Here is a 55,838-nt window from a genome sequence, read left to right as displayed (position 1 = left end):
AAGACACAGTACTCCTTCTCTACAGATCCTTCTGCAATGGGCGCGCCTTCCGGTCACACTGTACCGGTTCGCGAAGTTCGCCTCTCTGCAGGTGCAGGCTTCCTGGTTGTTGTAACTGGTGCGATCATGACCATGCCTGGTCTGCCACGCGTACCGGCTGCGAACAAAATCTTCCTCAACGACGAAGGCCAGATCGAAGGTCTGTTCTAATCGTCCGGAAGCGATCCGCTACATGGGAAAGGGCACCTGTTTCAGGTGCCCTTTTTCTTTTGTATGAAGGAGTTGGCAGGTTGTGCAGAAGGGCAAAATTGCACAAAAGACTGGTCAGACGCGCCAGACTGTGATTCACTGTTTTGCAGGTGATGGACAAAAAGCGGATTGCTCCCCCTGTACAAGAATCCGTGTGATGACAGGAGTAGCCCTATGGCATTAGGTGGTCGCAAGCCTTCGCAGAAATGGGACAGCCGGTATATCCGCCTCGCCCGAGAGGTTGCCAGCTGGTCCAAGGATCGCTCGACACAGGTCGGTGCTGTAATCATTCTGGCGGATGGAACGCCGGGTCCCTACGGTTTTAACGGTTTTCCCTCTCAGGTGAATGATGACATCGACGGGCGGCATGGCCGTCCGGTCAAATACGACTGGACCGAACACGCCGAGCGCAATGCAATCTACCATGCCGCGCGTGTGGGGATTTCGCTGTCAGGGGGATCTGTCTATGTCACACACTTTCCCTGTCCCGATTGTTGCCGTGCCATTATCCAGTCCGGTATCAAAGCCATTATTGTCGATGGCCTGAGCAAGCAGGACAGGGATTTCACAACGCGCTGGGAAATTGCCAAGACACAAACGGAAATGCTCGACGAGGCCGGCGTGGCCTGGCGTTTTGTCGACGTTGTCGAGGATATTTCCTGAATTGTCGACAGAGTGTGTCACTGGGAGTTGATCGGATGGGGCGGAATAAAACGAGCCGCTCTTTCAGGGATTTGTCGTGCTGTTCCTGTCTTTTGGGAGTGGTGTTGTATGGCATTGCAGGAGTGTTTTGATGGATATTTTTCTTTTGATCGCCTTTGTGACGACAACACTTCTCTTTGTTGCTGTTCCCGGGCCTTCAGTCGCCTTTGTCTCTGCGCAGGCCGTCCGCTATGGCCCAAAGGCCGCAACAGTCGCTGTTGCCGGTGATGCCTTGGGAACGGTTGTTCATATTACTGTTGCTGCCTGGGGATTGACGACACTGATTTCAATTTCTGAAACTGTTCTGCCTTTTTTGCAGATTGTGGGGGGATTGTTTATCATTTACATGGGCATCCAGGCCTTTGGAGCCGCTCGCAGTTCCGGTGATTATTCTGCCGTTGCCAATCACAAAACCTCTTTCTGGGCAGGTTTTTTCGCATGCGTCACCAATCCCAAAGCCATTGTTTTCTTTGTCGCTCTTTTTCCCGGATTTGTTACGCCAGAGCATAGCATCCTGCTCCAAAGTCTGGTTTACGGTATAATCTTTCTGGTGCTGGATGCGCTCTCTATTTTCGGGTATGCCCTGTTGGCCATGTACGCAGCACAAAGGGTTTCAGCCCGATGGCTAAATGCGGAAGTGTTCAGTGGACTGGGACTGCTGGGGGTTGGCCTTGGTATGGTCGTAAAGGGGGTTCGCGAAATACCCTCAGACTGAATGAGCCATTGAGGTTTAAGCCCCGATTGCGCTGTCGTGGAAAGCTAGTCCTCACTCTTTTCCCACAGGCGCAAGGCCCACATCAGACCGATGATCGAGCCTTTGACGTTTGGCATGATCAGGAGAGTCAGCAGCAGCGTCAGGGTTGGCCAGAGGGCCATCTGGGTCCAGAGGCCCAGCGGATCATTCCGTTCAAAGAAAAAGATCATGGGAACAATAATGTGCCCGACAATGGTAATGGTGACATAGGGCGGGAAGTCTTCTGCCTTGATCTTTTCCAGATTTTCGTGGCAGTTGCTGCAAACCGGATTGACGGAAAGATAGCCCGAGAAAACCCGTGACTGTCCGCAACTGGGACACTTTTTCATCGCACCTTTAAGCATCGCATTGAAAACAGACCGTTTTTCCTGAGTAATGTCAGGAGAGTTCGGAGTGATTGCCTGTTGGTCTTCATGTCCATGCATGGTGAAACTCTTGCTCAATTGGTCCAAATGTATTTTTATTTCTTCCTTGTATTTAAGAATTAAATGAAAGAAATTGAAAGAAATAAATTTTGATTGCAGCGCGGCCTTTTGAAGCAAGGTTTCGATTTCGGAAAAAGGGATTGGAATTTCCGGCTCCAACAACGGATGGTTAGCCCAAGCCCAAGCCCAAGCCCAAGCCCAAGCCCAAGCCCAAGCCCAAGCCCAAGCCCAAGCCCAAGCCCAAGCCCAAGCCTAAACCATTAATCACAAGCCACTCACCACAAGCTTCGGTTTTATCGGGGCATACGAAAAAAGCCCCGGTCTGTTTTATCCGGAGCTTTCGTCTGTTGTGTCTGATTGTATCCTGTCAGGCTTTCTTGCAGGCCAGAGCCTTGTGCAGGGCCGTCGGGGAGATGGTGCAGCCTTGCAGGTTCGCACGCCAGAGATCGACCCCGTCAAGCTGGGCGCCTGTCAGGTCGGCCCCGCGCAGATCGGAATCACTGAGATCGGCATTGCGCAGATCGGCGTTTTTCAGGTTGGCATTCTGGAGGCTGGCGCGCACCAGATTGGCGGAGCTGAGATCAGACTTTGTCAGGTCTGTGTCGCTCAGATCTGTGCCAGGCAGGTCGGCATTGCGCAGGTTCGCACCCGGCATGGAGATACCGCTGAGGTTCAGGTTGGCAAGGTTTGCGCGTTCGCCTGTTTCAGGGTCGCTGAGCCATTCGTGGTGGGAGGCAAGAACGCGCAGCAGTTCGCGGGCCTTGGCGGATTTTGCTGCAGCCCTGGCTTCGTCCTCCGAGCTTTTGTCCAGAATTTCCGTGTTGGATGGCAGTTTGGACAGCAGATACTTTACACGCAGCTGGCGCTTTGCATCGTCAATGCTGTTGGCTTCCAGTTCGCCGGATTCCATACGCCCGAAAGCTTCAGGCTGGATTTGATAGACAAAGGTTTTCAGGCTCATTGGATGGACGTCCCCTATAGTCTGCAACAGTTATAGACATCCCCTGATGACAACCTCTGGAGGCGACAGCCGGGGAGCTTTGGTGGGATGGAGAGCTTTTCCTTTCTGACGGGGCACGCCCTGGGCTGTTGCCCTTGAAGGCGCACGAGGCTTTGGAAAAGAGAGTGGCTTCCCATCTGTTCGAAAGTATTGTTCCAAAAAAAGGAAAGCACTTCCAGCCTTTATATATATAATTTCAATAAAATTTTATATAAATGCCGATCAGTTAAAGCATTCATGAAAAAATGGAAAAACAAAAAAATATTTATTGTGGCTATTGCTGCTTGACCTGTCCGTTTTTCGGGGATTCGTCACGAGTGTGAAAAAAACAGGTCAGCAAACTGTGACAAATTGTTCGGAATTGATGACGTCTTGTTAACGAGATTGTCCAAGAATGCCTGTGAAAAAAACACCGGATGAAAAAAATCAACAGGACGATTCTCGCAAATGACGAAGGCATCAACAACAGCCAAAAAGCTTCAGGCACATGCGCGCAGGCTGAAGCTGGAGGTCCAGGGGAAAACAGGAACCCCGCAACCGGAACAGGCCTTTTGGGGTGAAAGGGACTGGGCCCATTTGAGGGTGGATGTTGTCGATGACAGCTCGACTGTCCGCTCCATGCTTGTCCTGATGCTGAAATCTGTCGGTATTGAACAGGTCCGTGCCTTTTCCTGCGTTGATGACGCCTGGGAGGCTGCTCTTGAGAAGCGCCCGCATGTGGTGCTGTGCGATTACAATATGTCACCGCATTGCGGAGATATCCTGTTGCAGCGTTTCAGGCAGAGCACCAATGGCCTCTATCGGAATGTTGTTTTCCTGATGATGAGCGGTGATCCTGTCATGAGCAGGGAAATGCTGACGGATTGCCTGCCTGTCGAGCTGTCCAATGACAACCGTCAGGGGGTGTCCTTTGATCTGGGCATTGATGACTTTTTGCCAAAACCCCTTGAGCGTCAGTTCATCCGTCCACGCTTTGAGCAGGCTTGTTTGCGTCGCCGCGGAGAAGACTTCAGGCCTGTGTGAACCCGGGTTTCCGGACTGCTTTGTCAGAATCGGACGGGGATGTTGTCTGAAAAAATGCTCTTCCTTCGGGAAGTCATGATCTGAATCATATAAAATTTTATCGAATTGCATCAGAAGGGCTTGAAAAGGGGATCGGTTAAGACCTTGTATACCTTCTGTGTGGTTACATGAATGTCCCGCGAAAGTCGGTGTGCGCTTCAGGACACTGAAAGCGGGGCAATGTTGAACAATAAGATGGACCGGAGTCCGCGCTCTTGAAACCGAGCAGATACATCGTGCACAACAGAATGCCGGTCGGGTTCGAACACCCCAACCTGCAGCGCCTGATCAACAGGCGTGTGTTTTCGCGCTATCTTGTGTCGTCCCGGCAGTCTGTCCTGTTGTCATCTCATTGCGGCAGTCATGAAGGCCGCCTGATTGATCTTTCCGAAAACGGTGCACGCCTGGCCTTGCAGGCCAGAAAGCTCTCGCTTTCCGAAGGGATGGAGATTGCCCTCAAGCACGAGACCTGTCCGGAGATGCGGGGAATTGTCCGCTGGGGCAGTGACGGCCAGCTGGGGGTCGAACTGGGCTCTGGTGTCTGTCGCCTGATGCACCAGCTGCAACTGATCTGAAGCAATCAGAAAAATCCGACAAGCCAATGGGTGATCAGGATGACTGCGAGGGCTGTGGCCTTGTAGCCAACTGTGATGAGCGAGAACCTTGCTGATTTGGCCTGAAAGAGATTGGTGTAGAAAATTCCCAGCAACAAAACGGCAGCCACAAGGATCAAAGCCTCTGTCTGTTGGGCCAGCAGGGACAGCAGGCAGGACAGCAAGAGCAGATAAAGCACCATGACGCCCATGGCTCTTTTGGGATCGCCACCCTTTTCAAGGGGATCGTATCCAAGCTCTTCTTTCCAGGGATTGAGGAAAAGGGCCGGGCTGAACCAGAGACCTCCTGTCATGAAGGCTGCCAGAGCACCAAGAACGACAGCAAGCCAGTCTGTTTCCGCGATCATTTCTGCTTCCTCCCTTTAAAAGGGGCTTCAGGGTGTACTCCGAAGCCCCGCAAGAGGTTCATTCTACTCTGATGGCGGGATCAGAACCAGTTTTCCGGCATGGGCTTTGGACAGGAAAGCTTCCTGTGCCTTGTGAATGTCTGAAAGGGGCCAGCTTCCGGAGACGAAAGGTTTGATTTCGCTTTTCTCGATATAGCGGATCAGGTTCTCGAAAACTTCCCGTGGCTGATAGGTTGAGCCAAAGAGGGTCAGGTCCTTCAGATAGAGCGTGCGGACATCAAGCTCGACCAGTGGTCCGGCGATGGCACCGGAGGCCACATAACGTCCCCCGCGAACCAGAACGTCCAGAAGCTCCGGCCATTTGGGGCCGGCGACCAGATCGACAACGACATCAACAGACTCCTTGCCAAGAATCTCGACCAGATCAGCGTTGCGGTCGACAGTCTGGTCAGCGCCCAGCTCCGTCAGAAGATCGGCCTTGGCGGGGGCTGTCTGGGCTATCACATGGGCTCCGCGACGCTTGGCCAGCTGGATTGCGGCGGAACCGACGCCGCCGGAAGCGCCGGTGATCAGAACCCTTTCCGCACCAACTCCGGCACGGTGAAGCATGCCCTCCGCAGTGGAATAGGCGCAGGGGATGGAGGCCAGCTCGACGTCACTCCAGTCACAGTTGACCGGCAGGGTGTGTTCTGACGGAGCTGTTGTGTACTGGGCAAAACCGCCGTCGCGTTCCGAGCCGAAGGTGATGCAGTTGAAATTGTCATCGATGGGCATCATGGTGCGCACCAGAACACGCTCACCGATGCGGGCACTGTCAACGCCTTCACCGACAGCAACAACTGTTCCACTGACGTCGGCTCCCTGAATACGCGGGAACTGAAGGGGAGTCCCGGACCAGCTGGCATCATCATTCTCGGCTGACTCGAAACCCCGGGCGCCACCGGAGTTGGTGTCTCCTGTGACAGCCTTGGAGTACCAGCCGATCCGGGTGTTGATGTCTGTGTTGTTGATCCCTGCTGCAGTGACGCGGATCAGCACTTCGCCTGCTGCGGGAGTGGGTACGGTAACGTCGGTGCGGTACTCCAGCTTTTCGAGGCCACCGTGTCCGGTGAGCAAAACGGCTGTCATGGTTGCGGGGATCTTGAAATCACTCATGGGGACAATCCTTGTGATGGAAAGAGGGATAGGGTTCCGGATTTTGCGGGAAAACATGCCTTGTGGTTTCGGGGCTGTCGGTGGCCGGGCTTTTTGCAGGAGGAAAGCTCCGGTTCCGGCTTCAGAAACCGGTTGTTTGAACTCAGGCGTTTTCTGCTGCAAAGGACAGAGCCAAACGCTCCGCTGTTCTGAAGCTTTCCTCTGCCCCATGAAGGGGAGCTGAGGCGGTGGCTCCCTCGATCAGCAGGGACAGGGCTTCTGTCAGTTCGGGCAGGCGATCCCTGTGAACATGGGCGGAGAGGCGGCGGGTGATAATCGCCATGATCCGGGACTTGTGTGCCCGGACATAGTCCATGATCGGACCGTTGATCCGGCCGTATTCGTGCTGGGCCTGAATGTAGATACAGCCGCGGGGGGAGTAGTGTTGCGCCCAGTGGAGTGAAGCCCGGAAAAAGCCGCTGATCATGCTGTTGCGATCCCCGGCCGGAAAGGTTTCGCAGAGGTCGCAATAACGTTCATCCCGTGCTTTCAGAACTGCGAGAACCAGGGCGTCCTTGTTGTTGAAATGTTTGTAGAGCGTGCGTGGCGTCGTTCCCGCAGCCTCGACAATGGCGTCGATACCCGTTGCATGAAAGCCCTGTTCGTAAAAGAGGCGCTCTGCAGCGACCAGAATGTCATCCTGCTTGCTCATGGTGCATGATCCGGCTGTATAGTGATCGTTATACCGGATCGTAAACGCAAGCAGGATCGGGATGCAAGTCAAAAAGTACAGTGATCGTTATACCGGATTTTGCAAAGTTCTTTTTTGCAGGAAAAGCCTGCGTTTGCGGGTGCAAGGTGGCTTTCGGCGCGCATTGGAATCGGTGTGATCTTCCGGAAGCCGGGGATCACCAGTTGATCGCTGTCCGGTCCCGGAAGAAGCCTCCGGTGGGGCCGGTGTAGTCCAGTGTTGCCAGCCAGAGTGCTGTGTCGGCACCTTCCTGTGCCGAGCGCGGAGCCCACATGCCGCCCATGCGTGTGCGCACCCAGCCGGGGCACATGGCGTTGACCTTTACGGAATGGGGGAGATTGCGCGCAGTGGCGACAGTCAGGGCGTTCAGTGCTGCCTTTGCAACACCATAGGCACCGGGGCCGGACACCCCGTCAGAGAAGGCGCCCCAGCCGGAGGAGACATTGACAACGCGACCATACCCCGATGAGACCATCGAGGGAACGATGTGATGCATCAGCATGAAGGGACCTTCGACCATAACCGACATGGAGCGCTTGAACCCGTTGACGTCATGGAGGATATCACCTTCGCCCAGAACACCGGCATTGTTGACCAGAATGTCGACATTCCCGATCCGGGGCAGAGCCTTTTCAAGGGATGCAGGATTTGCAACATCCAGTTCCACGATATCGACCTGCGCGCCAATCTTTCCGGCAGCGATTTCACCTGCTGCGAGATCCCGCACGCCCAGCAGGACGTCGTGTCCCATGGTGGCCAACCCTTCTGCAATGGCAAAACCAATTCCGCGGTTACCGCCTGTAACCAGTGCACGCCGTTTCATTGTTACTCTCCCTGATCTGGCATGGAATGAGAGGGGTGGCCCATCCGGGTTTCTCTGTTCGGGTTCACTTTTTGGACTTTTCTGCAGCACGGGCCTGTGCAAGGGCGGGCAGTGTTCCGTTTCCGCTCTGGAATTTGTAATGGAAAACCAGTCCGCTCAGAATCCAGCCCGTTTCTGTTTTCTTCAGTCCGATGTCGTAACTGCCATAAACGGTCCAGAGTTCGCCGCCTTCTGCCTCTGCAATGAAGTGTGTTGCCGTGACATAGACGCGGGCTTTGGCCGTATCGCCGGTGATCTCCAGAACCATCGGGGAAAGCTGGTGGTGTGTGTGATCAAAGCCTGGGAGAAACTGCGACCAGCCATTCAGGATGTCTGCAGGGTTCAGATCGGCTGCCGGACCCGCACCAAAGCTGGAATAGTCCAGATGAAAGGGCGTGCTCATCAGGGACTCTGTTGTTGCGCGCTGGTTGTTGTCAGAGGATTCAAAGAAACCCTGAACGGCATTGATGATTTCGTAAGAGGCTGTCATGTCTGATTCTCCGGAAAGGGTGTGGCTGCTGTCAGCTGTTTGGGAGGCCAGGGCAAAGGAGGTCGCACCGCTCAGGCCGAGCCCGGTCGCGGCCAGGGCACCGGCCTTGCAGAACGCACGTCTGTTCATCGGTTTTTTCTCTGTCATGATTTGTCCCGATTGGCATGTGATGGGTTGAGAGAGCCTGTCGCAAACCTCTCCATAGAGGGGAGATATCGTGAAAAGTGTTGAGGCGGGCTCTTGTTCGCGGGGCTTATGCGGTGAAAAATTCCGCAACGGCGTCTGCGGATGCTGCGACGACATCCTTGCGATCATAGAAATCGAACTGTGTGACATCATCGCCGAGCCAGACTTTTTCGATCGGAGCAGAGGTCCGGTTCTCGTAGGCTTCAACCCCTGCTGGCAGTGCGATAGAGGCAGAGCCGACAAAAAGAAGGGGTTTGTTCAGTCTTTCTGCGGATGCCAGACCGTTGTAGGTCAGCCAGGGTTTCCAGCTGAGCGCGGAGAATTTGTTGTCATATTCAGGGATCAGGCCGCGATCTTGCTCGGTGTAGTAGGGGGCCTGATACATCACGCTGTTTTCGTCTGAGGCACTTGCTGCCAGCAGGGTTGTCCCTGCAGCAGTGTCTGCTTCGGATGCGGCAATCAGACCGGCCACACTGTCTTCTCCGCCGTAGATGGCTGCTGCAATCTGCTGGTCATGGAGCCATGGGGCAACCAGCGCGACCCTTTGCAGATCACTGCTCAGTGATGCGACGTCTGCCATGTAGCCGGATGAAGCGCAAATGCCCAGACCATGGATGCGTTTGTGGTCAATTTCTTCCAGGGAGGTCAGGAAATTTGTTGCGGCAATGATATCCCGCGTTTTCACAGCAGGGTCCTCGACGTAGCGGGGGGAGCCTTCGCTTTCACCCCAGCCCGAGAAATCAAAGGCGAGGGCCGCAAAGCCCCGGGCGGCCAGTTCGCGGGCATAGGTGCCGGGCATCTGTTCCTTCACGGTTGTCCATGCACCTGTCACGATCACTGCAGGCAGGGGAGCTTCAGACTCTTCCGGTGTGAAGAGCATCCCCTGCAGTGTTGCGCCGTTGCTGAAAAAACTGACCGGGCGGGATACCGTGCCTTTGCGTTCGGGAGTGTTCTGAAGGGAGATGTGTTTTTCGCTCATGTCGGGAGCTCCTGATGCCGGGTTGAATGCGATAACAGGAATATGGGTTGATTGCTTCCATCTGTTAATTGCCTGCTTTTCCACTTCTTTGATGAATGGTATCTAATAATAAATCATCAAAAGGGATTGGAAGCGGGATGCGTTTACCGTTGGCGACACTGGAAGTCTTTGATGCGATTGTCAGGCATGGCAGCCTGCGTGCTGCTGCGCATTCACTGGGGGTCAAACCGTCAACGGTGAGCCATCAGCTCAAGGCGCTTGAGGAGCGTCTGGGAACGGCCCTGTTCATTCGAACGACGCGCTCTGTAAGCCTGACGGAAGCCGGGCGGGCCTTGAAGCGCGGTGCCCAGCCTGCCTTTGATCAGCTGTCCGATGCTCTGGAAAGTGCCAGAACCACAGGACATGCTGCACGGGGAACCCTGAAGCTCACCATGTCGGACTCAGCCTACAACCAGTTGATCGGGCCAGCGATCAAGTCCTTCAGTCAGCGCTATCCAGAGATTGAAATTGAACTGACGGTTTCGGAAGGCATGATTGATCTGCTGGAGCAGGGCCTGCATGCCGGTTTTCGCCTGGGGGACAAGATTGCGCAGAATATGGTTGCTGTGCGTCTGACCGGCCCTCAACGGCTTCTGGTGACGGCCAGTCCCGAATATCTGGAAAAACGGGGCAGGCCTGAAAAGCCTGAAGACCTTCTGGATCACAACTGCATCCGCTATCGCTTCCAGACCTCGCGGCAGATCGCGCCCTGGAATTTCAAGGGAGCGGAAGGGGACTATTCCGTGGAAGTCGGCGGCAATCTGATTGTCAATACACTCATGACCGCGATTGATTTGACAAAACAGGGACTGGGGCTGCTCTATACCTTTCAGGATGACTGTCTGGAAGAACTGGACAGAGGGCAGCTGGTTTCCGTGCTGGACGAGCACCTTTCGCTGCTGCCCGGCCTCTATATCTATTTCCCGAGGGAGTACCGGTCCATGATGCCCTTGAGGCTCTTTATCGACCACCTGCGCGACAGGGGTGCCAATCGTTTAGTCTGAACAGGGATCAGTGGGTCTTGCGTGCATCAGCCTGAGCCATGCGTTTTTCCATACGTCGCACGAGCCATGAGGCCGCAAGGATCAGCAGCATGTATTCCAGTACGAGGATGGAATAGATTTCAAGTGCACGGTACTCGACAACATTCAGTTCGTTGGCGCGGCGTGTCAGTTCTGTCAGGCCGATGATTGAGGCCAGGGAGGACATCTTCAGCATGTAGACAAACTGGTTGCCAAGCGGAGGCAGGATGACGCGCAGGGCCTGGGGCAGAACGACCTTGTACATTTTTTGCAAATAGGTCAGGCCCAGACTTTCGGCCGCTTCGTGCTGTCCCTTGGAAATCGACTGGATGCCGGCGCGGAAAATCTCGGCCTGAAAGGCGGAATCACAGAGAGCCAGGGCGAGAACAGCAGCCCAGAAAACCCCCAGCTCAAAACCCAGCAGGATTGGAAGGCCGTAATAGGTCCACAGGATCATCACCAGAACCGGAATGGATCGGAAAACCTCGACATAAACGCGGTTGACGGAACGCAGAACCCTGTTTTCCGTAATTCCGGGCAGGGCCACCATCAGACCGACAGCCATGGAGATGGCGATGGCGATCAGGGAGACCTGAACCGTGTTGCTGATGCCGCTGATCAGGAATTTCAGGTTGTTCAGGCCTGTTTTCGTGGTCGGATCAACCACGTACCAGCCCCAGTTGTAGTCCTGGCTGCATCCTCCCAGAAGGAGCGCTGCAAGGGCGAGCAGAGACAGGCGCAGGCCATGGCGGAAGGTCAGGCTGGAAAGGGGAGAGGCTGTTGTTTTGCTGATCAATGGCAAAGCGGCGGGGGAAGTCATTCAGGGGCCTTCGTCTCTTTCAGTCTTTTGAGAGGCAAGACAACAGGTACGTGGCTTGCTGGCGAACGGTTTTCTTTTCCTGACACAGCAATGCCCTGAAAAACCCGAAAGAAAGGCTAGCAGTTTTGAGAACGATGTCAAAGTCTGCGTGCTGTCTTTCGCAAGTCTTACAAGGCATTATTACAAAAGACACTTCATTTTTCCGTGTTCGGCCCCCATCTGACAGGACAGAGCTGTTCGCGGCTTTGTGGCTTTTGTGCTTTGACGCTATAATGGACAGAAACAGAGACAGCAGAAAAGGACCTGCCCCATGCCTTCCGTCGAACTGATCATTCTGGCCCTTGGTCTTGCCTGGGCCAGCGGTATCAATGTCTATGCGGCGCTGGCCCTGCTGGGGGTTCTGAACGTTACAGGCTACTATGATCTGCCGCCCGGACTGGATGGTCTGGGAAGTCCTGTCATTCTTTTCTTTGCCGTTTTGCTCTATATCGTGGAGTTTGTGGCGGACAAGATCCCTGTTGTCGACAGTATCTGGGACGCCCTGCACAGCTTTATCCGCATTCCGGCCGGAGCCTTTCTGGCAGCTGCAGCTCTTTCCGGAGCGGGGGTTGAGGCACAGGTGATTGCCTTTCTGCTGGGGGGCGGCCTTGCTGCCGTAACGCATACCCTGAAGACGGGAACGCGTGCTGTTGTCAACACGTCGCCGGAACCTTTTACAAACTTCGGCCTGTCCATTTTTGAGGATGGACTGGTGATCGGTGGTGTACTTCTGGCCATTGTCAGTCCCCTGGCTTTTGCGATGGCCTTTGCGCTCTTTCTGGTTTTTGCCATCTGGATGCTGCCAAGGATCTTTCGAGCTGTCGGATCAATTTTCTCTTTCCTGACAGGCGGGCGCAAAACGGTTCGGCGGAATCAGGCCGATGCAACAGATGCCTCCTTTGAGGAGGACCTGATGCTGGCATCTGAAAAACCGGCCCTTGAAAAGGGCAAGGATTAGGACTTTTGCTCTGCAGAGTGGGCAAGTCCGATTGTGACCGGGTCATTCTTTCCCCCTGCAGCCGGGTCATGTCTTCCGGTTTATCTTTTTGTTTTGTCCGTCTTTTTTTGAAAAGCGCGGATTTCCTGAACATATGAAGAAAAATTAAAACTGGCTCGGGTTTTGCTTTGGCCGTGGTCCATCCAAACGGGGGATTGACACATGACCATCCAAAATCTGAATTCCACGCAACTTTATCAACTGAATTCGCTTTCCAGCCAGACAGCCAAAACGAACGCTCCTTCCTTGCAGGGCGTAGCGGGACAAGGCAATCAGGGCTTTGGTCCGGCCGTTGAAATCGAGCTTTCCGAAGAGGCTCTCAACTTCCTGCAGAACGGGGGAGGCTTTGAACTGAACCTGACACCGGAGCAGGAGAAAAAGCTGGAAGAACTGGAAAGACAGATCAGCAAGATCTTTGATGCGGCCGGAGATAAACCGCTGACCCGGGAGCAACTCGGGGAACTGGAAAAGATCGAGCAGCAGTTCGCCTCTGTCCTTGGTCTTGATGCCGACAGTTTCGACCTGAACGCCGGATTGTCTCCGGAAGATGCAAAGGCCCTGGATCAACTTTACAAGCAGATCGACAAGATCTTCGAGCAGGCCGGTGACAAACCGCTGACAGCTGAACAGGAAAAGAAACTGGATGAGCTTTTTGCCAGAGTTGACAAGCTCTTTGCCCCTCTGGAGCAGGAACCGCTGACAGCCGAGCAGGAAAAGAAGCTCGACAGGCTTTTTACCCGGATTGATGATATCTTCAAGAAAGCCGGTGACAGGGACCTGAACGAAGCACAGCAACAGAAACTCAAGGAACTGGAAACAGCCGTTGAGCGTGTGCTGAACACCCCCCGGCAGCAGGGACCTCTGAAGGTTGGCTAGTTGAATCTGTCTGTGTTTCTTCTGAAAGAAAGGGCCGCTCCGGGATTGAGGCGGCCCTTTTGGGGTGGAGAGGTCAGCGAAGCGGGTGAAGCCGCCAGACATTTTCCCTGGCAGCACACTTGCCTTTCAGGCCGCCTTCAACCTCTGTCGAGGAGAGCTGATCCAGCAGATAGTGCTTCTCATAATGGGCGAGAACCTCTTCGTTGGGAACGGCAAAGGGCGGACCGGGCATTTCTGTCTGGTCATAGTGGTAACAGATCATCAGCTGGGGGGCTGTGTCTGTCAGGGCCATGAGGTGTTCGCTGTAGTTCCTGCGTAGTTCAGCAGGAAGAGCCACAAGAGCTGCGCGATCATAGACGGCATCAACCCTGCCCAGCTGTTCTTTTGTCAGGGCAAAGATATCCCCGCAAAAGACGGTCAGGTCTCCGGATGAATAGCGGACAAGCTCTGCTTGCTCTGTGATCTCCGGTGTCAGGGCCAGGTCCCTGAACAGCTGTTCGATGGCCAGCCCGGACAGCTCGGCGCCCGTAACCCGATAGCCCTGTGACAGGAGCCAGCCGATATCCCGTGTCTTGCCGCAGAGCGGGACGAAGATATGGGATTTTGCCGGAGTGATCGAAGCGATCTGCTTCTGAAGGTGCCTGTTGATGGTCTCCATGTGGAAGGCAATGTTGTTGTCTTCCCAGCGCTGGTGCCAGAACTCTGCGTCCATGGTTTTCTGTTCCTTGCTCTTTTTGAAGAGGATAACGGATATCACTGGAGAATCATATTGATCCCGAGGGCGGTGATATAAAGACCCAAACCGAAAATTGAATGGGTTGTGAGGCTTTTGATACGGGCCTTCATCGGTGAGGGTGTTGCGCAAGCTGCGATACCGAAGCCGAAGGCGGGCTGCATGATGAAAAAGGGAAAGACAACTGTTGCCAGGCCAACCAGCAGGGCCGACAGCAGATCAGGCTGTTCCATCCAGCCGCTTCCCCGGAACAGGAGGAGCAAAAAGCCGAAGGCGATACCGCTTGCAAAATGGAACAGCCAGCCTGTGAGCCGTTCCCCCTGTCTGGGAGAGGCCCGGGCAATATGCGGATGGGTGAAGTGTCCGTCCGTCATGTGGATAAGCCACCGTCCGACAAGGGCATAATCAAGCGATTGAATCCTGAAGGTCTGTTTCAGGAAGAGCCCCCAGAGATCCATCAGGACTGTTGCGCCCAGACCGGTCAGGGCAAAAAGGAAAAGGGTCTTGTCATCGAGAAGCATGGCGGAGCCTTGATTGTTCGGAGAATGATGATCTGTTGTTTCGAACCTTGCTCTCTTTCGAAACCGGAAAAAAGATTGAATTTTTCAAAGATAAATTCCAATAATGGAATAATGTTGGATGATATTGCCCTCTTTGTTCATATTGTGCAGCAGAACGGTCTGTCGGGTGCCGCGACCAGACTGTCCCTGCCTGCTGCGACTGTCACGCGTCGTTTGCAGAGACTGGAAGAGCAACTGGGTGTAAAACTCCTGCATCGCTCTGCCCGTCAGTGTGTCCTGACACAGGAGGGAGCGGTCTATTACGAGAACTATGCCGATCTTGTGGAGCAGTTCGAGGCGGCAGAGGAGCGCCTCAGCCGGGATCGGGAGAGTCTTGCTGGTCGTTTGAAGGTTCTGGCACCGACCAATTTTTCCCACGGTTTTCTGGAGCCCATGTGGATGGGCTTTATGAGAGACTACCCCGAAATCCAGCTGGAGCTGGTTTTGAGCAATCAGAAGGAAAGCCTGATCGGGCAGAAGGCAGATCTGGCCCTGCGGGTCGGTCCACAGAGTGACAATGCGCTCTATCAGCTGAAACTGGGGGAAATCGAGACCGTGATGGTGGCATCACCGGCCTATCTGGAAGAGGCCGCAGGGCTGGACAGTCCACAGGACCTTCGTCAGCACAGGATCATCGGGACCACGCTTCGCAACAGGTGGACACTTTATGGCAGGCAGACAGGCGCGGTGCAGGAACTCTATCCGCGGTACTGCTGTATTCTTAATGACACGGCCTTTATGAAATACGCGGCGCTGGACGGGCAGGGGATTGCCCTTCTGCCCTGCACCGAAGTCCGGCATGAACTGGACAGCGGGCGTCTTCAGAGAGTCCTGCCCGAGTGGAACGGAGCGTCCAGGGAGCTCTTTGCCGTCTGGCCCGGTGGACGCCTGCTGAGCAAAAAGGCAAAGGCCTTGAAGGATTACATGCTTCGCTTTGTCAAAAGGGAACTGTCCGGCTGAACCCTGTGGGATTCAGTACCGGATCGGGAGCGTGTAAAGAGAGCATTCTGTCTCGTGTGCGGTTTTAAAGAGGGCTTAGCAGCCAGACATTTTCCTGCGCACTGGTCTTGCTGTTCAGCCCGCCGTCAACCGGGGTGCTGGCGATTTTTTCGACCGTGTAGGTGCTGGTGTAGTGGGTGAGCACTTCCTCGTCATTGATCGCGAAGGGCGGACCATCCATCAGCTCCTGCTCGTAATCATAGCAGATCATCAGTTGCGGGGCTGTTCCCGTCAGTTCCTGCAGGTGCTCGCTGTAGGCTTCACGGATTTCCTCCGGCAGTGCGGCCAGTGCTGCACGATCATAGATGGCGTCGACCTTGCCCAGTTGCGCGGGTGTCAGGGCGAAGATGTCCCCGCCATAGATCTCCAGACCTTCGGTGTAGTAGTGGCGCATGGCCCCTGCATCCCTGTGATCCGGTACGATTTCTATATCCTGCAACAGCCTGGTGATGGCCCGGTCGGAAAGTTCTGCTCCGACGACATAGTACCCTTCGGACAGCAGCCAGCCGATGTCGAGAGTGCTGCCACAAAGCGGGACAAAAACTCGTGCGCCGGGCTTGAGGCCCAGACGATGAAAGTTCTGTTTCAACTGGGCTGTAATGTCATCCATGCTGAACGGCAGCTTGCCGTCGCGCCATTTCTGGTGCCAAAACTCTGCGTCCATGGTCCTGTTCTCTTTTTCTGTTTTTACTATAGAGCAAGTGTTGCAGATATGAGGATAAATTTAAGTTAACGCACGGAAGGCGACTGTCAGGAGTTTGTTCTGTCATTGTTTCTCATGTTCAGGACCTTTCTGCTCCGAAAGCCGGCGCTCCGCTTTTCGATTCTGGGTTTTTGAGGGTTTGCGGCTGCAGGAAAGCTTGATTGTGGGCACGAAAAGCCATTGAAACCATTGCTTTTTCCGGAGCTTTGACGGCTTTGTAAAAAAAATGCTGAAAAAGCGTTTTTTGCTCTTGCCCTCCTTTGGGGAATGCACTAATTTCCGCTCCAGACAGCGAGGGCGACCTTGCTGATCCGCTGAAAAGGTTTGCCTCTATAGCTCAACTGGTAGAGCACCTGATTTGTAATCAGGGGGTTCCGGGTTCAAGTCCTGGTGGGGGCACCATTTCAACAAAGAGCCGCTCTTCGGAGCGGCTTTTTTGTTGCCCTGTGCAAGAGGTCAGGAGGCTTTGTGTCAGGAGGCTTCAAGATGGAGCGTTGTTTTGTTTCCCGGAGAGAATTTGCTGAAAAAACAGGATTCTTTCACAGGTTTTTTCCAGTCGTTTCATTTTTTTATCGGCCCTGCTTCTTCGTTAACAGTTGAAAAGCCATCCCTATCTGAAAATTGTCATATAGGGATGTGAACATAAGGCGAACATCCCGGTTTTTCAGGGAAAAAATTCTGCTAGAATAAGTCCTTAGGGGTGAAGAGGTTCCAGTCAGGAGCCTTTGTGGACGATCGCCTGAGAGAGTTATGGGCATGCTTTTTACGACACTGAACGATCTTGAGGGGTGCGGGCTCTGTGAAGAGCGATGGAGGAGATTGCTGAAGAGCCTGGGGAAAGAGGTGGGAGACGGAGAACCGTTGGCCTACAGTCATATTCTGGAGAGCAATGGTATTGATGATGCGCTTTGGTGTCTGATGGCCCTTCCCGGCATTTACAACGACCCTGTCCGGCTTCTGGCCTGCGAGTTTGCAGAGCAGGCCCTGCCTTATGTTCCCGAGGGCGAGTTGCGTCCAAAGGAAGCGGTGATGACAGCGCGTCTCTATGCGCAGGGCAGGATCAGTGCGGAGGCTTTGGAGGTTGCCAATATCGGGGCGGAGTTTGCGTCCCAGACATCGCTTTGTATCGCCGCACGCTTTGCATCCATGTCTGCCGCCTGGGCTGCTGCAGGAGTTATGGCTTCCACGGGGCGTGCGATTGCCAGTTTTTCGGCCCTGTCCGCGTCATGGACTGCTGCAAAGGCTGCGGCCTGGGTGGCTGAACGCGATGCTGCGTGGCTGGGTGTGGATGCGGGGGAGATGCTGAAATCTGCCGGACCGGTTGCAGCCGCAGCAGCCCGTCGCAAACAAAAGGAGATTTTCAAGGGCTGGCTGAACGAAATGGGGTGAAGGTGCGAAACCGCGAGCCGGATGGGGCTTGCGGTTTTTCTTTGGGGAAAGTGCTTTTTTGCTCTTGCCCTCTTTTGGCGAATGTTCTAGTTTCCGCCCCAGACAGCAGGGGTGACCTTGCTGATCTGCTGAAAAGGTCTGCCTCTATAGCTCAACTGGTAGAGCACCTGATTTGTAATCAGGGGGTTCCGGGTTCAAGTCCTGGTGGGGGCACCATTTCAACAAAGAGCCGCTCTTCGGAGCGGCTTTTTTGTTTTCGGAAGCTGTGGAAAAGCCCGCTGTAACCGCTGCCGGGCTTTGGCGGTTGGGAATTTTCCCAGCCTGAACTGTTTCCAGTGCTGCTGTCGGCTTTGTGCTATGTCATTTCGAACAGGCTGTGTCTGTATTACGCTGTGTCTGTATTACAAGGGACAGGATCGAAGTGACGGTGTCGGAGGGGGATGACATCGGGCAAGGCAATGGAGCACAGAGCATGCAACCGACGAAATCCTATGCAGCCTACAATGACAGGGATGATCTGAAGCCCTATCAGTTCAACCGCCGCGAGGTGGGGCCGAAAGACGTACAGATTGATATTCTCTTTTGCGGGGTCTGTCACAGTGACATCCATGTGGTTCGAAACGACTGGGGTTTTTCAAGCTATCCCCTTGTGCCGGGGCACGAGATTGTCGGGCGTGTCAGAGCCCTTGGCTGTGATGTGACGTCCCTTTCGATTGGTGAACTGGTCGGCGTTGGCTGCATGGTTGATTCCTGTCGCGAGTGTTCTGCGTGCAAGGAGGATCTGGAGCAGCATTGTGAAAAGGGCATGCTGATGACCTATGGCAGTCCTGATCCCCATGAGGCAGACAGAATTACCCAGGGAGGCTATTCCACCCGGATTGTTGTCGACAGGGATTTTGTGGTGAAGGTTCCTGAGAGCCTTGATGTCAAAGCCGTTGCGCCGCTTCTCTGTGCGGGTATCACCACCTATTCCCCCTTGCGCCAGTGGAAGGTGAAACCCGGCGACAGGGTTGGCGTGATCGGTTTGGGAGGCCTCGGCCATATGGGGGTAAAACTTGCTGTGGCCATGGGGGCGGACGTTATCATGATCACAAGTTCTGCAGAGAAGGGCGAGGACGCCAGACGTCTGGGGGCAAGTGATGTGCTGGTTTCCACAGACGAGGACGCTATGGCCCGTCATGCAAACAGTTTTGATCTTTTGCTTGATACGATCCCCGTGGCCCACAGGATGGATCCCTATGTCAGGCTCCTCAAGTTTGGCAAGGCCATGGTTGTTGTCGGAATTACGCCAGCTGAAATCAACACCGGTGTTCTGTCCTTTGGTCGCAGGATCATTACCGGTTCGCTGATTGGCGGAATCAGGGAAACACAGGAAATGCTGGATTTCTGCGCAGAGCACAATGTTGTTTCGGATGTTGAACTGATTGCCATGCAGGACATCAACACAGCTTACGAGCGGATGATGCGTGCCGATGTCAAATACAGGTTTGTGATTGATATGCAGTCCCTCAAGGAGGATTGAGGTTCTCAACCTGTACGGCTTTTTCGTGTCCGTCAGACCGAAAGCCGCTCTTCGGAGCGGCTTTTTTGTTGATGGCAGAATCCTGATTTGCCCTTTTCGGGGGCTTGTTCGGGATCTGGTTTAAAAAAACGAATTTTCCTTTTTTCTCCAAGGCTTTGAAAACAAAATTCCATCTTGATATTCGCATATAGTGACAAGAACATAATGTGAACAATCCTGTTTTGAGAGACCGGTTTCCATGTTAAAAAGCCGGGGTGCAGCGCAGGCAGAAATTTGATGAAACAATGAAGCACCGTATCCATTTGTTGCATGGCGTGTGTGATGGAAAGCCGGGATATGCTTTACACAACCCTCCGGGATGTCAGGAAAACTGGTTTCTGTGACAGGAGGCTGAAGAGGCTTCTGAAACATCTGGGCAAGACCGGTCCGGATGATGAACCCCTGTCCTTTGAAGTCATTCTGCAGAGCAATGGTATTGATGATGCTCTCTGGTGTCTGGCGGTTCTGCCCAAACACTACAACGAAAACGTCCGCCTGCTGGCCTGTGACTTCGCCCATGAGGTGCTGAACTTTGTGCCTGACGGAGAGGAACGGCCAAAGAAGGCGATCGAGACGGCGCGGCTTTTTGCCAGAGGGCTGGCCCGGCAACAGGATTTGCGCGAAGCCAATCTGGGGGCCAAGACTGCTGCATTGCTGGCTTCAAGAGAGGCGGCGAGCTTTGCAGCTTGGGCCGCGGCCAATGCCTCTGCGGAGGCCGGGCGCTTTACCGCGAGCTTTGTTGCCCTGACGGCGACCTGGACCGTGGCACGCTTTGCAACCTGGGCCGCGCTTCGTGACGGAGAGTGGCTTGCCGATCCAAATAAGGAACAGATTGACGAAGCCCGCCTGCATGCGGCCTCGGCTGAAAAGGAAAAGCAAACCCGCATTTTCCTCAACTGGCTGGTCCAGCAGAGCTGAGAGCCTGTCTGTTCCTATCCTGAACCCTCATAGAGCTCACTCCCGACACCCAGATAGCCGTCCCATGCGAACCAGTAGGCGATGTGGCCGGGAACGCGGGGGAGCGTTTCTCCGTTGGGGCCGATGAGATTGTCTTCGGTGATCTGCCACAGACCGCCGGGGCTCTGCAGACTGTTGTCCTTTTCTGTATCAAACTGCTCCTCGCCACGTTGATAGGCACGGACAGTCCGGGTTTCGGCGTCGCCGATCAGAACGATGTTTGTGTTGCCGATCCGGTCATTGATGACGCGACTGTCATTCCTGAAAACCTCGACAGGCCAGGCTTTGGCCGCGCCGAATTCGCGAATGCCGAAAATGAACTCCTTGCGTTTGACCTGTGTCTCGTCCCTGACAATTGTGGGGAACATCAACTCGGGACTGGCGAAATATTCGCGGTAGACAAAGCCTGAATCATAGTTGCGGAAATGCCCTGTATTGAGGGAAAGGATTTTGGTTTGGGGATGCCTTTCCTTCCACTTTTTCCACGAGGTAATGGTCACGGGCCGGATTTTCAACTGAAGACCGGAATGGGCCAGCGGGCCAACCACGGGTTCGCCTGTAAACTGGTTCCACAATGTGTTGGTTTCCCGGTCAAACATCAGCTTGTTGGAGCGGTAGAGAAAACCGGAAGAACCAAAGACAAAGGGTTCTGCACGATCATCCGGCTGTGTTTCAAACAGGATCCCCGCCCCGCAGAGTGTGCAGTAGGCCAGCGCGACCGGTACTCCGCCAATGACTTCATTAAACATCTCGTGCCAGCCCATGATGCGCAGGGGATAGGCGCGGACATCACCGTTGATCTCCACACCAAAGACCAGATCACTGTCGAGCATGTAGGTCTCGTCATCAGCATCGATCAGTCCGGGGTTGTCGAGGGAGGGAATGCCGTCCACCCGAACGCCGCCCCAGGTGATTTCCTCCAGACGAATGCGCATCTGTTCGCGGGCTGTCACTTCGGGATCAAAGAACTGCAGAAAGCGGTCATCAATGCTGGAGAAAAAGCGCAGCTTGATGGCGCGATAGCTTTCGTGGGGAATGACTTCCGGATGGGCTTCCTGCCACAGCATGGCGTCACGCCAGGTGTTCATCTGCTCTCCGGTGAGGCGATAGAGGGCGTCGGCCACATCGACATGGGCGCCCCCGATGCGCATGAAGAGAACCAGTGTGGGCACCAGATCAAGGCCGCCGCGTTCCACGATCCTGTTCAGGGCTTCCCTGCGCTGTTGGGGGGAGCCGATCAGGGCTGTCAGGGAAAGCACCTCAATGGAGCGGTCTTCAATGGCCTGATCTTCGGGCAGGGGAGCAAACTGAGCCCTGGCTGATGCTGGCAGCAGTGCCAGAGAGGCCGAAGCTGTCAGCAGGAAAACCAGCGCAAGAATGTGCGGGAAGCGGGTGAGGAACTCGTTCACGGATGACCTCCTTGTCCGGGGAAACGCAACTGTCAGGAAGTGTAAGGGAAAAGGAGGGGAGCGGAAGACCTCTCACATCAATGTGTTTGGAGTTGATCGGGCAATGTTGGAACCAGTCAGATTTGACATTGCATTGCTGTGGTTTCAGGCGCAGGGTTATGACGAAAGCCCTTGTCCGAAAAGGAATGATAAAAATGACGGCTTTGAACAGGGAAGAGCAGGCTTTCTGGGAAGCCTGTCTGCACAGCAACAGGAATGTTGCACAGGATGTGCATGTTTTTGCGTCAATGCCCGGAAACGAAGCGATTGCAGATGAACTGATCGCACTCTATCTGTCGGGCATAAAGACAGCCGGGAGCGCACTGGTTGCCGATTATGAAAAGGCAGGGGAGCCTTTGCCGCGCGTCGGCGATTACTGGATCATGCTGGATGCCGGCAAGAAACCTGTCTGTGTTGCAAGGGTCACGCAGGTTCTGATCAAACGCTTCTGTGATGTTGGAGAGGACATTGCCCGGGCCGAGGGAGAAGGCGATCTGTCGCTGGAGTTCTGGCGCGAAGGGCATCGCCGATTTTTTGAACCTCTGCTGAAAGAGCTGGAGATCGGAGACCTCAATCAGGCTCTGCTGGCCATCGATTTCGTTGAAGTGGTTTACAGACGGTGAGAGAGACGGGGGCCTCGTGTAGAGGCTGAATTTCCCGAAAGGCGAAAGAGACGATTTTTTCCTGGAAAGACAGGTCTGCTGTTAACGATTGCATGTCCGGTCTCTCCGGAGGTTGAAAATGGATTCCGATTCCTTTCAGATTCGCTTTCGATCCGGTTTCCTGCAGGGGAATTTTTTTCTGAAACCCTTGGAGAGCAAGACTCTGGGAAATTAACCCTGTCTTTTTAAGGTTTTCAATCCATTGCGCGTCTTTTGATAAAATTAAGGGCAATTTTTGCTTGAATTATATGATAAATCGTTAAAATTTTTACGCGAAAAGGACTTGATTTTAATTTTTTGTTAACCCATTAAGCCGCCAGCTGTTTGGTTGGAGGGCTTGAGGTATGGATGTTTCAACTGCCCTGTGTGTTGCCTTCTTTGTTTTGTGTGGTGTGTGTTTGATTGTTCCACTGGTGGATTACTTTTACCTGAGGAAAAAGAGAGCCTTGTCCGCGAATAAAACGAACATTGATATGGATACAGCCGTTTATGCGCGCTACCAGAAAGCTGTGATCGCCCTTTTGCTGGTTGCGATCGGGTTGGGTGTGTGGCGCCTTGTTTCCCTGACAAGCGGGCTGTAGATCGCACTCTCTGATGGAAACAGTCCTGTTGTTTTTTCAGGCCACTTTTTCTGTTCTCCGTTTGATACAGCAGTGCAAAAGCTTGCCCGACAGGTTTTATCAAGGCCTGTTTTCCGGGATTGAGAGAGTATCCCGGCAGGTTTCAGGCTGTTGCCTGCAAGCTGTCAGACAAAAGGAAAGGGCCGCTGTGAGCGGCCCTTTCCGGTTCGTCGGAAAACTGTTCCCGATTGCTGTTATCCCCGTGTGGAGACGCGATAGAGACTGCGCATTTCACCGCGATCAGTGTAGGTGCCGCGCAGGTGACGTTCGCCGCTTTCTGCTGTGAAGGCTTCGCGGCCATGCAGGATGCGGTGGTTGTCAAAGACAATGCATTCACCGGCATTCAGGCGGAACCGCATGACGTATTTCGGGTTTTGCAGGGCCTTGCCAAAGCGGAAGAACGCCGGGTAGTAGCTGTCGAGGAACTTCTGGTCCAGATCGATGACATCCAGCAGGTGCTGGCTGTAGCTGAGGCCGGAAACAGCACCGTGTTCATCCAGTTCGATCACGCGCTGGATGGCGCGCATGTCGTGATCATCGTGCTCCTTGAAGAAGGGGATGTCGACTTCGGAAAGGATTTTGAAATCCTCGGGATTGCTGATGCGAAAATCCTCTGCAGCAGCAGCGCCGTCCATGAAAATGCTGTAGCCCCCGTCAACAGAGTTTCTGCGGCAGTGCAGGTATTGAACCCCCGGTGCCAGCTCTTCGGCCGGAACGTCGGTGTGCAGTTCCAGGGCCTTGGCGGTATAGGCGAGGTTGATCGGGTTGATGTGCAGCTTCACTTCAAAGCTGGGGCCAAAGAAAGTCGGGCGCGGCGTTCCGGCAAGGCCGGCTGTATCCAACAGGGCCGCGTCTGTGTCGGGCATGTCAGTGATGATGGCCACACCTTCTTCGAGCATGGCCTTTGCCCATTTTGCACGGGTTTCCTTGCTGGCAACCAGTTCCGGCTGGCTGAAGCGGGCCATCTTGTCATAGTGGTCACCGAGCCACAGCACACGTTTCAGGTCTGCCGGATCATGGCGTTTCTCGCCGCGACCATAAGGGGCGAGATAATCCAGATCAAAACGGGTGACGTGGCTGCCGTTGTTCCAGATGATGACCAGTTCCTGCCCTTCGATTGTGGCCTTTTCCGGTGTTGGAGCTTCCGGTTCTGCCAGAATGTCAAAGGTCCGCTCACGGGTTTGCGCATCAAAGGATGAAGGGCAGTTGTCCCGCAGCCAGAAGTAATTAAAATAAGATGTGGTGCCGCCCGGGAACGTCAGATTCAGACCGTTCGCGCCAAGTTCAACATTTGTTTTTACTGTATCCAGCATAAGAGTTCTCCGAAATCGCGAGGGAAATATTTGCCCCTTTGATTGCAGAATAAAACTTGTTTTGACGGAAAGAAAAGGTGATAAAGACTGAAGATAAAATAATCAAATGGTTATCTTGTGCGCAAATTGCCTCCTCTTCGTCTGCTTTCTGTTTTTGAAACGGTACACCTTGCCGGAAGTGTCAAGGAGGCAGCTAAGCAGCTCAATGTTTCCCAGCCTGCCGTCAGTCAATCCCTGCGTCAGCTGGAAGAGCACGTGGGAACAGCTCTCTATGATCGTTCCACCCGTCCTGCACGCCTGACCCGGGCAGGCGAGATCCTCCAGCGAGCGGTTTCCGACAATCTCAGGCGCCTGTCAGAGGCAATGAACGAGATCAATCGCCTCAAGCAGCGATCCCGCCAGACCGTGACGCTGTCCTGCACGATCGGGGTTGCAACCTACTGGCTGATGCCCCGGTTGCCGGATTTCTACCGGCTTTATCCCGATATCACGGTCAATGTTGTGACCACCCAGGAAACGCTGCCCCTGCTGGGCTCATCCATGGACATTGCCCTGCGTTTCGGGCGGGGAAACTGGGATGACGGTCTGAGCTATTTCCTGTTTCGTGAAGAGGTACAGCCTGTGTGTGCCCCCGCACTGGCAGAGGAAATCGGTTACGGCAAAAAGGGGCTGGAGCACGTCCCGCTGATCCACGTCGATTATGATGACCCCAACTGGGTCAACTGGTCGGACTATCTGCGTTACAGTTCGCTGGAAAACCTGATCGACAACAAGGCCATTGTGTTTACAAACTATGTCCAGGCCCGTCAGACCGTGGTGTCCGGTGCAGGCATCATGCTGGGGTGGGAGTCCATCACCGGAGGGGCTGTGAGCAACGGTATGCTGGTCAAACTGGACCTGCCCGTCATTCATGCGGGCAGTGACTATTACGTGACGGTCAATCCGGCTTCGGCGGATGCACCGGAGGTCAAGGCCGCTCTGGACTGGCTCTTTTCCCAGAAAGCGGGCCAGTTCTGAGGAATGGTCAAAGCATCAGCTTGTAGAGATAGGCCAGAATGCAGTAGCTGCCAATGCCGACAATGGCCATAAGGGGAAAGGCCAGCAGCATGAGTGTTCTGGTCAGATTTTTTTCGGCTTCTTCTACTGTGTATGCGTCTTCGTTGAAGTCATCTTGTGTCATGATCCTTCTCCTGTCCTTATGGTAGTATCTTTTTGTTTCAATACACGCGCATTGATCTGGATCAGTCTCGTTGCAGCTAAAAAAAGCCCCGCGGATTTGCGGGGCTTCGAGTTGGAGAGATGTAGGCCGGGCTGTTTTCAGTCAGCCAGTGCGGTGCCGATATCCGGCAGCTTGTGGGCGATGCCCTTGTGGCAGTCGATACAGGTCTTTTCCCCGGTAAAGAGGAAAGACTGGTGCGCATCGGCTGCCCTTTTGCTCTGGCGGGTGATGTCCATGGAATCAGGCTGGTGACAGTTTCTGCATTCCAGGGAGTCATTGGCCTTGAAGCGGGACCATTCGTGCTGGGCCAGTTCCAGACGTTTGGCTTCAAACTTCTCCGGTGTGTCGATGGTCCCGAAGATCTTGCCATAGACTTCCTTGGAGGCCTGGATCTTGCGTGCAACCTTGTCGGTCCAGTTGTGGGGGACGTGACAGTCCGGGCAGGTGGCCCGGACGCCGGAGCGGTTTGAATAGTGGATTGTGGTCTGCAGTTCCTCGTAAACGGTGTTTCTCATCTCGTGGCAGGAGATGCAGAAGCTTTCCGTGTTGGTGACTTCCAGGGCGGTGTTGAAGCCACCCCAGAACATCACGCCTGCCAGGAAGCCGCAAATGGTCAGAAAGCCCAGGCTGTAATGCACGGAAGGTGTCCGTATAACGTGCCAGAATTTCTTGAAGAGATTTTTCATTGTGACCTCCCGCGGTTATTCGCTTCCGCTTTTCAAAACACTGTCGACGTCCTTGAAAGTGTTCTGGATCAGCGGCGGGGTATCATCCTGTGAAACGTGACACTGCGTGCAGAAGTATCGGCGCGGAGAAACGGTCGCGAGGAACTGGCCATCCCGGTCGGCAAAGTGTGTGACAGAGATCATCGGAGCCTGTGATTCCCCGACGGCTGTGCGGCTGTGACAGGTCATGCACTTGTTGGCATTCAGGTCGATCTGATAGCCGTCAATCTTGTGGGGAATGACAGGCGGCTGGTCCGGATAGTTCCGGACCTGGCGCTTGTCGCTGTTGACCACCTTGTTGATCGCCGGTGCGTCGGGGGTTTCGACCAGAGGTCCGCCGCGCAGGTTGGCGATGTTGTGGGGATCGCTGATTGTGACATCCTGTGCCAAAGCAGATGCGCAGAAAGTCATCAGGCCAAGAGCCACAGCGGCTGTTGCTGCTTTCAAGGGTGTGTAACGGTTGGACATGGTACACCTCATACTGCTTCGATTTTGACCGCACATTTCTTGAAGTCGGTCTGTTTGGAAATCGGGTCTGTTGCATCCAGAGTGACCTTGTTGATCAACTGGCTGGCATCAAAGAAGGGAACAAAGACCAGGCCTTTCGGTGGTTTGTTGCGTCCTCTGGTTTCCACGCGGGTCAGAATGGACCCCCGGCGGGAGGAGATGCGGATTTCCGAACCGCGGCGCAGGCCCTTTGCCTTCGCGTCTTCGGGGTGCATGTAGCACAGGGCGTTCGGAACAGCCTTGTAGAGCTCGGGAACGCGCTGTGTCATGGAGCCGGTGTGCCAGTGTTCGATCACACGGCCTGTACAGAGCCAGAAGTCGTACTCCGCGTCCGGAACTTCCGCCGCCGGTTCGAATGGCAGGGCAAAGATACGGGCCTTGCCGTCCTTGTGGCCGTAGAACTCGAAACCGTTTCCTTCCTTCACGTAAGGGTCGGAGCCTTCGCGGAAACGCCACTGGGTTTCCTTGCCATCCACAACAGGCCAGCGCAGGCCGCGCTCCCTGTGATAGGTGTCGAAGTCTGCAAGATCGTGTGCGTGACCACGGCCAAAGGAGGCGTATTCCTCGAACAGGCCTTTCTGGATGTAGAAGCCGAAGTCTTCCGCCTCGTGGTTGGCGTAACCGTCCTCGATATCGGAGAGCGGGTATTTTGTGATGTCGTCGTGGGCATAGAGCACTTCATAGAGGGTTTTGCCACGGTGCTCCGGTTTCCTGGCCAGCAGTTCTTCGGGCCAGACGTCCTCGACCTTGAAGCGTTTGGAGAATTCAACTGTCTGCCACAGGTCGGATTTGGCCTCACCCGGTGCACTGACCAGCTGGTGCCAGAACTGGGTCCGGCGTTCTGCGTTGCCGTAGGCGCCTTCCTTTTCGACCCACATTGCGGTTGGCAGAACCAGATCCGCTGCCTGCGCGGTGACGGTCGGGTAGGGGTCGGATACGACGATGAAGTTGTCCGGATTGCGATAGCCGGGGAGGATTTCCTCCATGATGTTCGGGCCGGCCTGCAGGTTGTTGGTGACCTGTATCCAGTAGGCGTTCAGTTCACCGTCTTTCAGCTTCCGGCACTGCAGAACAGCGTGGTAGCCGGGTTTGCCGGGGATGGTGCCTTCCGGAAGGTTCCAGATTTTCTCTGCAATGGCACGGTGTTCGGGGTTCTTGACCACCATGTCGGCAGGCAGGCGGTGTGCAAAGGTTCCCACTTCACGGGCTGTGCCGCAGGCAGAGGGCTGACCGGTCAGGGAGAAGGGGCCGTTGCCCGGCTGGGAAATCTTGCCGGTGAGCAGGTGAAGGTTGTAGATCAGCTGGTTGCACCAGACACCACGTGTGTGCTGGTTTGCACCCATGGTCCACAGGGACATGACCTTCTTGTCAGGATCGGCATAGATCTCGGCCATTTCCTGCAGACGGTTCAGGGGAACGCCGGAGGCTTCGGCAGCGTCTTCGAGTGTGTAGTCGGAGACAAACTCTGCGTATTCCTCAAAGGAGATTTCCTTGGAGCCGCCAGCCTTGTCCGCGTTGGTTGCCGCCTTTTGCAGGGGGTGCTCCGGACGCAGGCCATAGCCGATGTCCTGGTTGCCCAGGCGGAAGTTGATGTGCTTGCTGACGAAATCCCTGTTTACCTTGCCGTTCTGGATGATGTAGTTGGCAAGGGCATTGGCGATGATCAGGTCTGTCTGCGGAACGAAGACCATCGGGATGTCTGCCAGATCAAAGCTGCGGTGTTCATAGGTGGACAGAACGCCGACCTTCACATGCGGTGCGGAAAGACGACGGTCCGTCAGGCGGGTCCAGAGCACCGGGTGCATCTCGGCCATGTTGGAGCCCCAGAGGAAGAAGGCATCCGCGTTTTCAAAGTCGTCATAGCAGCCCATGGGTTCGTCAATGCCGAAGGTACGGATAAAGGCGCCCACGGCAGAGGCCATGCAGTGGCGGGCGTTGGGATCGATGTTGTTGGAACGGAAACCGGCCTTGTACAGCTTGGAGGCCGCATAGCCTTCCCAGACGGTCCACTGGCCGGAGCCGAACATGCCGACGGCAGTCGGCCCCTTTTCCTTGAGAACCTTCTTGAACTTTTCGGCCATGACATCGAAGGCCTCGTCCCAGGAAACCGGCTCGAACTGGCCGTTCTTGTCATAAACGCCGTTGGTTTTGCGCAGCAGAGGCTGCGTGAGGCGGTCCTCTCCATACATGATCTTGGACAGGAAGTAACCCTTGACGCAGTTCAGGCCGCGGTTGACCTCGGCTTTTGCATCGCCATGTGTTGCGACCACGCGGTCGTTTTTGGTGGCCACCATGATGGAGCAGCCCGTACCGCAGAAACGGCAGGGAGCCTTGGACCATTTCAGGCTGGTTTTGTCTGCTTCCGTAATCAGGTTGGAAGCTTCGGCAGGAATGGTCAGTCCTGCGGCTGTGGCGGCAGCAGCGGCTGCCTGGGCCTTGATCATCTCTCGACGTGTAAGTTTCATCATTTTGCGATCTCCCGCGTGATGACGTTGCTATTGTTGTTGGTGTTGAAGGGGTGACGCATCGCACTGCGGCTGAATGGTCAGAATTTCATCCAGATCGCTGCTTTCGCTCTGATGGAAAATCAGATTGGCGGTGACCACGCCTTCCAGTGACTGAAGCTGTGAAAGCAGATCGGCCAGCGCGCCTTCGCTTTTTGCTTCTGCGACCAGAATGATCTTGTGGTCCTGCGTCGGGCCTTCGAAGTCTGGCTGGACTTCCAGATTGGGAAAGTCCTGGAGTTTCTTCTTTATGCTTTCCTTCTGTTGCGGTGTTGTGCTCAGAACCAGACTGGCAATGTGCCATTCGTCGTGATCTCTTTGAGCGGCGATGATTTGTTCGGCATTACGCATGGGCGTGTGGTTCCCTTGATGATGCGGCGCTGTCCTGTTGGGGATGGCGCGGTGCTGGCTTCTCTGACAGGAGGATGGCGCTGTTTGCGCAAGTGGTCAGACAGGCGCCACAGCCGTTGCAAAGCTCTGTGTCCACGCTGACGGCTCCGACCGGGCGGATGCGCAGATCAAACTGCAGGGCGCGCGGTTCACAGATATCTGTGCAGAGACGACAGTCGATGGCGGCTTTCAACAGGCAGGCATCGTTGATGGTGGCAACAAGTGACCAGGGGGCCTTGTCTGTCTGGTAAATCCCTTCTTCGGGGCAGGCTTCGGCACAGGCTTCGCAAAAGGTGCATTCCTCAATTCCCGGCTTCAGGCCGGCCTTGCCGGATCCGTTTTGCGCGGTGAGATAGAGGATGGATTGCGGGCAGGCGCGTACGCATTCACCGCAACCGCTGCAGTCCCTGGCAATGCGCTCTGATGTCGTCCAGGGGGGCAGGAAATCCGGCAGGGGTTTTGCCCATCCTCCCCGAAAGAAAGCGCGTCTGGAGAGTTGCTTTTCCATGGCCTTTGCCTTTGACAGTTCAGACTGTCGGCGGGCCAAAGATGATTTGGCTCATCCAGATCAGAAAGCCATAACCACCAATGCCGATCACGGCCAGAAGCGGGAAAAGAATAAGGGCCAGAAAGATCACAGCTGTTCGTTCGCTGCTTTTTGATCTGACTTCTTCCATTTCAAAATCGTATTGAGACATCTTAACTCTCCTGATGTCCTTGTTCTCCTGATGTATGAAAACTTCTAACGCACAATTTCCTTGTGGGCATTGATGTGGATCAGTGCTGTTTCTTCACACAAAAAAAGCCCCGCAGAACTGCGGGGCTTCGCATTGGCCGTTGGGGTGACGATTGTGTTTCGTTTCAGTGAAGGTCTTCAATCGCCCGGGCAGCCCGTCTTCCGGACATGAGTGCTCCGTGAGTGGTGCTGTGATAGGCAAAAATCGTGTGTTCCCCGGCCATGAACAGTCTGTTCCCGACGGGGGTGGCAAAGACATCGAACTGTCCGGTCGATCCTCCTTTCTGGGGGTAGGAATAGGCTCCGAGGAAATGCGGATATTCTGACCAGTGTGTTGTCAGGACAGCCTCCGGGCTGGTGACGGCCTTTCCCCAGACGGTTTCGAGAACAGCAAGGGCATCTGCTGTCATTTCATCTCTTGTCATGGAATCGGCGAGAGGGGCATATTTCCCGAAAGAGAGGCCGAGCAGAATGTTTTCGTCACTGAAGGTGCGGTAATTAAGCCAGTAGGGCCAGCGGCCCCCGGGTTCTGTCTGGATGCCGAAATACTGTGTGGATGGATCCCAGAACGGTTCCCTGAATTTCAGGGCAATTTTGGTGACAGAGCCAAAACCCAGCTCGGCAATGGCTTGCTGCATCTCTTGCGGGAGTCGGGGTTCAAAGGTGATGGTGTCGGCTTTGAGGACCCCCAGTGGTGCCGTGCAGATGGCGTAGTCTGCTGAAAGAGTGTCAACGGTGATACCCCGGTCATTCCAGGAAACACGGGAGACGGGACTGTTCAGCCGGATGTCCAGTCCCCGGGCCAGTGGAGCAAGGATGCTGTCATAGCCTTCTGTCAGGATCACATCTTCTCCCTCGAAGACTTCGTCTGCGTGACTGTTTGCTGCGGAAACGTCCTCGGCGGCTGCACCAATGTCGAATTCTGTGTAGGCGGTCAGCATCCAGCGCCCCAGCGGAGTGTTTGCAATATCAGGGGCATGATCCCTGACGGCCTCGATCAGGCTGTGATCACTCTGGCTGTTGAGGTGAAAATAGAGTGCCTTCTGGAGTTGATTGTACAGGTCATCAAGCTGTTCATATCCTTCTGCTTCCAGAGGAGCCCCGTTCTGCTTGAAAATTTCCAGGCTGTCATCATCCGTGACAAAGGTCGGGGTTCCGGTTTCCCTGACCAGTTGCTGGATGGGGTTTTCCGATGAAGGTCCATGTATCCAGCCTGCGCCATATTCAAAGGGCGCACCAAGGGAATGATCTGTTCTGATACGGCCCCCAATGGAATGCCCGGCTTCCAGAACTATGACCTCGGCTCCGCTGGCTTTCAACTGCTGTGCTGCGCCCAAACCTGCAATGCCCGCACCGATAACCACGACCCTGGTTCCTGAAAGAGCCTGTGCCTTTTGTCCGAAAGCGAGTGATGTCAGAAAAGCCGATATCATGATTTTCAGGGCGCTGCGTCGGGTCGTGGTCATTTGTCTGAACCTTGTTGTTCCTTATCGGGGAATTGCCTGCCGGTTGAAAGGGCATGGTGTTCTAAGGAAAGGGAGGTGTTTTTTGTGAGGGAATACTGTTAACAGATATCGGATCCCTGCTCCAGACTGACAGTCGCGCCTGTCTTGAAAGACCGGGCAGAGAAAAAAAGCCCCGCGGATTTGCGGGGCTTCGAGTTGAGGAAATAAGAGAGCACAACCTCCTAGAGGCCGAGTGCTTCCTCAGGTGTGACGTACTCCAGATCGTGGGCTTCAGCCACAGGAGCACAGGTCACCTTGCCAAAGGCTGTGTTCAGGCCTTCGCGCAGATGCTTGTCATCTGCAACGGCCTGTTTGTAGCCCTTGTTCGCCAATGCAATTGCATAGGGCAGTGTGGCGTTGTTCAGCGCGATGGTCGAGGTGCGCGCGACAGCACCCGGCATGTTGGCCACGCAGTAGTGGACGATGCCGTCAACGTCATAGGTCGGGTCCTGGTGTGTGGTGGCTTTGGAGGTTTCAAAGCAGCCACCCTGGTCAATGGCAATGTCGACCAGTACGGAACCGGGGCGCATTTTGTTGATCAGTTCACGGGTCACCAGCTTCGGTGCGGAGGCTCCGGGAACCAGAACGGCACCGATGACCAGATCAGCATCGGAAACGTATTTCTCGATGGCTTCCTGTGTGGAGTAGATGGCTTTCATCTTGTTGCCATAGAGAGTGTTCAGTTCGTCCAGACGTTTGGTGGAGCGGTCAAGAACAGTGACCTCTGCTTCCAGACCCATGGCCATGCGCGCGGCATGTGTGCCGGAAACACCGCCCCCGATAATCACAACCTTGCCCGGTGCAACACCCGGAACGCCACCGAGCAGGACACCGGCTCCGCCGTGCGCCTTGTGCAGGGCGTTTGCGCCAACGTGAACGGAAATACGGCCGGCAACCTCGGACATGGGGCGCAGCAGGGGCAGACCGCCGTTGTTGTCTGTGACCGTCTCGTAGGCAATGGCCACGCAGCCGGATTTCAGCAGGCCGTGTGTTTGTGGCGCGTCGGGTGCAAGGTGCAGATAGGTAAAGAGCAACTGGCCTTCGCGCAGTTGTGTGTATTCGCTTTCCTGTGGTTCCTTCACCTTCACGATCATGTCGGCAGAGGCGAAGATTTCGGAAGGTGTCGCAGCAATGCTGGCACCAACAGCCTTGTAGTCCGCGTCGGAAAAACCGATGCCGGCACCCGCATTGGTCTCGACAACCACCTGGTGACCGTGGTGGATCAGTTCGCGTACGGAAGACGGGATCAGACCCACGCGATATTCGTGGTTTTTGATTTCTTTTGGAACACCAATCAGCATTTCTTTGGTCCTGATGTTATCAAGTGAACCCGGGGCTGGAGGGCAACCGCCGGGCTGGATTTGAGTTGAGTCTGCCCATGCTGCCCCCGAGAGGGAGCAGCCGGACAGAAGTGAAATCTGGTTTTGATCAACCCTGGTTTTGATCTACCAGTGGCACAGGAAGAAAAGCTGTCCTGAGCCCCGAAAGGAGGCTTAGTCGAGTTCGTTCAGGACACCCTGGAGTGTCTCGACCATCTGATCGATTTCGGCCTCGGAAATAATAAAGGGCGGTGACAGGGCAATGACATCGCCGGAGACGCGGATCAGAAGACCCTTGTCGATACATTTGCGGAAGACTTCATAGGCACGCGCGCCCGGAGCTCCCGGACGGCTTTCCAGCTCAATGGCACCGACGAGACCCATGTTCCGGATATCGATCACGTGTTTGGTGCCCTTCAGGCTGTGGACCGCCTCTTCAAGTTTCGGGGAAAGGGCCTTTGCACGTTCAAAAAGTCCTTCCTCCAGATAGAGGTCCAGAGTTGCCATCGCAGCAGCAGCAGCAACCGGGTGTGCAGAGTAGGTGTAGCCGTGGAACAGCTCGATGGAGCTGCTGTCATCCTTGTTTGCCGCATCAATGAAGGCATCATAGATGCCGCCACGACAGATGACGGCAGACATTGGAATGGTCCCGCTGGTCAGGCCCTTCGCACAGGTGATCATGTCCGGCTTCACGCCAAAGGTCTTGGTGGCAAAGCTCTCGCCAGTTCGACCGAAACCGGTGATCACCTCATCAAAGATCAGCAGGATGCCGTATTTGTCACAGATGGCGCGCAGGCGTTCCAGATAACCCTTTGGCGGAACGAGGACACCAGTGGAGCCGGCCATGGGCTCAACGATGACGGCAGCAATTGTGGAAGGATCGTGCAGGGCGCAGATGCGTTCCAGATCATCGGCGAGGTGTGCACCCCACTCGGGCTGACCCTTGCTGAAGGCATTGTGTTCCGGATTGTGGGTGTGGCAGAGGTGATCCACACCTGTGAGCATGGAACCAAAGACATTGCGGTTCTTGACCATGCCGCCGACGGAGATGCCGCCGAAGCCGACACCGTGATAGCCGCGCTCACGACCGATCAGGCGGGTGCGGTGGCCTTCGCCTCTGGCACGGTGATAGGCGAGGGCAATCTTCAGGGCTGTATCAGCGGCCTCGGAACCGGAGTTGGCAAAGAAAACCTGCTCGAAGCCGTCCAGCATACCGGTGATGCGGTTGGCGAGCTCAAAGGCAATCGGGTTGCCGACCTGGAAAGGCGGGGCGTAATCCAGCGTGCTGATGGCTTTTGTGACAGCTTCTGTGATGCGTGGCTGGCAGTGACCGACGTTACAGCACCACAGGCCAGAGGAGCCATCCATGACCTTGCGGCCATCTGTTGTGGTGTAATACATGCCTTGGGCAGAGGAAAACAGTACCGGATCGCTTTTGAAATGGCGGTTGTAGGTAAAGGGCATCCAGTGCGAATCAAGGTTGTTCGGTGTGGTTTGCAGAACTTGATCAAGGCTCTCGCTAATGGGCTTCATGAAGACCTCCTGTTCAGGGACTTTTTGTTGTTATTCGTTCATGTCATGCATGCTGTTTCGAGAGTTGAATTGGCGGCCGCCTCAGGAACTCTCAAAAAAGACACTATCTGATAATTAAAATTGACGGAAGGGGCTTTTCTCTGGCACTCGGACGCGCAAAATGTTTAGTCTGTTAAGTATTCTAAACGCCTCTTTTGACTTTCTACTGATTGCAAGAGCTTTGGTGTTTACAGAACAGTGAATCTTTTTTGGATTTTTTCGACTTTTTTTGAGGAAACCCGACGTTATGAGCCATGAGAATCTGCCCGTAATGGAGCTGGAAGAGGACGATTTTGACCTGGGGGCGCGCCTCAAGGCGCTCCGTTTCATGGCGGGATTGTCCCAGCGGGAACTTGCAAAGAGGGCCGGGGTCTCCAATGCCGTGATCTCGCTGATCGAGCAAAACAAGAGCAGCCCTTCTGTCGGCGTTCTCAAAAAGGTTCTGGCAGGGATACCGGTTTCGGTCTCGGATTTCTTTTCGGAAGAGCTGGTGACGCGCGAAAAGGTATTCTTCCGTTCCGAGGAGCTGACAGAGATCGGGTCCGGGCAGATTTCCTACAAGCAGCTCGGGAAGGATCTCAGGGGCAAGGAGTTGCAGATTCTGCACGAGCATCTCCAGCCCGGTGCGGATACCGGTGAGACACTCCTGCGCCATGAATCAGTCGAGGCCGGTGTTGTGATCCGGGGCTCGATCGAGGTGACTGTCGGGGACCAGCGCAAGGTGCTTCACGCGGGCGATGCCTTCTATTTCGACAGCCGTATTCCGCACCGCTGGCGCAATGTTGGCGAGGACGTCGTGGAAATTGTCTCCGCCACCACTCCACCAAGTTTCTGAGGGAACCACGCAAATGTGATGGGAGGCTCCTTGCCGGGCGGGGTATAAATTCCTGTCTGACACGAAAACCGGATGGGTTTGTTCGAGGGGGAGAAATGAAACTGTTACGTCTGTATCTTTTGGCGCTGGCTGCCGCGTGGTCTCTTGCCGTAGTTCCTGCGCATGCAGATCAGGGCTATCCCGGTGACGGGATGGTCGTGCTTGAAACGGAAAAGACTTTCAAACAGCTGGTTGAGGATCTGCGTGCTTCCATCAGGGCGGAGAACATGCTGCTGGTCACGCGGGCCAGTGCGAGTGCCGGAGCGCGCGGGCGCGGTATTACCATTCCGGGCAACATGGTTGTTGGCGTGTTCCGCAATGACTATGCGTTGCGCATGCTGGAGGCATCTGTGCCTGCGGGGATCGAAGCTCCTGTCCGCTTCTATCTGACAGAGGAGGCGGATGGCACTGCAACGCTGACCTATCGCAAGCCCTCTGCTGTTTTTGCGCCCTATGGGTCCGAACAGCTGGATGTCATGGCCAGGGAGCTGGACATTGTTTTCAGTGACATTGCCAGAGGGGCTGTCCGATAGGCTCTGCAGGCTGACGGGATGCAAAAAAAGGCCGGGGTGTTTCCCGGCCTTTTTTCTGTCACGGACCAAACTGATTATGTATCGGCACCGCGTGCTGTTTCATAAAGGGCAACGGCGGCTGCGGCAGAGACGTTCAGGACGCTGAAGACTTCGGATGTTGGCAGCTTGACCAGCATGTCACAGTGTTCGCGGGTCAGACGGCGCAGGCCGGAGCCTTCCGCGCCCATGATCAGGGCGATCTTGCCGTGCGCGGGGAGGGCGTCCGAAAGGTTCTTTTCGCCTTCACCAGCCAGGCCATAGACCCAGAAACCGGCGCGCTTGAGTTGCTCGATACCGCGTACAAGGTTCGGGACGCCAACATAGGGAACGACCTCCAGCGCGCCGGAGGCTGTCTTGGCCAGTGTTCCTGTTGGCGGGGCGGCCTTGCGGTCTGTAGTGATCACGGCGCGCGCATTGAAAGCGGCAGCAGAACGCAGGATCGCGCCGACGTTGTGGGGATCGGTAACCTGGTCAAGGACGAGCACGACTGTGCGGCCTTCCCCGTCATCACCAGCCTTGTTGCGGGCACGGTCTTCCAGTTCGATCTCGCTGACGACATCTTCCAGATAGGTTTCCTCCAGCGGAGAGACGAGGGCTGCGATTCCCTGGTGAACGACACCTTCGGGCAGCAGGGCCGAGATGTCATCACGGCTCATGCGCTCCATGCCGGGCAGGTCCAGCTCGGAATATTCCAGCACCATGTTGATGGTGTCCTCGTGGTGGCTGGCCGCTTCGTCTGTAATGATGATGCGCTGGATAATCCGCTTCGGGTTCTGCATGGCAGACAGAACAGCATGCACGCCAAAGAGCCAGTGTTCGCGATTGGCTGAACCTTCCGAACGTCCGGAGCGATTCTTGTTGCCGGATTTTTTAAAACGCTTGGGGCGGGCCATGCCTGCTCCTCCTTGTTGCCGTCTTTAAAAGAGGACGCCTTTGAAAGATTAGCAGATTCTCCTGCGATTCCCTGAGCGATTCTCTTTCGTGTTGATCTCTTGAGGCTCTCTTTACTCCTGCTGAAACGATGGAAAAACCTTATTTCTTGAAAAAAAACAGGATTCGGATAAATTTTCTCTTCTCAGGGCGTTGACAGCGCGGAAAAAATGTCGATATTGGCGAACAGCGTCGCAGGGCGGAAGGCCAGCGGGGCTGACAAACAGATCGAAATTCTTTCTGCTTTATCAGTCTCTTAGTTAATCGCACTGTAACGTTTTGCTCTGCGGACCTCGATGGAGGGATGCCCGAGTGGCTAAAGGGGGCGGACTGTAAATCCGCTGGCTATGCCTACGTTGGTTCGAATCCAACTCCCTCCACCATCCGCTGCAGCAAGAAGGTTGATGCAACGGGGTTATCGAAATTTCGCGGCAACGTTAGTGCGGGTGTAGCTTAGTGGTAAAGCCCTAGCCTTCCAAGCTAGTTATGCGGGTTCGATTCCCGCCACCCGCTCCATAATTCGTAAGGCTCGCAATTGTCTGGTTGCGGGCTTTTTTTGTTTATTAGGCTCCAGGTGATCTGGCGGCAGAGTTGTCTGCCGAAGCTGTAAGAGGCGATCATGGCTAAGGAAAAGTTTGAGCGGACGAAACCGCACTGTAACGTAGGCACCATTGGTCACGTTGACCACGGTAAGACAACACTGACTGCAGCTATCACGAAGGTGCTGGCTGAGACCCAGGGTAAGGAAGGCACGAAGTTCGAGGACATCGACAAGGCGCCTGAAGAGCGTGCACGTGGTATCACGATTTCCACAGCTCACGTTGAGTACGAGACAGACAACCGTCACTATGCTCACGTTGACTGTCCTGGTCACGCTGACTACGTGAAGAACATGATCACCGGTGCAGCCCAGATGGATGGTGCGATTCTGGTTGTGAACGCGGCTGATGGCCCCATGCCACAGACCCGTGAGCACATCCTGCTTGCACGTCAGGTTGGTGTTCCTGCTCTGGTTGTTTTCCTGAACAAGGTTGACCAGGTTGATGACGAAGAGCTGCTCGAGCTGGTTGAAATGGAAATCCGCGAGCTGCTGTCCGACTACGACTTCCCTGGCGACGATATTCCGATTGTAGCGGGTTCTGCCCTTGCTGCGATGGAAGGCCGTGATGCGAACATCGGTTCCGAGAAGATCCTCGAGCTGATGGCTGCTGTTGACGAGTACATCCCGACACCGGATCGTCCTGTTGACCAGGACTTCCTGATGCCGATCGAGGACGTGTTCTCCATTTCCGGTCGCGGTACAGTTGTGACCGGCCGTGTTGAGACCGGTATCGTGAAGGTTGGTGAGGAAATCGAGATCGTTGGTATCCGTGACACTCAGAAAACCACCTGTACAGGTGTTGAAATGTTCCGCAAGCTTCTGGACCAGGGCCAGGCTGGCGACAACATCGGTGCTCTTCTGCGTGGTGTTGGCCGTGAAGACGTTGAGCGTGGTCAGGTTCTGGCGAAGCCGGGTTCCATCACACCGCACACACACTTCTCTGCTGAGTGCTACATCCTGACGAAGGAAGAGGGTGGTCGTCACACACCATTCTTCGGCAACTACCGTCCACAGTTCTACTTCCGTACCACAGACGTAACCGGTGTTGTTACTCTGGAAGAAGGCACTGAAATGGTCATGCCTGGCGACAACGTGAAGATCAACGTTGAGCTGATCGCTCCGATCGCCATGGACAAGGGTCTACGTTTCGCGATCCGTGAAGGTGGTCGTACTGTTGGTGCCGGCGTCGTTGGCGACATCAGCAAGTAATCGATGAGGTGAGGCCTGTCTCAGTGACGGGCCTCATTGCCTGATTTGAGAAAAGAATCCCAAAAAGTTATTCTTTCTTGAAATTAGGCATTGCCTGCGGGTTGGGGGTTTGCTAATAACCCCTCGTCCACAGGGAAAGCGGACGAAAAAAAGAAAGCAAAAACAATTGCCTCTCTTTTTCAGTCGCTGAACTCTGCACTGGAGGAGAATAGCTCAATTGGTAGAGCACCGGTCTCCAAAACCGGGGGTTGTGGGTTCGAGTCCCTCTTCTCCTGCCAAACGCGGCCCAGCAGTTTTGCTGGGCTTTGTTTTATCCGGACGGCATCAAATTTCGCCCTTTGCCTGACAAGGGGCTTTGCAGGGTGGTGCGCTGGCGATATAGTCTGTTCCGAAATCGAATGGTAGGGACCACCGGCTGCGCGGCATCTGGCGTCCGCTTAGATAGAATTGAAGGCGAAGAATGGCAAAAACCAATCCAGGTCAGTTTGTGCGGGAAGTCCGTCAGGAGCTGGCAAAGGTAACATGGCCCACACGCAAGGAAACCCTCGTGACAACAGCGATGGTTTTCGTGATGGTTACATTTATTGCAACGTTCTTCTTCCTCGTCGACCAGCTGCTGTCTGTCGGGGTCGAAGCTATTCTTGGTCTGGGAGCCTGATATCATGTCCAAAATGCGCTGGTATGTGATCAACGTACACTCCGGTTTCGAGAAGAAGGTCGCTGAATCCATTCGCGAACAGGCTGCCAAAAAAGGCATGGAAGAAGCCTTTGAGGAAATCCTGGTTCCAACCGAAGAGGTTGTCGAGGTCCGCGGTGGCAAGAAGATCAACAGCGAACGCAAGTTCTTCCCGGGTTATGTTCTGGTCCGTATGCAGATGACAGACGACACCTGGCACCTTGTGAAGGATACGCCGAAGGTTACGGACTTCCTTGGCGGGCAGGGGCGTCCTCTGCCGATTTCCCAGAGAGAGGCTGACCGTATTCTCCAGCAGGTTCAGGAAGGCGTCGAGCGTCCGAAGGCTGCTGTGACCTTTGAGGTCGGCGAGACTGTTCGTGTCAGCGATGGGCCCTTTGCCTCTTTCAATGGTGTTGTTGAAGAGGTTGACGAGGTTCACAGCCGCCTGAAGGTGGCGGTCTCCATCTTTGGCCGTTCCACACCGGTCGAGCTGGAATACGCCCAGGTCGAGAAACAGTAAGGACTCTTTTTCGAGTCCTTCGCATATTTCTCTTGCTTTTTTCTGTGAGCGGTCGCATTGTGCGGCCGCTCGCTGCTTGCGGGCTTTTTGCGCGTGCGTGAAAGGTCCTGCAGTTCGAGCCGGGATTTTCCCGTCTTTCTTCTGCGGTAGGTCTGCCATGGCCAGACCGCAGCCCAACTTTTTTAAAGGGTATACAAATGGCAAAGAAAATTGAGGGCTACATCAAGCTCGAAATTCCTGCCGGTGCTGCGAACCCGTCGCCACCTGTAGGTCCTGCGCTGGGTCAGCGCGGTCTGAACATCATGGAATTCTGTAAGGCGTTCAACGCCGCGACACAGGAAATGGAAAAGAACACTCCGATTCCTGTTGTTATTACAGCCTATTCCGACCGTTCCTTCACATTCGTAACCAAGACACCTCCTGCGTCTTACTTCCTGAAGAAAGCTGCAAAGCTTCCAAAGGGCAGCCAGACACCAGGTAAGGGTTTCGTTGGTTCTGTGACAATGGACCAGGTTCGTGAGATCGCGGAATCCAAAATGGCTGACCTCAACGCCTATGACGTTGACGCTGCTGCACAAATGATTGCGGGCACTGCTCGCTCCATGGGTCTGGAAGTGAAAGGTTAAGCGTTATGGCGAAAAAATCTAAGCGCATGACTGGGGCTTACGCGGAAATCGACCGCAACGCTCTGTACTCCGTTGATGAAGCTGTGAAGATGGTAAAGGATCGTGCAAGCGCCAAGTTTGACGAGACTTTCGAAATCTCCATGAACCTCGGTGTTGACCCGCGTCACGCTGACCAGATCGTTCGTGGCGTTGTGGCTCTGCCACACGGCACAGGCAAGACTGTCCGCGTTGCTGTTTTTGCTCGCGATGCGAAAGCTGAAGAAGCGAAAGCTGCCGGTGCGGATGTTGTTGGTGCTGAAGACCTGATGGAATCCATCCAGGGCGGCAACCTCGATTTCGATCGTGTGATTGCTACTCCTGACATGATGGCTGTTGTCGGTCGTCTCGGCAAGGTTCTGGGTCCACGTGGCCTGATGCCAAACCCGAAACTCGGTACTGTTACTCCTGACGTCAAGGGCGCCATCGAGGCTGTCAAGGCTGGTCAGGTTGAATTCCGTGCCGAAAAGGCCGGTATCGTTCACGCCGGTATCGGCAAGCTGTCTTTCGAGGAAGGCAAACTGCTGGACAACGTGAAGGCTTTCGTTGATGCAATCAACAAGGCGAAGCCAACCGGCGCCAAAGGCACTTACGTCAAGCGTATCGCTCTGTCCTCTACAATGGGCCCGGGCGTGAAACTTGATGTTTCTTCCTTTTCTGCAGAATAAGGACTGTACTCGGTTCCTGTTTTGTTGTAAGAGACCTCCGGCGGACGATTCGTCGTCCGCCGTTGTCGCACCTGTTGGCTTTTGATTTTCATAATCTTTTGTCGGGGTGCAAACCTGTCCAAGACTGTTGGTGTTTCGGTCTGGATTTTCCGGATTGAGGCTTAATTCTTTTCAAGAGCCATCATAGACGGGAAGACTTGAGTTTTTTGATACCCGCGAGGGTAATCGGGCTTGAACTTTCCTATCAGGACAGGCGAACCGAACTTTCAGGTGTTTTTCGGAAGATCTGTAAGTTCTCGTGCTAACTTGATCCGACCTCCTTGGTTCGGGTCCAGCTGAGCGGAGTTTTCCGTGGATCGTACACAAAAAGAACAGCTGGTCGCGCAACTCAAAGAGACTTTTGAGGCATCCGGTCTGGTTGTTGTAACCCAACAAACCGGCCTGACTGTTTCCGAGGTTTCCGAGCTGCGTCGTAACGCCAAACAATCTGGCGCCGGCTTTAAAGTGGCGAAAAACCGGTTGGCTAAAATTGCTCTCGAAGGCACGAAGTTTGAGGCACTGGCACCGTACTTCAAGGGACCAACAGCGATTGCGTCCTCCGAAGATCCTATTGCGGCTGCAAAAGTGTGCGTCGAGTTCGCCAAAGAAAACGAAAAGCTGTCCATCGTTGGTGGTGTGATGGGTGATCAGGTTCTTGATGCAAACAGCATCAAGGCACTTGCTTCCCTTCCGTCTCTCGACGAACTGCGCGGCAAGATCGTCGGCGTGCTCCAGGCACCAGCTACAAAACTTGCTGGTGTTACTCAGGCTCCTGCTGGCCAACTGGCTCGCGTTTTCGCGGCCTATGGCAAGGGCTAAGCTGACTAGTCGTCTTATATATACAAACGTTCAAGCCTAGGAGATAAAATCATGGCTGATCTCGATAAACTGGTAGAAGAGCTGTCCAAGCTCACTGTTCTTGAAGCTGCTGAACTGGCTTCCAAACTGGAAGACCACTGGGGTGTTTCCGCTGCTGCTCCTGTTGCTGTTGCTGCCGTTGCTGGTGGTGACGCCGGTGCTGCCGGTGGCGCTGAGCAAACTGAATTTGACGTGATCCTGGCTTCTGCCGGTGAAAAGAAAATCAACGTCATCAAAGAAGTTCGCGGCATCACAGGTCTCGGCCTGAAAGAAGCCAAGGAACTGGTTGAAGGCGCTCCAAAGCCTGTCAAGGAAGGTGCTTCCAAAGACGAGGCTGAAGAGATCAAGAAGAAGCTGGAAGAAGCTGGCGCTACCGTTGAGCTCAAGTAATCTTGCTTGGGCCGCGTAAGCGGACTTTTGGAAACCCGGCCGGGGAACATCTTCGTGTGTTCGCCGCGCCGGGGTTCTGCGCCTTTGCAGGGTGGCGTTAAAAAGCCTGCAGGACAGGGGCTGGTTTCCAGGTTCTGTCTGAAGACCGAATAGCCCGTTTGTCACCGGTTTGTGGCGCAGTTTTTTTTGACGCACAACGGAAGACCTGCGGGATTTTATCAGATATAGTTTGGTGTTTTTGACATCAAACCCCAGAGGACGAGGACGTTACTGACATGGCGAGATCGTTTACGGGACGCAAGCGCATTCGCAAGGACTTCGGTCGCATTGCAGAAGTAGCCAGCATGCCCAACCTGATCGAGGTCCAGAAGGCTTCTTATGACCAGTTCCTCCAGGTCGGCCTTGATGCCGCCCAGAGAGCGACAGCTGGTTTGCAGGAAACTTTCGAATCTGTTTTCCCGATCAAGGATTTCTCGGATAGATCCGAGCTGCAATTCCTGCGCTACGAACTGGAAACACCAAAATTTGACGTAGAAGAATGCCAGCAACGTGGCATCACCTACGCCGCGCCCCTGAAAGTTACTCTTCGCCTGGTTGTCTGGGATGTTGACGAGGACACCGGTGCCCGCTCCATCCGCGATATCAAGGAACAGGACGTCTACATGGGCGACCTGCCCCTGATGACAAAGCACGGTACCTTCGTCGTGAACGGCACAGAGCGTGTGATCGTCTCTCAGATGCACCGTAGCCCGGGTGTCTTCTTTGACCACGACCGTGGCAAGACACATTCTTCCGGCAAATTCCTTTTTGCTTCACGCGTGATCCCTTACCGTGGTTCCTGGCTGGACTTCGAGTTCGATGCCAAGGATCTGCTGTATGTGCGTATCGACCGTCGCCGCAAGCTGCCTGCAACAACCCTGTTGCTGGCGCTCGATGATGCGGAGACCGCTGCCAAGCGCGCCGAGCTGGCTGGGAACGGCCAGAAGCTCGATCCGCAGGTTGGCACAGGCATGTCCAGTGAAGCGCTGCTGAACTACTTCTACGACACCATCCGCTACAAGAAATCCGGCAAGGGCTGGAAGAAGCCTTTCGACGGCGAGCGGATGAAAAACCAGAAGCTGATCACCAACCTGGTGGATGCGAAGTCTGGTGATGTTGTTGCTGAAGCCGGTTCCAAACTGACACCGCGCAAGATCCGCCAGCTGACTGAAGCCGGTCTTGCGGAAGTCTTCGTGGAAGCGGAAGAGGTGGTCGGGTCCTACATTGCGAACGACCTGATCAACGAAAGCACAGGCGAAGTTCTGTGTGAAGCCGGTGACGAGATCACTGAAGCGCTGCTGGCACAGATGCTGGAAGCGGGTCAGAAGGAAATCGTGATCCTCGGTATCGACCACGCAAACGTTGGTCCTTACCTGCGCAACACTCTGAACCTCGACAAGAACACAAACCGCGAAGAAGCTCTGATCGACATCTATCGCGTGATGCGTCCTGGTGAGCCGCCGACCCTTGAAGCGGCTGAAGCCATGTTCCAGGGTCTGTTCTTTGACTCCGAGCGCTATGACCTCTCTGCTGTTGGTCGCGTGAAGATGAATGCGCGCCTGAACGTTGAGGCGGATGACCAACTGCGCGTTCTGCGTCGTGAGGACATCCTCGAAATCGTTCGTCTTCTCTGCGACATGAAAGACGGTCGTGGCGAGATCGATGATATCGATCACCTTGGCAACCGTCGTGTTCGCTCTGTTGGCGAACTGATGGAAAACCAGTTCCGTGTTGGCCTGCTGCGTATGGAACGTGCGATCAAGGAGCGTATGGGATCTGTCGAGATCGACACTGTCATGCCGCATGACCTGATCAATGCGAAGCCTGTTGCTGCTGCTGTGCGCGAGTTCTTCGGTTCTTCCCAGCTGTCACAGTTCATGGACCAGACCAACCCGCTGTCGGAAATCACGCACAAGCGTCGTCTTTCCGCTCTCGGCCCTGGTGGTCTGACACGTGAGCGTGCGGGCTTCGAGGTTCGTGACGTTCACCCGACACACTATGGTCGTATCTGTCCGATTGAAACACCCGAGGGTCCGAACATCGGTCTGATCAACTCTCTGGCGACTTACGCGCGCGTCAACCCTTACGGCTTCATCGAAAGCCCGTATCGCAAGGTTGTCGATGGGATCGTAAGTGACGAGGTTGTTTACCTCAGCGCGATCGAGGAAGGCCGTTACACCGTGGCGGAAGCCAACGCTGCTCTGGATAGCGAGGGTCGCTTCCAGGAGGAGCTGGTTCCCTGTCGTCAGAACGGGGACTACGTTGTTGTCCGCCGTGAAGATATCCACCTTATCGACGTGTCTCCGAAACAGCTCGTGTCCGTTGCGGCAGCGCTCATTCCGTTCCTCGAGAACGATGACGCGAACCGCGCGCTGATGGGTTCGAACATGCAACGTCAGGCCGTTCCGCTTCTGAAAGCGGATGCACCTTACGTTGGTACCGGTATGGAGCACCGCGTTGCGAAGGACTCCGGTGTTGCGATCTCTGCCCGTCGTGGCGGTATCGTTGACCAGGTTGATGCAACGCGTGTCGTGATCCGTGTTTCTGATGATATCAAGACCGGTGAGGGTGCTGTTGACATCTACAACCTGCTGAAGTTCCAGCGTTCCAACCAGAACACCTGCATCAACCAGCGTCCGCTGGTGAAGGTGGGTGACCGCGTTGCACGTGGCGATATCATTGCTGATGGTCCTTCCACAGATCTGGGTGATCTTGCTCTGGGTCGTAACGTTCTCGTGGCCTTCATGCCTTGGAACGGTTACAACTTCGAGGATTCCATCCTGATTTCCGAGCGTATCGTTCGCGATGACGTCTTCACCTCGATCCACATCGAGGAATTCGAAGTCATGGCGCGTGACACCAAACTGGGTCAGGAAGAGATCACACGTGATATCCCGAACGTTGGTGAAGATGCCCTGCGCAACCTCGATGAAGCCGGTATGGTTTACATCGGTGCGGAAGTTCACCCGGGCGACATCCTGGTCGGCAAGGTGACACCGAAGGGCGAAAGCCCGATGACACCGGAAGAAAAGCTTCTGCGTGCGATCTTTGGTGAGAAGGCGTCTGACGTTCGTGACACATCCCTGCGTTTGCCTCCGGGTGTTGCGGGTACTGTTGTCGATGTTCGCGTCTTCTCCCGCCGTGGTGTTGAAAAGGACGAGCGTGAGCTTGCGATCGAGCGTCTGGAAATCGAACACCTTGCGAAAGACCGTGATGACGAGCGCGCTATTCTGGAGCGTTCCTTCTATGACCGCCTGCAATTCCTGATCTCCGGTCAGGTTGCTGTTTCCGGTCCGAAGGGCATGACAACAGGTGGCAAGATCAATGATGCTCTGCTGAGCGACTTCACCAGGGGTCAGTGGCGCCAGATCGCTGTCAAGGACGAAGGTGTTCAAACAGAAATCGAAGCGCTGAACAAGCAATTCGATGAGTCTATCGAAGAGCTGACAAAGCGCTTTGAAGACAAGGTCGACAAGCTGCAGCGCGGTGACGAACTGCTTCCCGGCGTGATGAAAATGGTCAAGGTCTTCGTTGCTGTGAAGCGCAAGCTGCAGCCGGGTGACAAGATGGCCGGTCGTCACGGAAACAAGGGTGTGATCTCCCGTATCATGCCTCTGGAAGACATGCCGTACACCGAAGACGGTACGCCGGTTGATATCGTTCTGAACCCGCTGGGTGTTCCGTCGCGTATGAACGTTGGTCAGATCCTTGAAACCCACCTGGGTTGGGCCTGCCGCGGTCTGGGCAACCAGATCGGTGATCTGGTGATGGATGCCCGCCGTGACGGCAACTACGAGCCTCTGCGCTCCAAGCTGCTGGATGTCTATGGTGAGGAAATCTACAACGAGGATGTTGTGGACATGTCCGAAGCCGAGATCGACGAGCTGGGTTACAACCTGCGCAACGGTGTTCCGATCGCAACGCCTGTCTTCGACGGTGCGCGCGAGCAGGACATCTGTGACATGCTGGAAAAAGCCGGTCTGGACCGCTCCGGTCAGGTTCGCCTGATCGATGGCCGTACCGGTGAGTACTTCGACCGCAATGTGACAGTGGGCTATATCTACATGCTCAAGCTGCACCACCTGGTCGACGACAAGATCCACGCGCGTTCCATTGGACCATACTCTCTCGTAACGCAGCAGCCGTTGGGTGGTAAGGCCCAGTTCGGTGGCCAGCGCTTCGGTGAGATGGAGGTCTGGGCCCTTGAAGCGTATGGCGCGGCCTATACACTTCAGGAGATGCTGACTGTTAAATCCGACGACGTTTCCGGTCGTACCAAGGTTTACGAGGCGATCGTCAAAGGTGATGAGAACTTCGAAGCGGGTATTCCGGAATCCTTCAACGTCCTGGTCAAGGAACTGCGTTCCCTCGGCCTGAACGTCGAGCTGGAGTCCAGCGAGTAACGGAACCTGAAAGGGGCGGGGGCCTTGCCCCCACCTTCACAGTCGGATTTTTAAAAGCAATCATTCTAGTCGGGAGATACCGATGTCCAACGAGTTGATGAACCTTTCAGGCCAGCCTACCGGCCCACAAAGCTTCGATCAGATTCGCATTTCCATTGCGAGCCCGGAGCGTATTCGGTCCTGGTCTTTCGGTGAAATCAAGAAACCGGAAACCATCAACTACCGTACCTTCAAGCCTGAGCGCGACGGCCTGTTCTGCGCCCGTATCTTCGGTCCTATCAAGGACTACGAGTGCTTGTGTGGTAAATACAAACGCATGAAGTACCGCGGCATCGTCTGCGAAAAGTGTGGTGTTGAAGTCACGCTTTCCAACGTCCGCCGCGAGCGCATGGGCCATATCGAGCTTGCAAGCCCGGTTGCCCACATCTGGTTCCTCAAGTCCCTGCCAAGCCGTATCGGTCTGCTGGCAGACATGACCCTGAAGGATCTGGAGAAGGTACTGTACTTCGAAAACTTCGTGGTGGTCGAGCCTGGCCTGACCCCGATGAAGCAACACCAGCTTCTGACCGAAGAAGAATACATGGATGCCCAGGATGAATACGGTGAGGATGCCTTCACTGCGAAAATCGGTGCGGAAGCGCTGAAAGACATCCTGTCCTCCATCGATCTGGAAGAAGAGCGCGACAACATCCGTTACGAGCTGAAGGAGACCAACTCCGAAGCCAAGCGCAAGAAATACGTCAAGCGTCTGAAGCTGATCGAAGCCTTCCTTGAATCCGGTGCGCGTCCGGAGTGGATGATCCTGGATGTTGTTCCTGTGATCCCGCCGGAACTGCGTCCTCTGGTTCCGCTGGATGGCGGCCGTTTTGCAACCTCCGACCTCAACGATCTCTATCGTCGTGTGATCAACCGTAACAACCGTCTGAAGCGTCTGATCGAACTGCGTGCTCCTGACATCATCGTCCGGAACGAGAAGCGTATGTTGCAGGAATCTGTTGACGCGCTGTTCGACAATGGTCGTCGCGGTCGTGTCATCACCGGTGCGAACAAGCGTCCGCTGAAGTCCCTGTCCGACATGCTCAAGGGCAAGCAGGGACGTTTCCGTCAGAACCTTCTTGGTAAGCGTGTTGACTATTCCGGTCGTTCCGTGATCGTGGTTGGCCCGGAGCTGAAGCTGCATCAGTGTGGTCTTCCCAAGAAGATGGCTCTGGAGCTGTTCAAGCCGTTCATCTACTCCAAGCTGGAACTTTACGGCATGGCCTCTACCATCAAGGCTGCGAAGCGCATGGTGGAAAAGGAACGTCCCGAGGTCTGGGATATTCTTGAAGAGGTGATCCGCGAGCACCCGGTTCTGCTGAACCGTGCGCCGACGCTGCACCGTCTTGGTATCCAGGCTTTCGAGCCCACACTGATCGAGGGTAAGGCGATCCAGCTGCACCCGCTGGTCTGTACTGCGTTTAACGCGGACTTTGATGGTGACCAGATGGCGGTTCACGTGCCGCTGTCTCTGGAAGCACAGCTTGAAGCCCGTGTTCTGATGATGTCCACAAACAACATCCTGTCACCGGCGAACGGCAAGCCGATTATCGTTCCGTCCCAGGATATCGTTCTGGGGATCTACTATCTGTCCATGGCAGATGAAGGTGCCAAGGGTGAGGGCATGGCCTTTGCCGACATGGACGAGATGGAGCACGCGATGAACGCGGGTGCTGTTTCCCTCCATGCAAAGATCAAGGCGCGTTATCACACTGTTGATGAAGATAACAATCCGGTAACCAGGATCGTTGAATCCACACCGGGTCGCATGCTTCTGGCTCAGCTGCTGCCAAGGCACCCGAAGATTTCCTTCGAACTGCTGAACCGCATTCTGACCAAGCGTGAAGTGTCCGAACTGATCGACGTTGTTTATCGTCACTGTGGTCAGAAAGAGACTGTGATCTTCTGTGACCGCATCATGAAGCTCGGTTTCACACATGCCTGTAAGGCCGGTATCTCCTTCGGTAAGGATGATATGCAGATCCCCGAGGCAAAAGCCGGCTTGATCGAGCAGGCCCAGGAGCAGGTCAAGGAGTTTGAACAGCAGTACCTTGATGGTCTGATCACCCGTGGTGAGAAGTACAACAAGGTGGTTGACGTTTGGGCCCAGTGTAACGACCGCGTGACAGAAGAGATGATGAAAGTCATCGGTGCCGGTCAGGGGCGTGACATTAACGCCGTTTACATGATGGCTCACTCCGGTGCGCGTGGTTCCACCGCCCAGATCCGTCAGCTGGCGGGTATGCGTGGTCTGATGGCGAAACCGTCCGGCGAGATTATCGAAACGCCGATTATCTCGAACTTCAAGGAAGGTCTGACCGTACTTGAGTACTTCAACTCCACCCACGGTGCCCGTAAGGGTCTTGCGGATACGGCGTTGAAGACTGCGAACTCCGGTTACCTGACACGCCGTCTGGTTGACGTTGCCCAGGACTGCATCATCACCGAGGAAGACTGCGGTACGGAAAAAGGCCTGAACATCGCTGCTGTTATCGACGGCGGTGAGGTGATTGCCTCCCTGTCCGAGCGTCTGCTGGGTCGTGTCCCTCATGAGGACATTGTTGACCAGGCATCCGGTGAAGTGATTGTCAAGGCTGGCGAGATCATCGTCGAGCGCGATCTGGACAAGCTGGAACGTGCAGGTCTGGACTCCATTCTGGTCCGCTCTCCGCTGACCTGTGAGGCCAAGACCGGTATCTGTTCCAAGTGTTATGGTCGTGACCTGGCTCGTGGTACACCTGTCAACATGGGTGAGGCCGTTGGTGTCATCGCTGCCCAGTCCATTGGTGAGCCTGGTACACAGCTGACCATGCGGACCTTCCACATCGGTGGTGCGGCGCAGGGTGGTTCCGAACAGTCTACTGTCGAGGCTCCACTGGACGGTACGATCTCCATCAAGAACCGCAACGTGGTTGTGAACTCCGAAGGTGTTCCGATTGCGATGAGCCGTAATCTCGAGATCGTTGTCCGTGACGAGAACAATCGCGAGCGTGCGCGTCACCGCATTCCTTACGGTTCCAAAATCCTCGTTGACGAGGGCGGAGCCTGCAAGAAAGGCCAGAAACTGGCCGAGTGGGATCCCTACACTGTTCCGATCATCACCGAGCGTGAGGGGGTTGCGAACTTCGTTGACCTCGTCGATGGCGTTTCCATGCGTGAAGTGACCGATGAGACAACAGGTATTGCAAGCCGTCAGGTGATTGACTGGAAACAGCAGCCGAAGGGCAGCGATCTGAAGCCTCGCATCACTCTGCGTGATGACGCCGGTGAAGTGATCACTCTCGAAAACGGCATGGAAGCCCGTTACTTCATGTCTGTTGGTGCGATCCTTTCCGTCCAGAACGGTGACAAGGTTCGAGCTGGTGATGTTCTGGCGCGTATTCCGCGTGAAGGGTCCAAGACCCGTGACATTACCGGTGGTCTGCCGCGTGTTGCCGAGCTGTTCGAGGCGCGCAAGCCAAAAGACTATGCGGTTATCGCCGAGCGTTCCGGCCGTATCGAGTTCGGCAAGGATTACAAGACCAAGCGCCGTATCGTGATCCGTCCGGATGAAGAGGGTGTCGAGCCGGCTGAATACCTGGTTCCTAAAGGCAAGCACATCTCCGTTCAGGAAGGTGACTTCATCGAGCGTGGTGATCTGCTGATCGAAGGCTCCCGCGTGCCGCACGATATCCTGGATGTTCTGGGTGTCGAGGCTCTGGCTGACTACCTCATCAACGAGATCCAGGGTGTCTATCGTCTGCAGGGTGTGAAGATCAACGACAAGCATATTGAAGTTGTGATCCGCCAGATGCTGCAGAAGATCGAAATCATGGATCCGGGCGACACCACCTTCCTGGTTGGTGAAAGTGCTGATCGTGAGGAGTTCTACGAAGAGAACGAAAAGGCTATCCGCCACGGTGGCCGCGTTGCACAGGGCCGTCCGGTTCTGCACGGTATCACCAAGGCATCCCTGCAGACCCGTTCCTTCATCTCTGCTGCATCGTTCCAGGAGACAACACGTGTCCTGACAGAGGCTGCGACACACGGCAAGGCTGATACACTGATCGGTCTGAAAGAGAACGTGATCGTTGGTCGTCTGATCCCTGCGGGTACCGGTGCTGTGATGAAGCGCATGAAGCATCTGGCCCAGTCCCGTGACGAGGCTCTGTCTGCTGCGGCTGATGCTGCTGCAATCGATGCGATTGACGCGATCGACACAAGCGCGGATGAGGTTCCTGCCGGCGAGTAATCGTCCCGGCAAGACTTCAGGCAAAACAGAAAAAGCCGGAGCATCTGCTCCGGCTTTTTGCGTGCCGGCCTGTTTCCGGACAGGGTGAGGCAGGAAGGGGAGGGCGAATCATCTGTTCCGATCACGTTCCCTGTTGTATGACGTCCCCGGGAAAACACAGTTCCCCTGTCTGAATGGGGCGAATTTCGTTCGGGACTCTTGCAAAATCCGGACAAAAAAGTCCGGATCTGGTCCGAAAGGACTTTTTTCCTGTCTGAAAGCCCTTCTTTTGCGTGGCTTTGCATTAAATTTACGTTGCAGGCTTGACGTCTGAAAAACACCCTCATAGTATGCGCCCAAATTTCTGGATGATCGCCCGCGTTCCGTGGGGGATTCTGTTTGCCTGCTTGCAGGTGTGCTGATATCAGAAGTTTCCACTTTTAAAGAACCTTTCCCAGTGCCCGTTAAGGCTACGGTCAAGACGGGTTCGAAACACAATGGCTATAGGATATCCTGATGCCCACAATTAACCAATTGATCCGCAAGCCTCGTCGTGCGACAGCTGCGCGGAACAACGTTCCAGCCCTCGAGGGCTGCCCTCAGAAGCGTGGTGTTTGTACACGCGTATACACAACAACACCTAAGAAGCCGAACTCGGCTCTTCGTAAGGTGGCACGTGTTCGTCTCACAAACGGCTACGAAGTGACATCCTACATCGGTGGTGAAGGTCACAACCTGCAAGAGCACTCTGTCGTGATGATCCGCGGCGGTCGTGTAAAAGACTTGCCGGGTGTTCGTTACCACACCATTCGCGGTACTCTGGATACCCAGGGTGTTAAAGATCGTCGTCAACGTCGTTCGCACTATGGTGCGAAGCGTCCTAAGTAAGGGAGAGCATAGAACATGTCTCGCCGCCATAGAGCTGAAAAACGCGATGTCCTGCCAGATCCGAAGTTTGGTGACGTCGTTCTGAGTAAATTCATGAACGTGCTGATGTACGACGGCAAAAAAGCTATCGCAGAACGTATCGTATACGGTGCCCTGGATCGCATCCAGTCCCGCAACGCTGACGTTCAGCCAGTTGAGCTGTTCCACTCTGCACTGGACAATGTAAAACCTGATCTGGAAGTTCGCTCCCGCCGTGTTGGTGGTGCCACCTACCAGGTTCCTGTTGAAGTTCGCGCTGATCGTGCGCAAGCTCTGGCCATCCGCTGGCTGATCGGTGCTGCACGCAAGCGTTCTGAAACCACCATGATTGACCGTCTGGCCAACGAGCTGAATGACGCGGCAAACAACCGTGGTGCTGCGGTCAAAAAGCGTGAGGACACTCACCGCATGGCCGAAGCCAACAAGGCTTTCTCTCACTACCGCTGGTAATCTCCCTGAAAGGTCTGCGTTATGTCTCGTACGACACCGCTTGATCGTTATCGCAACATCGGCATCATGGCTCACATCGATGCCGGTAAGACGACAACAACCGAGCGTATTCTCTTCTATACTGGTGTATCTCACAAGATTGGTGAGGTTCACGATGGTGCTGCTACTATGGACTGGATGGAGCAGGAGCAGGAGCGTGGTATTACCATCACCTCTGCTGCGACAACCTGTTTCTGGGGTGAGAACCGCATCAACATCATTGACACACCCGGTCACGTTGACTTCACCATTGAAGTCGAGCGTTCCCTGCGTGTTCTCGATGGTGCGGTAGCAGTATTCGACTCTGTTTCCGGTGTTGAGCCACAGTCCGAAACTGTATGGCGTCAGGCTGACAAATACGGCGTTCCGCGCATGTGTTTTGTCAACAAGATGGACCGTATGGGTGCTGACTTCTTCCGTTGTGTTGACATGTTCGTCAAGCGTCTGGATGCGAACCCGCTGGTTCTGCAAATTCCGATTGGCGCTGAAGCGGAATACAAAGGTGTTGTCGACCTGCTGAAAATGAAGGCGATCGTCTGGAACGACGAGAGCATGGGCGCCAACTACGACGAGGAAGAGATTCCTGCAGATCTGGTTGATCAGGCGAACGAATATCGTGAAAAGCTGATCGAAATGGCTGTCGAGCAGGACGAAGCAGCCATGGAAGCCTATCTGGAAGGTGACGAGCCTGATGTGGACACGCTGAAAGCGCTGATCCGCAAGGGTACAATCAACCTGTCCTTCGTTCCGGTTCTGAACGGTACAGCCTTCAAGAACAAGGGTGTTCAGCCTCTGCTGGATGCTGTTGTCGATTTCATGCCTTCTCCGCTGGACATCGAAGACGTCCAGGGCGTGAAGCCTGATTCCGAAGAAGAAGACAGCCGTGCGACATCTGATGATGCACCTGCTTCTGCGCTGGCGTTCAAGATCATGACTGACCCGTTCGTTGGTTCCCTGACCTTCGTGCGTGTTTATTCAGGTGTTCTGCAAACCGGTACATCCATCACCAACTCTGTCAAAGGCAAGAAAGAGCGTATCGGCCGCATGCTGCAGATGCACTCCAACAGTCGTGAGGACATCAAGGAAGCGCGCGCTGGTGACATCGTTGCGATTGCCGGTCTGAAAGACACAACAACAGGTGATACTCTCTGTGACAACCTCAAGCCGATCATTCTGGAGCGCATGGAGTTCCCGGATCCGGTTATCGAGGTTGCTGTTGAGCCGAAAACAAAGGCCGACCAGGAGAAAATGGGTGTTGCCCTGAACCGTCTGGCTGCAGAAGATCCGTCTTTCCGTGTGTCTTCTGATGGTGAAAGCGGTCAAACTGTGATCAAGGGTATGGGTGAGCTTCACCTCGACATCATCGTTGATCGCATGCGTCGTGAGTTCAAGGTTGATGCGAACGTTGGTGCGCCTCAGGTTGCGTACCGCGAGACCATTACCCAGCCGACCGAAATCGACTACACGCACAAGAAACAGTCCGGTGGTTCCGGTCAGTTCGCGCGTATCAAGCTTCAGTTCGAGCCTCTACAACCAGGTGAAGGCTTCCAGTTCGAAAGCAAGATCGTTGGTGGTTCGGTTCCGCGTGAATACATTCCAGGTGTTGAAAAAGGTCTGACGCAGTCCAACGATAACGGTGTTATCGCTGGCTTCCCGATGATCGATTACAAAGCCACTCTGGTTGATGGTGCCAGCCACGACGTTGACTCCTCCGTTCTGGCCTTCGAAATCGCTGCCAAAGGCGCTTTCCGCGAAGGTATTGCGAAGGGCTCTCCGGTTCTGCTGGAGCCGGTCATGAAAGTTGAAGTTGTTACTCCTGAAGAATACATGGGTGACATCATCGGCGATCTGAACTCCCGTCGTGGTCAAGTTCAGGGCATGGATGCTCGCGGTATCGCGCAAGTTATCAATGCCATGGTTCCACTGGCGAACATGTTTGGTTATGTGAACACCCTGCGTTCCATGTCTCAGGGCCGTGCACAGTACTCAATGGTCTTTGATCACTACGAGCAGGTACCGAAAGCGGTGGCTGACGAAGTGGTCTCCAAACTGGCCTAACTCGATAATTGATTACCATAAGGTGCCCGGGGTGTGCCCCGGGTTCCTGAAAACAGAAGGAGCTTTAGCTTATGGCTAAGGAAAAGTTTGAGCGGACGAAACCGCACTGTAACGTAGGCACCATTGGTCACGTTGACCACGGTAAGACAACACTGACTGCAGCTATCACGAAGGTGCTGGCTGAGACTCAGGGTAAGGAAGGCACGAAGTTCGAGGACATCGACAAGGCGCCTGAAGAGCGTGCACGTGGTATCACGATTTCCACAGCTCACGTTGAGTACGAGACAGACAACCGTCACTATGCTCACGTTGACTGTCCTGGTCACGCTGACTACGTGAAGAACATGATCACCGGTGCAGCCCAGATGGATGGTGCGATTCTGGTTGTGAACGCGGCTGATGGCCCCATGCCACAGACCCGTGAGCACATCCTGCTTGCACGTCAGGTTGGTGTTCCTGCTCTGGTTGTTTTCCTGAACAAGGTTGACCAGGTTGATGACGAAGAGCTGCTCGAGCTGGTTGAAATGGAAATCCGCGAGCTGCTGTCCGACTACGACTTCCCTGGCGACGATATTCCGATTGTAGCGGGTTCTGCCCTTGCTGCGATGGAAGGCCGTGATGCGAACATCGGTTCCGAGAAGATCCTCGAGCTGATGGCTGCTGTTGACGAGTACATCCCGACACCGGATCGTCCTGTTGACCAGGACTTCCTGATGCCGATCGAGGACGTGTTCTCCATTTCCGGTCGCGGTACAGTTGTGACCGGCCGTGTTGAGACCGGTATCGTGAAGGTTGGTGAGGAAATCGAGATCGTTGGTATCCGTGACACTCAGAAAACCACCTGTACAGGTGTTGAAATGTTCCGCAAGCTTCTGGACCAGGGCCAGGCTGGCGACAACATCGGTGC

Annotated in this window: 55 protein-coding genes and 5 tRNA genes (1 of these 60 running past the window's edge); 35 read left to right on the top strand and 25 right to left on the bottom strand. The window is 54.8% G+C overall.

The genetic code is table 11. The features are described 5' to 3' along the window. The 3 genes from AAAH10_RS05700 to AAAH10_RS05690 all read left to right on the top strand — a co-directional run. On the top strand, positions 1–210 hold the final stretch of the coding sequence (locus AAAH10_RS05700) for a formate--tetrahydrofolate ligase (RefSeq protein WP_343561465.1). It extends 1,461 nt beyond the left edge of the window; the window shows 210 of its 1,671 coding nt (coding positions 1,462–1,671); its start codon lies off the left edge, out of view; it ends in the stop codon at positions 208–210. A gap of 213 nt (positions 211–423) precedes the next feature. Further along, entirely contained in the window at positions 424–912 is a 489-nt protein-coding gene (locus tag AAAH10_RS05695; protein WP_343561463.1) for a deoxycytidylate deaminase, read from the top strand. A gap of 130 nt (positions 913–1,042) precedes the next feature. After that, positions 1,043–1,666 carry a LysE family translocator gene (locus tag AAAH10_RS05690; RefSeq protein WP_343561461.1) on the top strand — a complete coding sequence of 208 codons (624 nt, stop codon included), beginning with the start codon at positions 1,043–1,045 and terminating at the stop codon, positions 1,664–1,666. A gap of 44 nt (positions 1,667–1,710) precedes the next feature. Here AAAH10_RS05690 and AAAH10_RS05685 read toward each other — a convergent pair whose 3' ends face one another. Continuing rightward, positions 1,711–2,130, bottom strand: coding sequence for a DUF983 domain-containing protein (locus AAAH10_RS05685; RefSeq protein WP_343561459.1), 420 nt, complete (start codon positions 2,128–2,130; stop codon positions 1,711–1,713). Positions 2,131–2,497: 367 nt separating this feature from the next. Next, positions 2,498–3,091: a pentapeptide repeat-containing protein gene (locus tag AAAH10_RS05680; protein WP_343561457.1), complete on the bottom strand. Its 594-nt coding sequence runs from the start codon at positions 3,089–3,091 to the stop codon at positions 2,498–2,500. Positions 3,092–3,577: 486 nt separating this feature from the next. Between AAAH10_RS05680 and AAAH10_RS05675 the strand changes: the two genes are divergently transcribed. Next, entirely contained in the window at positions 3,578–4,153 is a 576-nt protein-coding gene (locus AAAH10_RS05675; RefSeq protein ID WP_343561455.1) for a response regulator, read from the top strand. Positions 4,154–4,407: 254 nt separating this feature from the next. Then, positions 4,408–4,767 (top strand): PilZ domain-containing protein, encoded by a 360-nt coding sequence (locus tag AAAH10_RS05670; RefSeq protein WP_343561453.1) that lies wholly within the window; start codon positions 4,408–4,410, stop codon positions 4,765–4,767. A 5-nt stretch (positions 4,768–4,772) separates the two neighbouring features. On the opposite strand, the gene AAAH10_RS05665 is transcribed toward AAAH10_RS05670, so the two are convergent. The 6 genes from AAAH10_RS05665 to AAAH10_RS05640 form a co-directional block, all read right to left on the bottom strand. Continuing rightward, positions 4,773–5,153, bottom strand: a complete 381-nt coding sequence (locus AAAH10_RS05665; RefSeq protein ID WP_343561451.1) for a DUF1761 family protein — start codon at positions 5,151–5,153, stop codon at positions 4,773–4,775. Positions 5,154–5,216: 63 nt separating this feature from the next. Beyond that, positions 5,217–6,308, bottom strand: a complete 1,092-nt coding sequence (locus tag AAAH10_RS05660; protein WP_343561449.1) for an alcohol dehydrogenase family protein — start codon at positions 6,306–6,308, stop codon at positions 5,217–5,219. A gap of 142 nt (positions 6,309–6,450) precedes the next feature. Further along, positions 6,451–6,999, bottom strand: a complete 549-nt coding sequence (locus AAAH10_RS05655) for a TetR/AcrR family transcriptional regulator (RefSeq protein ID WP_343561447.1) — start codon at positions 6,997–6,999, stop codon at positions 6,451–6,453. Positions 7,000–7,195: 196 nt separating this feature from the next. After that, positions 7,196–7,861: an SDR family NAD(P)-dependent oxidoreductase gene (locus AAAH10_RS05650; protein WP_343561445.1), complete on the bottom strand. Its 666-nt coding sequence runs from the start codon at positions 7,859–7,861 to the stop codon at positions 7,196–7,198. A 64-nt stretch (positions 7,862–7,925) separates the two neighbouring features. Next, complete coding sequence (locus AAAH10_RS05645) at positions 7,926–8,537, bottom strand: nuclear transport factor 2 family protein (protein WP_343561443.1); 612 nt, start codon at positions 8,535–8,537, stop codon at positions 7,926–7,928. 106 nt (positions 8,538–8,643) lie between these two features. After that, on the bottom strand, positions 8,644–9,555 hold the full coding sequence (locus tag AAAH10_RS05640; RefSeq protein ID WP_343561440.1) for an alpha/beta hydrolase: 912 nt from the start codon (positions 9,553–9,555) through the stop codon (positions 8,644–8,646). A 137-nt stretch (positions 9,556–9,692) separates the two neighbouring features. Between AAAH10_RS05640 and AAAH10_RS05635 the strand changes: the two genes are divergently transcribed. Then, entirely contained in the window at positions 9,693–10,598 is a 906-nt protein-coding gene (locus AAAH10_RS05635; protein WP_343561438.1) for a LysR family transcriptional regulator, read from the top strand. Between the two features lie 7 nt (positions 10,599–10,605). Here the strand turns inward: AAAH10_RS05635 and AAAH10_RS05630 are convergent, their stop codons facing one another. After that, on the bottom strand, positions 10,606–11,436 hold the full coding sequence (locus tag AAAH10_RS05630; protein ID WP_343561436.1) for an amino acid ABC transporter permease: 831 nt from the start codon (positions 11,434–11,436) through the stop codon (positions 10,606–10,608). 310 nt (positions 11,437–11,746) lie between these two features. Here AAAH10_RS05630 and AAAH10_RS05625 point away from each other — a divergent pair, with 310 nt between their 5' ends. Then, a complete protein-coding gene (locus tag AAAH10_RS05625) occupies positions 11,747–12,433 on the top strand; it encodes a DUF4126 domain-containing protein (RefSeq protein WP_343561434.1) in 687 nt (228 codons plus the stop codon). A gap of 201 nt (positions 12,434–12,634) precedes the next feature. After that, on the top strand, positions 12,635–13,348 hold the full coding sequence (locus AAAH10_RS05620; RefSeq protein WP_343561432.1) for a hypothetical protein: 714 nt from the start codon (positions 12,635–12,637) through the stop codon (positions 13,346–13,348). A gap of 73 nt (positions 13,349–13,421) precedes the next feature. On the opposite strand, the gene tmpT (AAAH10_RS05615) is transcribed toward AAAH10_RS05620, so the two are convergent. Both tmpT (AAAH10_RS05615) and AAAH10_RS05610 read right to left on the bottom strand, forming a co-directional pair. Continuing rightward, positions 13,422–14,060, bottom strand: coding sequence for a thiopurine S-methyltransferase (tmpT, locus tag AAAH10_RS05615; RefSeq protein ID WP_343561431.1), 639 nt, complete (start codon positions 14,058–14,060; stop codon positions 13,422–13,424). A 41-nt stretch (positions 14,061–14,101) separates the two neighbouring features. Beyond that, positions 14,102–14,602, bottom strand: a complete 501-nt coding sequence (locus AAAH10_RS05610; RefSeq protein WP_343561429.1) for a DUF2938 domain-containing protein — start codon at positions 14,600–14,602, stop codon at positions 14,102–14,104. Positions 14,603–14,716: 114 nt separating this feature from the next. Here AAAH10_RS05610 and AAAH10_RS05605 point away from each other — a divergent pair, with 114 nt between their 5' ends. Beyond that, positions 14,717–15,601 carry a LysR family transcriptional regulator gene (locus AAAH10_RS05605; protein ID WP_343561427.1) on the top strand — a complete coding sequence of 295 codons (885 nt, stop codon included), beginning with the start codon at positions 14,717–14,719 and terminating at the stop codon, positions 15,599–15,601. A gap of 64 nt (positions 15,602–15,665) precedes the next feature. Here AAAH10_RS05605 and tmpT (AAAH10_RS05600) read toward each other — a convergent pair whose 3' ends face one another. Continuing rightward, positions 15,666–16,304: a thiopurine S-methyltransferase gene (gene tmpT, locus AAAH10_RS05600; protein WP_343561425.1), complete on the bottom strand. Its 639-nt coding sequence runs from the start codon at positions 16,302–16,304 to the stop codon at positions 15,666–15,668. Positions 16,305–16,669: 365 nt separating this feature from the next. On the opposite strand from tmpT (AAAH10_RS05600), the gene AAAH10_RS05595 reads away from it, so the two are divergent. The 5 genes from AAAH10_RS05595 (at position 16,670) to AAAH10_RS05575 (ending at position 20,211) form a co-directional block, all read left to right on the top strand. Then, positions 16,670–16,745, top strand: a tRNA-Thr gene (locus AAAH10_RS05595). A gap of 354 nt (positions 16,746–17,099) precedes the next feature. Then, positions 17,100–17,732: a hypothetical protein gene (locus AAAH10_RS05590; RefSeq protein WP_343561423.1), complete on the top strand. Its 633-nt coding sequence runs from the start codon at positions 17,100–17,102 to the stop codon at positions 17,730–17,732. 140 nt (positions 17,733–17,872) lie between these two features. Then, positions 17,873–17,948 (top strand) — tRNA-Thr (locus AAAH10_RS05585). Positions 17,949–18,204: 256 nt separating this feature from the next. Beyond that, positions 18,205–19,254, top strand: coding sequence for an NAD(P)-dependent alcohol dehydrogenase (locus tag AAAH10_RS05580; protein WP_343561421.1), 1,050 nt, complete (start codon positions 18,205–18,207; stop codon positions 19,252–19,254). 336 nt (positions 19,255–19,590) lie between these two features. Further along, positions 19,591–20,211, top strand: a complete 621-nt coding sequence (locus AAAH10_RS05575; protein WP_343561419.1) for a putative immunity protein — start codon at positions 19,591–19,593, stop codon at positions 20,209–20,211. Positions 20,212–20,225: 14 nt separating this feature from the next. On the opposite strand, the gene AAAH10_RS05570 is transcribed toward AAAH10_RS05575, so the two are convergent. Continuing rightward, on the bottom strand, positions 20,226–21,659 hold the full coding sequence (locus AAAH10_RS05570) for a DUF3179 domain-containing protein (RefSeq protein ID WP_343561417.1): 1,434 nt from the start codon (positions 21,657–21,659) through the stop codon (positions 20,226–20,228). A gap of 194 nt (positions 21,660–21,853) precedes the next feature. On the opposite strand from AAAH10_RS05570, the gene AAAH10_RS05565 reads away from it, so the two are divergent. Continuing rightward, positions 21,854–22,321, top strand: coding sequence for an ASCH domain-containing protein (locus tag AAAH10_RS05565; protein ID WP_343561415.1), 468 nt, complete (start codon positions 21,854–21,856; stop codon positions 22,319–22,321). A gap of 383 nt (positions 22,322–22,704) precedes the next feature. Beyond that, positions 22,705–22,941 carry a hypothetical protein gene (locus tag AAAH10_RS05560; protein WP_343561413.1) on the top strand — a complete coding sequence of 79 codons (237 nt, stop codon included), beginning with the start codon at positions 22,705–22,707 and terminating at the stop codon, positions 22,939–22,941. Positions 22,942–23,174: 233 nt separating this feature from the next. Here AAAH10_RS05560 and AAAH10_RS05555 read toward each other — a convergent pair whose 3' ends face one another. Further along, a complete protein-coding gene (locus AAAH10_RS05555; RefSeq protein WP_343561411.1) occupies positions 23,175–24,293 on the bottom strand; it encodes a TauD/TfdA family dioxygenase in 1,119 nt (372 codons plus the stop codon). 117 nt (positions 24,294–24,410) lie between these two features. Between AAAH10_RS05555 and AAAH10_RS05550 the strand changes: the two genes are divergently transcribed. Further along, positions 24,411–25,310, top strand: coding sequence for a LysR substrate-binding domain-containing protein (locus AAAH10_RS05550; RefSeq protein ID WP_343561409.1), 900 nt, complete (start codon positions 24,411–24,413; stop codon positions 25,308–25,310). Positions 25,311–25,317: 7 nt separating this feature from the next. On the opposite strand, the gene AAAH10_RS05545 is transcribed toward AAAH10_RS05550, so the two are convergent. The 10 genes from AAAH10_RS05545 to aptA form a co-directional block, all read right to left on the bottom strand. Further along, positions 25,318–25,473, bottom strand: a complete 156-nt coding sequence (locus AAAH10_RS05545) for a hypothetical protein (RefSeq protein ID WP_343561407.1) — start codon at positions 25,471–25,473, stop codon at positions 25,318–25,320. A gap of 137 nt (positions 25,474–25,610) precedes the next feature. Continuing rightward, a complete protein-coding gene (locus AAAH10_RS05540) occupies positions 25,611–26,198 on the bottom strand; it encodes a NapC/NirT family cytochrome c (RefSeq protein WP_343561405.1) in 588 nt (195 codons plus the stop codon). Positions 26,199–26,213: 15 nt separating this feature from the next. Further along, complete coding sequence (locus AAAH10_RS05535) at positions 26,214–26,705, bottom strand: nitrate reductase cytochrome c-type subunit (RefSeq protein WP_343561403.1); 492 nt, start codon at positions 26,703–26,705, stop codon at positions 26,214–26,216. Between the two features lie 8 nt (positions 26,706–26,713). Further along, positions 26,714–29,209: a nitrate reductase catalytic subunit NapA gene (gene napA, locus AAAH10_RS05530; RefSeq protein WP_343562470.1), complete on the bottom strand. Its 2,496-nt coding sequence runs from the start codon at positions 29,207–29,209 to the stop codon at positions 26,714–26,716. 30 nt (positions 29,210–29,239) lie between these two features. After that, positions 29,240–29,599 carry a chaperone NapD gene (locus AAAH10_RS05525; RefSeq protein ID WP_343561401.1) on the bottom strand — a complete coding sequence of 120 codons (360 nt, stop codon included), beginning with the start codon at positions 29,597–29,599 and terminating at the stop codon, positions 29,240–29,242. Further along, entirely contained in the window at positions 29,592–30,146 is a 555-nt protein-coding gene (napF, locus tag AAAH10_RS05520; protein WP_343561399.1) for a ferredoxin-type protein NapF, read from the bottom strand. The genes AAAH10_RS05525 and napF overlap by 8 nt, the downstream gene beginning before the upstream one ends. 19 nt (positions 30,147–30,165) lie before the next feature. Beyond that, positions 30,166–30,336 (bottom strand): periplasmic nitrate reductase, NapE protein, encoded by a 171-nt coding sequence (locus tag AAAH10_RS05515; protein WP_343561397.1) that lies wholly within the window; start codon positions 30,334–30,336, stop codon positions 30,166–30,168. A gap of 163 nt (positions 30,337–30,499) precedes the next feature. After that, entirely contained in the window at positions 30,500–31,840 is a 1,341-nt protein-coding gene (locus AAAH10_RS05510; RefSeq protein ID WP_343561395.1) for a flavin monoamine oxidase family protein, read from the bottom strand. Between the two features lie 221 nt (positions 31,841–32,061). After that, on the bottom strand, positions 32,062–33,180 hold the full coding sequence (gene ald / locus AAAH10_RS05505; RefSeq protein ID WP_343561393.1) for an alanine dehydrogenase: 1,119 nt from the start codon (positions 33,178–33,180) through the stop codon (positions 32,062–32,064). Between the two features lie 192 nt (positions 33,181–33,372). Next, positions 33,373–34,731: an omega-aminotransferase AptA gene (gene aptA / locus AAAH10_RS05500; protein WP_343561391.1), complete on the bottom strand. Its 1,359-nt coding sequence runs from the start codon at positions 34,729–34,731 to the stop codon at positions 33,373–33,375. A 286-nt stretch (positions 34,732–35,017) separates the two neighbouring features. On the opposite strand from aptA, the gene AAAH10_RS05495 reads away from it, so the two are divergent. Both AAAH10_RS05495 and AAAH10_RS05490 read left to right on the top strand, forming a co-directional pair. Next, positions 35,018–35,605: a cupin domain-containing protein gene (locus tag AAAH10_RS05495; RefSeq protein WP_343561389.1), complete on the top strand. Its 588-nt coding sequence runs from the start codon at positions 35,018–35,020 to the stop codon at positions 35,603–35,605. Between the two features lie 95 nt (positions 35,606–35,700). Beyond that, positions 35,701–36,177: a DUF302 domain-containing protein gene (locus tag AAAH10_RS05490; RefSeq protein WP_343561388.1), complete on the top strand. Its 477-nt coding sequence runs from the start codon at positions 35,701–35,703 to the stop codon at positions 36,175–36,177. A gap of 74 nt (positions 36,178–36,251) precedes the next feature. On the opposite strand, the gene rlmB is transcribed toward AAAH10_RS05490, so the two are convergent. Beyond that, positions 36,252–37,109 carry a 23S rRNA (guanosine(2251)-2'-O)-methyltransferase RlmB gene (rlmB, locus tag AAAH10_RS05485; RefSeq protein ID WP_343561387.1) on the bottom strand — a complete coding sequence of 286 codons (858 nt, stop codon included), beginning with the start codon at positions 37,107–37,109 and terminating at the stop codon, positions 36,252–36,254. 335 nt (positions 37,110–37,444) lie between these two features. On the opposite strand from rlmB, the gene AAAH10_RS05480 reads away from it, so the two are divergent. The 16 genes from AAAH10_RS05480 to tuf (AAAH10_RS05405) all read left to right on the top strand — a co-directional run. Then, positions 37,445–37,529, top strand: a tRNA-Tyr gene (locus AAAH10_RS05480). 59 nt (positions 37,530–37,588) lie between these two features. After that, positions 37,589–37,662 (top strand) — tRNA-Gly (locus tag AAAH10_RS05475). Between the two features lie 103 nt (positions 37,663–37,765). Further along, positions 37,766–38,956 carry an elongation factor Tu gene (gene tuf / locus AAAH10_RS05470; protein WP_343561386.1) on the top strand — a complete coding sequence of 397 codons (1,191 nt, stop codon included), beginning with the start codon at positions 37,766–37,768 and terminating at the stop codon, positions 38,954–38,956. A gap of 202 nt (positions 38,957–39,158) precedes the next feature. Further along, a tRNA-Trp gene (locus tag AAAH10_RS05465) sits at positions 39,159–39,234 on the top strand. A gap of 182 nt (positions 39,235–39,416) precedes the next feature. Continuing rightward, a complete protein-coding gene (gene secE, locus AAAH10_RS05460; RefSeq protein ID WP_343561384.1) occupies positions 39,417–39,614 on the top strand; it encodes a preprotein translocase subunit SecE in 198 nt (65 codons plus the stop codon). Positions 39,615–39,618: 4 nt separating this feature from the next. Then, positions 39,619–40,152: a transcription termination/antitermination protein NusG gene (gene nusG / locus AAAH10_RS05455; RefSeq protein ID WP_343561382.1), complete on the top strand. Its 534-nt coding sequence runs from the start codon at positions 39,619–39,621 to the stop codon at positions 40,150–40,152. A 197-nt stretch (positions 40,153–40,349) separates the two neighbouring features. Further along, a complete protein-coding gene (rplK, locus tag AAAH10_RS05450) occupies positions 40,350–40,778 on the top strand; it encodes a 50S ribosomal protein L11 (RefSeq protein ID WP_343561380.1) in 429 nt (142 codons plus the stop codon). A gap of 5 nt (positions 40,779–40,783) precedes the next feature. Continuing rightward, positions 40,784–41,482: a 50S ribosomal protein L1 gene (gene rplA, locus AAAH10_RS05445; RefSeq protein WP_343561376.1), complete on the top strand. Its 699-nt coding sequence runs from the start codon at positions 40,784–40,786 to the stop codon at positions 41,480–41,482. A gap of 351 nt (positions 41,483–41,833) precedes the next feature. Continuing rightward, on the top strand, positions 41,834–42,340 hold the full coding sequence (gene rplJ / locus AAAH10_RS05440) for a 50S ribosomal protein L10 (RefSeq protein ID WP_343561374.1): 507 nt from the start codon (positions 41,834–41,836) through the stop codon (positions 42,338–42,340). Positions 42,341–42,391: 51 nt separating this feature from the next. After that, positions 42,392–42,769 carry a 50S ribosomal protein L7/L12 gene (gene rplL / locus AAAH10_RS05435; protein ID WP_343561372.1) on the top strand — a complete coding sequence of 126 codons (378 nt, stop codon included), beginning with the start codon at positions 42,392–42,394 and terminating at the stop codon, positions 42,767–42,769. 275 nt (positions 42,770–43,044) lie between these two features. After that, positions 43,045–47,211, top strand: coding sequence for a DNA-directed RNA polymerase subunit beta (rpoB, locus tag AAAH10_RS05430; protein ID WP_343561370.1), 4,167 nt, complete (start codon positions 43,045–43,047; stop codon positions 47,209–47,211). Between the two features lie 82 nt (positions 47,212–47,293). Beyond that, the gene (gene rpoC / locus AAAH10_RS05425; protein WP_343561368.1) at positions 47,294–51,478 is read left to right on the top strand and encodes a DNA-directed RNA polymerase subunit beta'; all 4,185 of its coding nucleotides are present in this window, start codon (positions 47,294–47,296) and stop codon (positions 51,476–51,478) included. Positions 51,479–51,973: 495 nt separating this feature from the next. Continuing rightward, on the top strand, positions 51,974–52,345 hold the full coding sequence (gene rpsL, locus AAAH10_RS05420; protein WP_343561366.1) for a 30S ribosomal protein S12: 372 nt from the start codon (positions 51,974–51,976) through the stop codon (positions 52,343–52,345). A 15-nt stretch (positions 52,346–52,360) separates the two neighbouring features. Next, positions 52,361–52,834: a 30S ribosomal protein S7 gene (gene rpsG, locus AAAH10_RS05415; protein WP_343561364.1), complete on the top strand. Its 474-nt coding sequence runs from the start codon at positions 52,361–52,363 to the stop codon at positions 52,832–52,834. A gap of 21 nt (positions 52,835–52,855) precedes the next feature. Further along, positions 52,856–54,931 carry an elongation factor G gene (gene fusA, locus AAAH10_RS05410; protein ID WP_343561362.1) on the top strand — a complete coding sequence of 692 codons (2,076 nt, stop codon included), beginning with the start codon at positions 52,856–52,858 and terminating at the stop codon, positions 54,929–54,931. 71 nt (positions 54,932–55,002) lie between these two features. After that, positions 55,003–55,838: elongation factor Tu (tuf, locus tag AAAH10_RS05405; protein ID WP_343561360.1), on the top strand; the 836-nt coding region annotated here is incomplete at its 3' end.

Origin of the sequence: Carbonatibacter coralli, assembly GCF_039592655.1 — a bacterium.
GTDB lineage: Bacteria > Pseudomonadota > Alphaproteobacteria > Kiloniellales > Kiloniellaceae > Carbonatibacter > Carbonatibacter coralli.
The sequence above is the reverse complement of the archived record's forward strand: the minus strand, read 5'-3'. Positions and strand labels throughout refer to the sequence as shown.

What these genes read in the sequence shown, in the direction of transcription:
- AAAH10_RS05695 (WP_343561463.1), top strand. Translation starts at nt 424, where the DNA reads ATGGCATTAGGTGGTCGCAAGCCTTCGCAGAAATGGGACAGCCGGTAT.
- AAAH10_RS05690 (WP_343561461.1), top strand. Translation starts at nt 1,043, where the DNA reads ATGGATATTTTTCTTTTGATCGCCTTTGTGACGACAACACTTCTCTTT.
- AAAH10_RS05685 (WP_343561459.1), bottom strand. Translation starts at nt 2,130, where the DNA reads ATGCATGGACATGAAGACCAACAGGCAATCACTCCGAACTCTCCTGAC.
- AAAH10_RS05680 (WP_343561457.1), bottom strand. Translation starts at nt 3,091, where the DNA reads ATGAGCCTGAAAACCTTTGTCTATCAAATCCAGCCTGAAGCTTTCGGG.
- AAAH10_RS05675 (WP_343561455.1), top strand. Translation starts at nt 3,578, where the DNA reads ATGACGAAGGCATCAACAACAGCCAAAAAGCTTCAGGCACATGCGCGC.
- AAAH10_RS05665 (WP_343561451.1), bottom strand. Translation starts at nt 5,153, where the DNA reads ATGATCGCGGAAACAGACTGGCTTGCTGTCGTTCTTGGTGCTCTGGCA.
- AAAH10_RS05660 (WP_343561449.1), bottom strand. Translation starts at nt 6,308, where the DNA reads ATGAGTGATTTCAAGATCCCCGCAACCATGACAGCCGTTTTGCTCACC.
- AAAH10_RS05655 (WP_343561447.1), bottom strand. Translation starts at nt 6,999, where the DNA reads ATGAGCAAGCAGGATGACATTCTGGTCGCTGCAGAGCGCCTCTTTTAC.
- AAAH10_RS05650 (WP_343561445.1), bottom strand. Translation starts at nt 7,861, where the DNA reads ATGAAACGGCGTGCACTGGTTACAGGCGGTAACCGCGGAATTGGTTTT.
- AAAH10_RS05645 (WP_343561443.1), bottom strand. Translation starts at nt 8,537, where the DNA reads ATGACAGAGAAAAAACCGATGAACAGACGTGCGTTCTGCAAGGCCGGT.
- AAAH10_RS05640 (WP_343561440.1), bottom strand. Translation starts at nt 9,555, where the DNA reads ATGAGCGAAAAACACATCTCCCTTCAGAACACTCCCGAACGCAAAGGC.
- AAAH10_RS05635 (WP_343561438.1), top strand. Translation starts at nt 9,693, where the DNA reads ATGCGTTTACCGTTGGCGACACTGGAAGTCTTTGATGCGATTGTCAGG.
- AAAH10_RS05630 (WP_343561436.1), bottom strand. Translation starts at nt 11,436, where the DNA reads ATGACTTCCCCCGCCGCTTTGCCATTGATCAGCAAAACAACAGCCTCT.
- AAAH10_RS05625 (WP_343561434.1), top strand. Translation starts at nt 11,747, where the DNA reads ATGCCTTCCGTCGAACTGATCATTCTGGCCCTTGGTCTTGCCTGGGCC.
- AAAH10_RS05620 (WP_343561432.1), top strand. Translation starts at nt 12,635, where the DNA reads ATGACCATCCAAAATCTGAATTCCACGCAACTTTATCAACTGAATTCG.
- tmpT (WP_343561431.1), bottom strand. Translation starts at nt 14,060, where the DNA reads ATGGACGCAGAGTTCTGGCACCAGCGCTGGGAAGACAACAACATTGCC.
- AAAH10_RS05610 (WP_343561429.1), bottom strand. Translation starts at nt 14,602, where the DNA reads ATGCTTCTCGATGACAAGACCCTTTTCCTTTTTGCCCTGACCGGTCTG.
- tmpT (WP_343561425.1), bottom strand. Translation starts at nt 16,304, where the DNA reads ATGGACGCAGAGTTTTGGCACCAGAAATGGCGCGACGGCAAGCTGCCG.
- AAAH10_RS05590 (WP_343561423.1), top strand. Translation starts at nt 17,100, where the DNA reads ATGCTTTTTACGACACTGAACGATCTTGAGGGGTGCGGGCTCTGTGAA.
- AAAH10_RS05580 (WP_343561421.1), top strand. Translation starts at nt 18,205, where the DNA reads ATGCAACCGACGAAATCCTATGCAGCCTACAATGACAGGGATGATCTG.
- AAAH10_RS05575 (WP_343561419.1), top strand. Translation starts at nt 19,591, where the DNA reads ATGCTTTACACAACCCTCCGGGATGTCAGGAAAACTGGTTTCTGTGAC.
- AAAH10_RS05565 (WP_343561415.1), top strand. Translation starts at nt 21,854, where the DNA reads ATGACGGCTTTGAACAGGGAAGAGCAGGCTTTCTGGGAAGCCTGTCTG.
- AAAH10_RS05560 (WP_343561413.1), top strand. Translation starts at nt 22,705, where the DNA reads ATGGATGTTTCAACTGCCCTGTGTGTTGCCTTCTTTGTTTTGTGTGGT.
- AAAH10_RS05555 (WP_343561411.1), bottom strand. Translation starts at nt 24,293, where the DNA reads ATGCTGGATACAGTAAAAACAAATGTTGAACTTGGCGCGAACGGTCTG.
- AAAH10_RS05545 (WP_343561407.1), bottom strand. Translation starts at nt 25,473, where the DNA reads ATGACACAAGATGACTTCAACGAAGACGCATACACAGTAGAAGAAGCC.
- AAAH10_RS05540 (WP_343561405.1), bottom strand. Translation starts at nt 26,198, where the DNA reads ATGAAAAATCTCTTCAAGAAATTCTGGCACGTTATACGGACACCTTCC.
- AAAH10_RS05535 (WP_343561403.1), bottom strand. Translation starts at nt 26,705, where the DNA reads ATGTCCAACCGTTACACACCCTTGAAAGCAGCAACAGCCGCTGTGGCT.
- napA (WP_343562470.1), bottom strand. Translation starts at nt 29,209, where the DNA reads ATGAAACTTACACGTCGAGAGATGATCAAGGCCCAGGCAGCCGCTGCT.
- AAAH10_RS05525 (WP_343561401.1), bottom strand. Translation starts at nt 29,599, where the DNA reads ATGCGTAATGCCGAACAAATCATCGCCGCTCAAAGAGATCACGACGAA.
- napF (WP_343561399.1), bottom strand. Translation starts at nt 30,146, where the DNA reads ATGGAAAAGCAACTCTCCAGACGCGCTTTCTTTCGGGGAGGATGGGCA.
- AAAH10_RS05515 (WP_343561397.1), bottom strand. Translation starts at nt 30,336, where the DNA reads ATGTCTCAATACGATTTTGAAATGGAAGAAGTCAGATCAAAAAGCAGC.
- AAAH10_RS05510 (WP_343561395.1), bottom strand. Translation starts at nt 31,840, where the DNA reads ATGACCACGACCCGACGCAGCGCCCTGAAAATCATGATATCGGCTTTT.
- ald (WP_343561393.1), bottom strand. Translation starts at nt 33,180, where the DNA reads ATGCTGATTGGTGTTCCAAAAGAAATCAAAAACCACGAATATCGCGTG.
- aptA (WP_343561391.1), bottom strand. Translation starts at nt 34,731, where the DNA reads ATGAAGCCCATTAGCGAGAGCCTTGATCAAGTTCTGCAAACCACACCG.
- AAAH10_RS05495 (WP_343561389.1), top strand. Translation starts at nt 35,018, where the DNA reads ATGAGCCATGAGAATCTGCCCGTAATGGAGCTGGAAGAGGACGATTTT.
- AAAH10_RS05490 (WP_343561388.1), top strand. Translation starts at nt 35,701, where the DNA reads ATGAAACTGTTACGTCTGTATCTTTTGGCGCTGGCTGCCGCGTGGTCT.
- rlmB (WP_343561387.1), bottom strand. Translation starts at nt 37,109, where the DNA reads ATGGCCCGCCCCAAGCGTTTTAAAAAATCCGGCAACAAGAATCGCTCC.
- tuf (WP_343561386.1), top strand. Translation starts at nt 37,766, where the DNA reads ATGGCTAAGGAAAAGTTTGAGCGGACGAAACCGCACTGTAACGTAGGC.
- secE (WP_343561384.1), top strand. Translation starts at nt 39,417, where the DNA reads ATGGCAAAAACCAATCCAGGTCAGTTTGTGCGGGAAGTCCGTCAGGAG.
- nusG (WP_343561382.1), top strand. Translation starts at nt 39,619, where the DNA reads ATGTCCAAAATGCGCTGGTATGTGATCAACGTACACTCCGGTTTCGAG.
- rplK (WP_343561380.1), top strand. Translation starts at nt 40,350, where the DNA reads ATGGCAAAGAAAATTGAGGGCTACATCAAGCTCGAAATTCCTGCCGGT.
- rplA (WP_343561376.1), top strand. Translation starts at nt 40,784, where the DNA reads ATGGCGAAAAAATCTAAGCGCATGACTGGGGCTTACGCGGAAATCGAC.
- rplL (WP_343561372.1), top strand. Translation starts at nt 42,392, where the DNA reads ATGGCTGATCTCGATAAACTGGTAGAAGAGCTGTCCAAGCTCACTGTT.
- rpoB (WP_343561370.1), top strand. Translation starts at nt 43,045, where the DNA reads ATGGCGAGATCGTTTACGGGACGCAAGCGCATTCGCAAGGACTTCGGT.
- rpoC (WP_343561368.1), top strand. Translation starts at nt 47,294, where the DNA reads ATGTCCAACGAGTTGATGAACCTTTCAGGCCAGCCTACCGGCCCACAA.
- rpsL (WP_343561366.1), top strand. Translation starts at nt 51,974, where the DNA reads ATGCCCACAATTAACCAATTGATCCGCAAGCCTCGTCGTGCGACAGCT.
- rpsG (WP_343561364.1), top strand. Translation starts at nt 52,361, where the DNA reads ATGTCTCGCCGCCATAGAGCTGAAAAACGCGATGTCCTGCCAGATCCG.
- fusA (WP_343561362.1), top strand. Translation starts at nt 52,856, where the DNA reads ATGTCTCGTACGACACCGCTTGATCGTTATCGCAACATCGGCATCATG.